47 protein-coding genes and 6 pseudogenes (2 of these 53 only partly in view) are annotated in these 57,671 nt (G+C 65.0%); 36 read left to right on the top strand and 17 right to left on the bottom strand.

What is annotated here, in order from left to right:
* From mmsB to WT26_RS29640, 3 genes are all read right to left on the bottom strand, one after another.
* Positions 1-285, bottom strand: the 5' end (the start) of a protein-coding gene (mmsB, locus tag WT26_RS29650) for a 3-hydroxyisobutyrate dehydrogenase (RefSeq protein ID WP_069274632.1). 606 nt of this gene lie to the left of the window's left edge; 285 of the gene's 891 nt are visible here — the first part of the coding sequence; its start codon is at positions 283-285; its stop codon lies off the left edge, out of view.
* Between the two features lie 14 nt (positions 286-299).
* Positions 300-1,826, bottom strand: a complete 1,527-nt coding sequence (locus WT26_RS29645; protein ID WP_059729413.1) for a CoA-acylating methylmalonate-semialdehyde dehydrogenase — start codon at positions 1,824-1,826, stop codon at positions 300-302.
* Between the two features lie 106 nt (positions 1,827-1,932).
* Complete coding sequence (locus WT26_RS29640) at positions 1,933-3,252, bottom strand: MFS transporter (RefSeq protein ID WP_069274631.1); 1,320 nt, start codon at positions 3,250-3,252, stop codon at positions 1,933-1,935.
* A 157-nt stretch (positions 3,253-3,409) separates the two neighbouring features.
* On the opposite strand from WT26_RS29640, the gene WT26_RS29635 reads away from it, so the two are divergent.
* The 9 genes from WT26_RS29635 (at position 3,410) to WT26_RS29605 (ending at position 9,858) form a co-directional block, all read left to right on the top strand.
* Positions 3,410-4,387, top strand: coding sequence for a LysR family transcriptional regulator (locus WT26_RS29635; protein WP_069274630.1), 978 nt, complete (start codon positions 3,410-3,412; stop codon positions 4,385-4,387).
* 84 nt (positions 4,388-4,471) lie between these two features.
* Positions 4,472-4,945 carry an SMI1/KNR4 family protein gene (locus WT26_RS29630; protein WP_069271408.1) on the top strand — a complete coding sequence of 158 codons (474 nt, stop codon included), beginning with the start codon at positions 4,472-4,474 and terminating at the stop codon, positions 4,943-4,945.
* 296 nt (positions 4,946-5,241) lie between these two features.
* A complete protein-coding gene (locus WT26_RS36635) occupies positions 5,242-5,490 on the top strand; it encodes a YkvA family protein (protein WP_071766869.1) in 249 nt (82 codons plus the stop codon).
* A gap of 175 nt (positions 5,491-5,665) precedes the next feature.
* Entirely contained in the window at positions 5,666-6,667 is a 1,002-nt protein-coding gene (locus WT26_RS29625) for an RDD family protein (protein WP_080485764.1), read from the top strand.
* Positions 6,668-7,180: 513 nt separating this feature from the next.
* Entirely contained in the window at positions 7,181-7,393 is a 213-nt protein-coding gene (locus tag WT26_RS29620; protein ID WP_069271407.1) for a hypothetical protein, read from the top strand.
* A gap of 61 nt (positions 7,394-7,454) precedes the next feature.
* Positions 7,455-7,724 (top strand): hypothetical protein, encoded by a 270-nt coding sequence (locus WT26_RS37765; RefSeq protein WP_155123250.1) that lies wholly within the window; start codon positions 7,455-7,457, stop codon positions 7,722-7,724.
* Between the two features lie 163 nt (positions 7,725-7,887).
* A complete protein-coding gene (locus tag WT26_RS29615; RefSeq protein ID WP_230461650.1) occupies positions 7,888-8,430 on the top strand; it encodes a cysteine hydrolase family protein in 543 nt (180 codons plus the stop codon).
* Between the two features lie 91 nt (positions 8,431-8,521).
* Positions 8,522-9,172 carry a J domain-containing protein gene (locus WT26_RS29610; protein WP_059725709.1) on the top strand — a complete coding sequence of 217 codons (651 nt, stop codon included), beginning with the start codon at positions 8,522-8,524 and terminating at the stop codon, positions 9,170-9,172.
* A gap of 371 nt (positions 9,173-9,543) precedes the next feature.
* A complete protein-coding gene (locus WT26_RS29605; RefSeq protein WP_059479559.1) occupies positions 9,544-9,858 on the top strand; it encodes a hypothetical protein in 315 nt (104 codons plus the stop codon).
* 126 nt (positions 9,859-9,984) lie between these two features.
* Here WT26_RS29605 and WT26_RS29600 read toward each other — a convergent pair whose 3' ends face one another.
* Positions 9,985-10,407, bottom strand: a complete 423-nt coding sequence (locus tag WT26_RS29600) for a hypothetical protein (RefSeq protein WP_069274628.1) — start codon at positions 10,405-10,407, stop codon at positions 9,985-9,987.
* Positions 10,408-10,821: 414 nt separating this feature from the next.
* On the opposite strand from WT26_RS29600, the gene WT26_RS29595 reads away from it, so the two are divergent.
* Positions 10,822-13,071 carry a putative bifunctional diguanylate cyclase/phosphodiesterase gene (locus tag WT26_RS29595; protein ID WP_069274627.1) on the top strand — a complete coding sequence of 750 codons (2,250 nt, stop codon included), beginning with the start codon at positions 10,822-10,824 and terminating at the stop codon, positions 13,069-13,071.
* A 33-nt stretch (positions 13,072-13,104) separates the two neighbouring features.
* On the opposite strand, the gene WT26_RS29590 is transcribed toward WT26_RS29595, so the two are convergent.
* From WT26_RS29590 to WT26_RS29560, 7 genes are read right to left on the bottom strand one after another with little or no spacing between them, the layout of a single operon-like run.
* A complete protein-coding gene (locus tag WT26_RS29590; RefSeq protein ID WP_069274626.1) occupies positions 13,105-14,235 on the bottom strand; it encodes a response regulator in 1,131 nt (376 codons plus the stop codon).
* A gap of 46 nt (positions 14,236-14,281) precedes the next feature.
* A complete protein-coding gene (locus WT26_RS29585) occupies positions 14,282-15,286 on the bottom strand; it encodes a chemotaxis response regulator protein-glutamate methylesterase (RefSeq protein ID WP_069274625.1) in 1,005 nt (334 codons plus the stop codon).
* Positions 15,283-17,595, bottom strand: coding sequence for a hybrid sensor histidine kinase/response regulator (locus tag WT26_RS29580; protein WP_069274624.1), 2,313 nt, complete (start codon positions 17,593-17,595; stop codon positions 15,283-15,285). Before WT26_RS29580 ends, WT26_RS29585 begins: the two co-directional genes overlap by 4 nt.
* The gene (locus tag WT26_RS29575; protein ID WP_069271888.1) at positions 17,592-18,347 is read right to left on the bottom strand and encodes a chemotaxis protein CheW; all 756 of its coding nucleotides are present in this window, start codon (positions 18,345-18,347) and stop codon (positions 17,592-17,594) included. The genes WT26_RS29580 and WT26_RS29575 overlap by 4 nt, the downstream gene beginning before the upstream one ends.
* Positions 18,328-19,749 (bottom strand): CheR family methyltransferase, encoded by a 1,422-nt coding sequence (locus WT26_RS29570; RefSeq protein ID WP_196222169.1) that lies wholly within the window; start codon positions 19,747-19,749, stop codon positions 18,328-18,330. The genes WT26_RS29575 and WT26_RS29570 overlap by 20 nt, the downstream gene beginning before the upstream one ends.
* 8 nt (positions 19,750-19,757) lie before the next feature.
* The gene (locus WT26_RS29565) at positions 19,758-20,270 is read right to left on the bottom strand and encodes a chemotaxis protein CheW (protein WP_059956022.1); all 513 of its coding nucleotides are present in this window, start codon (positions 20,268-20,270) and stop codon (positions 19,758-19,760) included.
* Between the two features lie 16 nt (positions 20,271-20,286).
* Complete coding sequence (locus WT26_RS29560) at positions 20,287-21,963, bottom strand: methyl-accepting chemotaxis protein (protein ID WP_059956024.1); 1,677 nt, start codon at positions 21,961-21,963, stop codon at positions 20,287-20,289.
* Positions 21,964-22,381: 418 nt separating this feature from the next.
* Between WT26_RS29560 and WT26_RS37760 the strand changes: the two genes are divergently transcribed.
* Entirely contained in the window at positions 22,382-22,528 is a 147-nt protein-coding gene (locus WT26_RS37760; protein ID WP_155123249.1) for a hypothetical protein, read from the top strand.
* Positions 22,529-22,548: 20 nt separating this feature from the next.
* On the opposite strand, the gene WT26_RS29555 is transcribed toward WT26_RS37760, so the two are convergent.
* Entirely contained in the window at positions 22,549-22,773 is a 225-nt protein-coding gene (locus tag WT26_RS29555; protein ID WP_010089051.1) for a hypothetical protein, read from the bottom strand.
* On the opposite strand from WT26_RS29555, the pseudogene WT26_RS39185 reads away from it, so the two are divergent.
* From WT26_RS39185 to WT26_RS29545, 3 genes and pseudogenes are all read left to right on the top strand, one after another.
* Positions 22,751-22,948: pseudogene (locus tag WT26_RS39185) on the top strand (hypothetical protein); the annotation flags it as partial. The gene WT26_RS29555 and the pseudogene WT26_RS39185 overlap by 23 nt on opposite strands.
* A 114-nt stretch (positions 22,949-23,062) precedes the next feature.
* The gene (locus WT26_RS29550; protein ID WP_069274623.1) at positions 23,063-24,085 is read left to right on the top strand and encodes a DUF2891 domain-containing protein; all 1,023 of its coding nucleotides are present in this window, start codon (positions 23,063-23,065) and stop codon (positions 24,083-24,085) included.
* A 122-nt stretch (positions 24,086-24,207) separates the two neighbouring features.
* Entirely contained in the window at positions 24,208-24,531 is a 324-nt protein-coding gene (locus WT26_RS29545) for a hypothetical protein (RefSeq protein ID WP_069274622.1), read from the top strand.
* A gap of 27 nt (positions 24,532-24,558) precedes the next feature.
* Here the strand turns inward: WT26_RS29545 and WT26_RS36625 are convergent.
* A pseudogene (locus tag WT26_RS36625) lies at positions 24,559-24,794 on the bottom strand (IclR family transcriptional regulator); the annotation flags it as partial.
* Positions 24,795-25,038: 244 nt separating this feature from the next.
* On the opposite strand from WT26_RS36625, the gene WT26_RS29540 reads away from it, so the two are divergent.
* The 3 genes from WT26_RS29540 to WT26_RS29530 all read left to right on the top strand — a co-directional run bounded on the left by WT26_RS29540 (position 25,039) and on the right by WT26_RS29530 (position 30,972).
* Positions 25,039-28,938, top strand: a complete 3,900-nt coding sequence (locus WT26_RS29540; protein ID WP_230461649.1) for a type VI secretion system Vgr family protein — start codon at positions 25,039-25,041, stop codon at positions 28,936-28,938.
* Position 28,939: 1 nt separating this feature from the next.
* The gene (locus WT26_RS29535) at positions 28,940-29,809 is read left to right on the top strand and encodes a hypothetical protein (RefSeq protein ID WP_069275193.1); all 870 of its coding nucleotides are present in this window, start codon (positions 28,940-28,942) and stop codon (positions 29,807-29,809) included.
* A 293-nt stretch (positions 29,810-30,102) separates the two neighbouring features.
* Complete coding sequence (locus tag WT26_RS29530) at positions 30,103-30,972, top strand: hypothetical protein (protein WP_069271886.1); 870 nt, start codon at positions 30,103-30,105, stop codon at positions 30,970-30,972.
* 439 nt (positions 30,973-31,411) lie between these two features.
* Here WT26_RS29530 and WT26_RS29525 read toward each other — a convergent pair whose 3' ends face one another.
* Positions 31,412-33,631, bottom strand: a complete 2,220-nt coding sequence (locus tag WT26_RS29525; RefSeq protein WP_069274621.1) for a TonB-dependent receptor — start codon at positions 33,629-33,631, stop codon at positions 31,412-31,414.
* Between the two features lie 315 nt (positions 33,632-33,946).
* Here WT26_RS29525 and WT26_RS29520 point away from each other — a divergent pair, with 315 nt between their 5' ends.
* On the top strand, positions 33,947-35,008 hold the full coding sequence (locus WT26_RS29520) for an asparaginase (protein ID WP_069274620.1): 1,062 nt from the start codon (positions 33,947-33,949) through the stop codon (positions 35,006-35,008).
* 24 nt (positions 35,009-35,032) lie between these two features.
* Here WT26_RS29520 and WT26_RS29515 read toward each other — a convergent pair whose 3' ends face one another.
* Complete coding sequence (locus WT26_RS29515; RefSeq protein WP_069274619.1) at positions 35,033-36,007, bottom strand: LysR family transcriptional regulator; 975 nt, start codon at positions 36,005-36,007, stop codon at positions 35,033-35,035.
* A 196-nt stretch (positions 36,008-36,203) separates the two neighbouring features.
* Here WT26_RS29515 and aspA point away from each other — a divergent pair, with 196 nt between their 5' ends.
* From aspA to WT26_RS38675, 8 genes and pseudogenes are all read left to right on the top strand, one after another.
* On the top strand, positions 36,204-37,610 hold the full coding sequence (gene aspA / locus WT26_RS29510; protein ID WP_069275192.1) for an aspartate ammonia-lyase: 1,407 nt from the start codon (positions 36,204-36,206) through the stop codon (positions 37,608-37,610).
* Between the two features lie 97 nt (positions 37,611-37,707).
* Complete coding sequence (locus WT26_RS29505; protein ID WP_069274618.1) at positions 37,708-39,201, top strand: amino acid permease; 1,494 nt, start codon at positions 37,708-37,710, stop codon at positions 39,199-39,201.
* Positions 39,202-39,694: 493 nt separating this feature from the next.
* Positions 39,695-42,082: an ATP-binding protein gene (locus WT26_RS29500; RefSeq protein ID WP_069274617.1), complete on the top strand. Its 2,388-nt coding sequence runs from the start codon at positions 39,695-39,697 to the stop codon at positions 42,080-42,082.
* A complete protein-coding gene (locus WT26_RS29495; RefSeq protein WP_420480944.1) occupies positions 42,079-42,822 on the top strand; it encodes a methyl-accepting chemotaxis protein in 744 nt (247 codons plus the stop codon). Before WT26_RS29500 ends, WT26_RS29495 begins: the two co-directional genes overlap by 4 nt.
* Complete coding sequence (locus tag WT26_RS29490) at positions 42,819-43,379, top strand: hypothetical protein (protein ID WP_069274616.1); 561 nt, start codon at positions 42,819-42,821, stop codon at positions 43,377-43,379. The genes WT26_RS29495 and WT26_RS29490 overlap by 4 nt, the downstream gene beginning before the upstream one ends.
* Positions 43,380-43,418: 39 nt before the next feature.
* Positions 43,419-44,378 carry a chemotaxis protein CheX gene (locus WT26_RS29485; protein WP_069274615.1) on the top strand — a complete coding sequence of 320 codons (960 nt, stop codon included), beginning with the start codon at positions 43,419-43,421 and terminating at the stop codon, positions 44,376-44,378.
* 43 nt (positions 44,379-44,421) lie between these two features.
* Positions 44,422-44,787, top strand: a complete 366-nt coding sequence (locus tag WT26_RS29480; protein ID WP_011355572.1) for a response regulator — start codon at positions 44,422-44,424, stop codon at positions 44,785-44,787.
* A 73-nt stretch (positions 44,788-44,860) separates the two neighbouring features.
* Positions 44,861-45,115: pseudogene (locus WT26_RS38675) on the top strand (group II intron reverse transcriptase/maturase); the annotation flags it as partial.
* Between the two features lie 12 nt (positions 45,116-45,127).
* Here the strand turns inward: WT26_RS38675 and WT26_RS39180 are convergent.
* Positions 45,128-46,000: pseudogene (locus WT26_RS39180) on the bottom strand (type VI secretion system contractile sheath domain-containing protein); the annotation flags it as partial.
* Between the two features lie 342 nt (positions 46,001-46,342).
* Between WT26_RS39180 and WT26_RS29470 the strand changes: the two are divergent.
* The 7 genes and pseudogenes from WT26_RS29470 to WT26_RS29440 form a co-directional block, all read left to right on the top strand.
* A pseudogene (locus tag WT26_RS29470) lies at positions 46,343-46,606 on the top strand (type VI secretion system tip protein VgrG); the annotation flags it as partial.
* Between the two features lie 143 nt (positions 46,607-46,749).
* Entirely contained in the window at positions 46,750-49,443 is a 2,694-nt protein-coding gene (locus WT26_RS29465) for a T6SS effector BTH_I2691 family protein (RefSeq protein ID WP_231130490.1), read from the top strand.
* Positions 49,440-50,507 (top strand): DUF6708 domain-containing protein, encoded by a 1,068-nt coding sequence (locus WT26_RS38660; RefSeq protein WP_230461648.1) that lies wholly within the window; start codon positions 49,440-49,442, stop codon positions 50,505-50,507. Before WT26_RS29465 ends, WT26_RS38660 begins: the two co-directional genes overlap by 4 nt.
* A gap of 25 nt (positions 50,508-50,532) precedes the next feature.
* Entirely contained in the window at positions 50,533-51,855 is a 1,323-nt protein-coding gene (locus WT26_RS29455; protein WP_196222168.1) for a hypothetical protein, read from the top strand.
* A complete protein-coding gene (locus tag WT26_RS38655) occupies positions 51,852-52,916 on the top strand; it encodes a DUF6708 domain-containing protein (protein ID WP_230461647.1) in 1,065 nt (354 codons plus the stop codon). The genes WT26_RS29455 and WT26_RS38655 overlap by 4 nt, the downstream gene beginning before the upstream one ends.
* A gap of 57 nt (positions 52,917-52,973) precedes the next feature.
* A pseudogene (locus tag WT26_RS29445) lies at positions 52,974-53,309 on the top strand (hypothetical protein); the annotation flags it as partial.
* 129 nt (positions 53,310-53,438) lie between these two features.
* Positions 53,439-54,233, top strand: coding sequence for an enoyl-CoA hydratase (locus WT26_RS29440; RefSeq protein ID WP_069274614.1), 795 nt, complete (start codon positions 53,439-53,441; stop codon positions 54,231-54,233).
* Positions 54,234-54,258: 25 nt separating this feature from the next.
* On the opposite strand, the gene alr is transcribed toward WT26_RS29440, so the two are convergent.
* Positions 54,259-55,392: an alanine racemase gene (gene alr, locus WT26_RS29435; RefSeq protein WP_069274613.1), complete on the bottom strand. Its 1,134-nt coding sequence runs from the start codon at positions 55,390-55,392 to the stop codon at positions 54,259-54,261.
* A gap of 248 nt (positions 55,393-55,640) precedes the next feature.
* On the opposite strand from alr, the gene WT26_RS29430 reads away from it, so the two are divergent.
* The 3 genes from WT26_RS29430 to glnP form a co-directional block, all read left to right on the top strand.
* Positions 55,641-56,012 carry an MAPEG family protein gene (locus tag WT26_RS29430; protein WP_069274612.1) on the top strand — a complete coding sequence of 124 codons (372 nt, stop codon included), beginning with the start codon at positions 55,641-55,643 and terminating at the stop codon, positions 56,010-56,012.
* Between the two features lie 315 nt (positions 56,013-56,327).
* Complete coding sequence (gene glnH / locus WT26_RS29425; RefSeq protein ID WP_059530110.1) at positions 56,328-57,080, top strand: glutamine ABC transporter substrate-binding protein GlnH; 753 nt, start codon at positions 56,328-56,330, stop codon at positions 57,078-57,080.
* 66 nt (positions 57,081-57,146) lie between these two features.
* On the top strand, positions 57,147-57,671 hold the 5' portion of the coding sequence (glnP, locus tag WT26_RS29420; RefSeq protein WP_069274611.1) for a glutamine ABC transporter permease GlnP. The gene runs 132 nt beyond the window's last position; 525 of the gene's 657 nt are visible here — the first part of the coding sequence; the start codon lies at positions 57,147-57,149; its stop codon lies off the right edge, out of view.

Here is a 57,671-nt window from a genome sequence, read left to right as displayed (position 1 = left end):
CGTGCTGCAGTCGATCAGCGTCGCGCCGGCGCGCGCGCCGGCCAGTACGCCGTCGTCGCCGAGATAGACCTGCTGCACGTGCGAAGCTGCGGGCAGCATCGTGATCACGACCGCGCCGCGCGCGGCCGCGTCGCGCGGCGAGCCGGCGGCGGTCGCGCCGGCGCGCACCGCGACGTCGACCGCATGCGCGTCGAGGTCGAACACCGTCAGCGCGTGGCCGGCTTTCAGCAGGTTCGCGGCCATGGGGCCGCCCATGTTGCCGAGTCCGATGAATGCGATGTCCATGTGCAGGCCCCCGCTCAACGCAGCGCGATCGTCGTGTTCACGCCGCCGGCCGTCGCGTCGTCGTCGAACCAGCGCGCGGTGACCGTCTTCGTCTGCGTGTAGAACTGCACGACCTGCTTGCCGTACGGGCCGAGATCGCCGAGCTTCGAGCCGCGCGAACCCGTGAAGCTGAAGTAGGGCACCGGCACCGGAATCGGGATGTTGATGCCGACCTGGCCGATGTCGATCTCGCTCTGGAACTTGCGTGCCGCCGCGCCGCTCTGCGTGAACAGCCCCACGCCGTTGCCCATCGGGTTGCGGTTGACGAGCGCGATCGCGTCGTCGAGCGTGTCGGCTTCGAGCACGACCACCACCGGCCCGAAGATTTCTTCCGTATAGATCGACATGTCGGTCGTCACACCCGAGAAGATCGTCGGGCCGACGAAGTTGCCGTGCTCGTAGCCGGGCACCTTCACGTTGCGGCCGTCGAGTTCGAGCGTCGCACCGGCCTTCACGCCTTCGTCGATCAGCGCGGTGATGCGCGCATGCGCGGCCTTCGACACGACCGGGCCGACATCGGTACCCGGTTCGTGGCCCGCGTTGACCTTCAGCGCCTTCGCCTTCTCGACGAGCTCGGGCAGCCAGTCGCGCGCGTTGCCGACCAGCACGACGACCGACGTCGCCATGCAGCGCTGGCCGGCCGCGCCGAAGCCCGCGCCGACGAGCGCGTTGATCGACTGCTCGCGGTGCGCATCGGGCAGCACGACCGCGTGGTTCTTCGCGCCCATCATCGACTGCACGCGCTTGCCGTGCTGGCTGCCGAGGTTGTACACGTGCGTGCCGACGCGCGTCGAGCCGACGAACGAGATCGCCTTGATGTCCGGGTGCGTGCAGAGGCGGTCGACCACCGTCTTGCCGCCGTGCACGACGTTCAGCACGCCTTGCGGCACGCCGGCCTCGATCGCGAGCTCGACGAGCTGCATCGTCGACAGCGGATCCTGCTCCGACGGCTTCAGCACGAACGTGTTGCCGCAGACGATCGCCATCGGGAACATCCACAGCGGGATCATGCCGGGGAAGTTGAACGGCGTGATGCCCGCGCACACGCCGATCGGCTGGCGCAGCGTGTAGGTATCGACGCCGCCCGCCACGTTCTCCGCGAATTCGCCTTGCTGCAGCGTGCCGATCGAGCACGCGTGCTCGACCACTTCGAGGCCGCGGAAGATGTCGCCCTGCGCATCGGGCAGCGTCTTGCCCTGCTCGGCCGTCAGCGTGTGCGCGATCCGTTCGAGATTGCGGCGCACGAGATCCTGGAACTTCAGCATGATGCGCAGGCGCGCGCCGATCGGTGTCGTCTTCCAGGTCTGGAACGCGCGCTGCGCGGACGCGATCGCGGCGTCGACCTCGTCGAGCGTCGCGTACGGCACGCGGCCGATCGTTTCCTGCGTCGCGGGGTTGACGATGTCGCCCCATTCGGCGCTTTGCGATTCGACGAACGCGCCGTCGATCAGCAGCTTGGCGGTGGGCAGGGCGAGGGTGGTCTGGGGAACTGCGGCGTTCATGAACAATCTCCGAATAAAGAAGCGGCAATGCGATGAAAGGAGGCGGCCGCCGCGCATGCGCGCCGGCCGGCAGGTCAACGAATGGGGAGCGGGGCGGGGCGCGCGGTCAATCGCGCGCGCGACGCATCAGCCCCGTGCAGATCAGCGCGAACACGCCGAAACCGACGAGGTACGCGATCACGTAATGCGGCTGGCCGCCGCCGGCCTTGAGCAGCGACGTCGCGATCATCGGCGCGAAGCCGCCGCCGATCACGCCGGCCAGCTGCACCGACAGCGAGATGCCGCTGTAGCGGATCTCCGCCGGGAACTGCTGCGCGAACAGCAGCGATTCCGGCGCATAGAGAATCGGGAACACGACGCCGAGGCCGAGCACGATCGCCCACCATGCGGTCGACGTCTGCTGCGTGCCGAGCATCATGAAGAACGGCGCGGCGAACGCGCACATCAGCACGAGCCCGATCGCGAACATCCGGCGCTGGCCGATGCGGTCGCTGAGATGGCCGCACAGCGGCATCGTGACGAGCGACAGCGCGGCGCCGGCCGTGATCGCGTGCAGCATCTCGGCTTTCGGCAGATGCAGCTGCTGCGTCGCGTAGGCGAGCGCGAACGTGACGACCATGTAGAACCAGGTGTTCTCGGCGGCGCGCGCGCCGACGATCGTCAGCACCTCGCGCGGATGGCGGCGCAGCGCGGCCGTCACCGGCGATTTCTCGGCCTTGCCCTGGCGCTGCATCTTCTCGAAGTCGGGCGATTCGGGCACCTTCGCGCGGATGAACCAGCCGAGGCCGACCAGCGCGATGCTCGCGAGGAACGGCACGCGCCAGCCCCACGACAGCATGTCGGCTTCCGGCAGCGCGGCCACCGCGGCCATCGCGACCGACGACAGGATCAGGCCGAGCCCGACGCCCGTCTGCGGCAGGCTGCCGAACAGCCCCTTGCGGCCCTTCGGCGCGTGTTCGACGGCCATCAGCACCGCGCCGCCCCATTCGCCGCCGACCGCCATCCCCTGCAGGAACCGCATCCCGATCAGCAGCGCGGCGGCCCAGTAGCCGATGCTGTCGTACGACGGGATCAGCCCGATGATCATGCTCGGCACGCCCATCAGCAGCAGCGTGATCATCAGCATCGACTTGCGGCCGATGCGGTCGCCGAAGTGGCCGAACACGATGCCGCCCATCGGCCGCCCGATGAAGCCGACCGCGAACGTGCCGAACGCGGCGAGCGTGCCGACGACGGGGTCCAGCGACGGGAAGAAGATGCGGTTGAACACGAGCGCGGCGGCCGTGCCGTAGAGGAAGAAGTCGTACCACTCGATCGTGGTGCCGGCCATGCTGGCCCAGCCGGCCAGCAGGTGGTGCTTCGCGGTGCGCTCGGGCGCCGGTGCCGCGACTGTCGCATGCTCATCGAGGGTGGATCGCGTCTGCATGGTGTCTCCGTGGTGGTGCCGCGGCTCGTGGTCCGCAGGTCACGGTCGAGTATAGTTATGCGCAGATTCATCATGTACCGATAAAGAAGCCGGTTGGATGTGCATTTATGCATATCGACGGCCGGCCCGGAGACCCCAGCCTCTTTTTCCCTCGCCGATGCGACATGCCACCGAGCCGGTTTCCGGCAACCTGAACTGGGACGACCTGCGCTTTTTCCTCGAAGTCGCGCGCACGCAGCGGGCGAGCGGCGCCGCGAAGCGGCTGGGCGTCGACTACACGACCGTCGCGCGGCGCATCCGCGCGCTCGAGGCCGCGATGGGCACGCTGCTGTTCGACAAGTCGCGCTCCGGCGGCTTCACGCTGACGGCCGAAGGGCAGCGGCTCGTCGCGTATGCGGACGCGATGGAGACGACCGTGCAATCCGCGTGCGACCAGGTCGCGAACACGGGCGAGGCGCTGTCGGGTCATGTGCGGATCGGGTCGACGGAAGGGTTCGGGTGTTTTTTCCTCGCGCCGCAGCTCGCGCAGTTTCGCGCCGAGCATCCGCACGTGACGGTCGACCTGCTGCCGGTGCCGCATTTCGTCAACCTGCCCAAGCGCGAGGCCGACCTCGCGATCACGCTCGAGCGGCCCGAGCGCGGGCCTTACGTGGTCACGAAGCTGTGCGATTACCAGTTGCGGCTCTACGCGACGCGGGCGTATCTGGCGAGTCATGCGCCGATTGCGGGCGTGGGCGATCTTGCCGCGCACACGTTCATCAGCTACGTCGACGATCTCGCGTTCAGCAACGAGCTGCTGTACCTCGACCGGGCCGTGCCCGGCGCGACGGCCGGGCTGCGCACGACGAGCGTGATCGCGCAGTATTTCGCGGCGCTGCAGGGCGGCGGGCTCGCGATCCTGCCGTGCTTCATGGCGGCCACGCAGCCGGCGCTGGTGCCCGTGCTGCCGGACGACGTGGTCGTCACGCGGTGCTTCTGGCTGACGTGCCGCGAGGATCTGCGCAAGCTGCGGCGCGTGACCGCGCTGTGGGATTACCTGCGCGCGGCCGCGGACGCGAATCGCGAATTGCTGACGGGGGCATCGGGGGAGTTGCGGTTTGTTGGAGCGCCTGATTCGCTGTCGGGATTCGCTTGATGCGAATCGGGTTATCGCTTTCGGTGATCGATTCAAAGAAGAACCCATTTTGGCGATAATCGATTTTCGCTAATGGGAGTGTGAATGTTCAATCGAATCATCGTGCGTAAGGCCGCTTCTGCTTGCCCCACAGCGGCGGATGTCAGCGCGGCCGAAGAGAAGCTACGGACAAGGTTTCCGAAAGGCTATGCGGAGTACATTACGCGGTTTGGCGAAGGTGTTCTCGGCGGCGATTTCGTTCGAATTTATCCGCCTCGAAGGATTCTGGCGGAGCTTGAAGACTGGCGGGCGCGCATCGATCAATACTGGTTCTGGGATGAGGGGCGAAGTGTCCTGACCAAGGACGCGGCGTCTCGCGCGATCGTCATCGGCGATACCACGGTGGGTGACGAGCTGATTTTTCATCCGGGCAGTCCCGATCGGATATTGGTTCTGCCACGAGAAAGCGAGTCCATTTTTGTGGCCGGGGACGGACTGGAGCAGGCGATCGAATGGCTATGCACTTCGGGCGAACTCAGCGAGCCGTTCGATGAACGTGATTTCGAGGGGGTTGCTTGAGTTGCACTCGTCGGTGGAGATGAGGCGGATGCGTTCAACACGCGTTGAGTCGGTTCCGGGACCGGATTGGGCGCTCCGTATCGGGTGCCGTCAGGTTTTTGTCTGGATCGTCAATATTCAGTGAGCAAGGAAGCCAAGCCTGTTCCTGACACTTATTGACCGTCGCTGCGACCTATCCGGGAGTACGATTTGAGTCGCGAAAACGGGCTCCGCACGTTTGAACTCTGAAGGCAGTGAAGCGGATGTGTGGATGCAATGTGTGACGTCGCCTTCCTCAGGCAGCAGGAACCGTCGGCATGAAAAGAATCGTTTTGCTTTGGAAAATTGTAAGGAACGATCTACGCATACTCGGGTATGCGTTGCGGCATCCCGAGCGCCCTGGATGGCTGATTCCCGCGATCGCTTTGGTCGCGCTGTACGCGATCGATCCTTTCAATTTCGCTGTTCCATTCGTCGGGATTGTGGACGATGGTGTACTGGTCCCAATGGCGTTGCACTTGATGGTCCGCTGTCTACCAACTCAGCTGCAACGCCCGCGCCGCTGAAGAGGGATCAAATCAGGAAGGTAGCGCTGAGTTCGTCTAGGATTCGTCGATGCCTTCCACCGACCGCAGGAATGCGAGTGCGTCACCGCGCTTCGCTGGCAAGCGTCGAACACAGAGTGTGCTCCGATGGTGAGTCGGCGCGACGTCCAAGAAAAATAGATGCAAGTAGAAAGACATGACGACAAATGAAAGTGCGGTAGACGAAAGCGTGGCAGGTCGCGTTGGCGACGTCGCAGGGTTTTGGCGCAGGACGGCGGCGTTTGGCATCGATTGCGTCGTGCTTGGGCTGATTGGACTGGCGCTGGCCATTTTGTTCTTTGATCAGTTGGCCGCAATTGGACAGTGGGGGCGGTTGATTGGATTTCTAATCGGCTCGACTTATTTCGGCTTGATGGAAGGCCATGCCGGACGGTGTCAGTCACTCGGAAAGCAGGCGTTAAAAATCAAGGTCATCAGATGTGACGCGGACGGGATTGCAACGCTGGGCGTGACACAAGCGTGCCTGCGCTATGCAATTGTTGCCGTTCCGACCGTTCTCGGCGGTATCGCGTTTGTCGACCTCCCAGCGCTGAATTCACCTCATGAAGCATGGATCTCACGGGTTAACTCATTTGCCGTATTTCTGTGGGGCGCAGCGCTTGTATACCTGCTCGCGTTCAACCGGCCTAGCCGACAATCGTTGCAAGACCTGGCAGTCTCGAGTCTCGTCGTTCGAGTCTCCACGAAGCAGGTACGAGTTGTTCAGGTTCGCAGAAAGCACTGGGTCGCGCTGGGCGCCTTCGCCGGCCTCATACTGCTCGCGAGTCCGTTCGTAAATCGATATCTTGCGTCGAAGCTAACGGAACTGGACCAAATCCAGCGTGCAACGTTGACGGTCCCTTCGGTCATGCGAAGCGGAGTCACAATGAGTAGCATCAGGCATGTCGGATCGTCGGGCGATGCGCCTCGCACGGTTACCATTATTTCCGTTGTAAGCGGCTCCCCGATGCTACAAACCGAACAGGGTACGCATGCGATCGCGCGCGCTGCTTTTGGCGCGTGGCCGATGCTCGCAAACCAGGACATCGTAACGATTGTTTCCGTTCGCGGCGCCGACCTCGGCATTGCCTCCTGGCGAACACAGTTCGTCGAAAGTTGGCCAGGCCGCCAATGGGCATCGAAGATGACATCGCCATGAGCGTTTCGTCGGTCGGTTGATGCGTTTGCATGACACGCACGCCGTAGCCGATCTTCGCGCACCGTCGTCGGACGCAGTGCGGCCAGATTATGGCCATGCCATGCGGCACGTATCGACCATCCCGACTGAGTTTGGCCGGAAACAGTCGCTCGACGTCAGTATTTGAATCGTTGACAGTCGATGCACACATGCGCTCAGGGTCTGTTTACATACGGAACACGCATGCGTTGCGACGAGAACGGCCGCTCGCGAGGCGCGCGACGCCGCGAATACTGGACGTATCGCCAAGGAGCACAACGTGGCGAGCGGCCGTTCTCGTGGCAACCCCAAACTTGAAATTCATTCCAGGGGAATGCCCGAAATCGCCCGTATGGCGGCGTCGCTCGTCGCTTGTTTGGCGCGGCCAAACGGCGCTCCTCGCTCCTTGCCCTACGAGCGATTTCGGGCATTCGCATGCGTGTTCCGTATGTAAACAGACCATAGGCATGACTTGGAGCAGCGCAATATCAATAAATGACTACGAAACGCACAAAATCTCGGCTGGCTGCCGAGCTCGGTCGCTTCGTGCAGCAATATGCCCGCAAGACCCAGACCTCGGAGCCGAACGATCGGCAATACGATCGCAAGCTAGAGAAGAAAATGAAGCGGCTTTCCCCGTCCGAACTATCTGACCTCCTTTCCGGAGACGAACAAGAGCCGAATGAGCCGGGGCGCGATAAGGGCTGACAGCGGCCCATGAATGGTCGGTAGAGTTAGACGCCCGTTTTCCAATCGAATCGAGGAAAACATGGGGGCTGCTTCAATGGAATCCACAGTTACCTTACGTCAAGCTTACCTGGTCATGTTTGAGTTTCTCCATCGAGAATGGTTGCGACTCGATAAACCGGATGCATTGGGTGCGCTCGTCGGCAATCTTGCTCTTTGGGACGGCTCAAATGGGAACGGAACGCCGATGGACGCAGCTGTATTTCTGGAATGGCTGGAATGCGCAAACAGCGTCTTGGAGCATGAACGTCGAGGCCCTGGCTATACAGGCGCCGACATCCGACTGACATAGTGGCGTGCGGGGCCGTGCGAACCCGGTGGCGGAGCCGCCATGTTGTAAAGTTGCCTGTCGCATCAGCGACGTCCGCCAATCCGGCGCAGAACCCCGAATCGATTCGAAGTTTCCGCTACCTCGACACATGCGTTCACTCCTTCCGTCTCCTGGCGCCGTCCTGTTGCTGATCGACCTGCAGCGAGCGATCGACCATCCGAGTTGGGGAGAAAGAAACAACCCTCATGCGGAGTCGCAAGTTCGCCGGTTGCTCGTCCATTGGCGCAGCCAGGGCTGGCCGGTATGGCACGTTCGGCACGACTCCACACACCCGGAGTCTCACTACCGGCCGGGCCAGCCGGGGCACGCATTCAAGCCAGAGGCCACTCCGGTGGCCGGCGAACCCGTCATCCCGAAACGGACGAACAGCGCGTTCATCGGAACCGATCTGGAAGCCCGGCTTCGGGCCGGCGGCCACGACGCGCTGGTCGTGGCCGGCGTCATCACGAACAATTCGGTCGAGGCGACCGTTCGCGTGGCCGGCAATCTCGGCTTTCGCACGTGGCTCGTGGCTGACGGCTGCTTCACGTTCGCCCGGCCCGACTGGAACGGAACGCCCCGAAGCGCCGACGATGTTCACGCGATGTCGCTGGCCAACCTGCATTCCGAATACTGCACGGTCGTTAGCGCGGATGCGCTGCTGGGCACGTCCAGCCAGGCAGAGTGAATTCCGGAGGGCGGCATTCGCAGGTCGACCGCACGTTGATGCCGCAGCGCCATGCTACGATCGACCCGATCCGACTTCCACCCGGTGCGCAATGACGACGCTATACGAATTGCTTGGCGTGCACGAGGACGCCTCCGACGAGGAAATCAAGCGCGGCTACCGGAAGGCCGCGATGAAAGCGCATCCCGACCGCAACGTCGGACGCGAGGCGGCCGCGCATGCGCTGTTTCAGGAGATCAAGGAGGCTTACGCGATTCTCTCGGACCCCGCGCAGCGCCGTGTCTACGACACCGTCTATGCGGAGGAGATGCTTCGCCACGCGCGCCTGCGCGAAGAGGAAGAGCGGGCGCAGGCGGAGCGTGATGCGCAATACGCACGATTCGTGACGCTGGCGATGCGCTTTGCCGAGCAAGGGCACAACCGCGACGTCGTGTTCGGCGTGTTGCTCGGCCGCGATTGCGAAGCGCCGCTTGCCGAGCGCATTGCCGGCAGCGTGGTCGAGCTGCATGCGTCGCGGCAGGCGGGGGCGTCGCGGGATGCGCAGAGCGACGAGCCGGTGCCGCAACACGACGAGAACGCGGCGCAGACGGCGTCGGCCCGGGACGCACGAGCGCCGGACGGCGTGTCGCAACCCGCGTCGGAGCAAGCGTCGAAGGACGACATCCGAAAGAGCGACGAACGTGCGGCACACACGGATTTCTTCAGCGTGCTGTGGCACAGCATGTTCGGGCTGCGCCAGTGAATCGGCATGCGATCGATGCCGATTTCGAAAAATTCCCTTTCCTCGAATCACGTCGCGCAATGACGGCTGTCGGCTGCCGGCCGGCCTGCCTTGCCGTAAACGTCCGGCGTTTCCTCCTGCTCTCCGTCAAAGCACCGAGCCACTTTGGGCACACCGATTGCTGCCCGACGGACAGATGTAACCGACTCTGACCGACCGGTTGTATCGAATCCTGTCCCGCTTCGGCTGCATTCGCATGTGCGCGTCCGATTCCGCATGTCGCTCGTTGTGGAGGGTCGCGTACCGTGAAACGTGCGCTTACACGTCTCGACAGGTTGGCGCGCCCGTCGCGGGTATCGTGAATTCATGTTGCCCATAGCAAGGAGGCTGCGATGCAGATCCGTTCAATCATCTCCCACGCCGCACTGGCGGCGGCCATGGCAGGCGGCGTCTCGCTGAGTGCGGGGACCGCGATCGCGCAGGAAGGCCCGGCGCCCGGCACGTATGGTCAGGCGCACTCGATTCCGGCCGCCGATGTCGACATCACGATCGGCATGCATGGCGACCGTTATTGGGATGGCCATCGGTACTGGCGCCACGAGGAATGGATGCGCGAACACGCGCGCGAAGAACACGATCCTTGGCGCCGTGACGAAGAAGACCGGCGCATGCGGCCTCGTTACGACGAGCCGCGTCGTGATTATTGACCCGCGCGCGAGTTGAAGTGGCGGAAGCGGGCAGTAAGGTCGAATGGACAACGCCCTTGCGCGGCGCGAGGGCGTCATGTCGGTTCGATGGGGCAGGCGGAGGATGAATGGGCGATCGCCACTGCCTCAAACAGGTTTTTGGGCGACGATTGCCGCAATCAGTGGTTTTGTGTATTTCTCGGTCGGGTCGATGTGTCGCTCACCAGGTGGGACGAACTCCCCTGCATCGAATGCGAGATAGACTTCCCAAAACAGAAATGGCCACGTATCGCGTTGAGCTACCGCATCCGAGTACACTTTTTCGACCATGATATTCACGATTAAGTCGCAAAAGGCGAAGGAGAGTTTCCCATCGTGATACCCATGAGCAAGCGCGAGTGCGAGCGCATTGAATCTCTCCGGTTTCACTTCGCCGAGCGGGCCTGTACATCGTTCCATATACTCCTGCGAAATATGGAACTGGTCCGGGTCCCTTTCATAGCGACTGAGTAACGAGACGACAAATTCATGCGGATCGAAGTCAGGAAGCCGCTGTTCAACGTTGCTCACGAAGGTAATAAATTGGCCGAGGTTGTCGTGAGTTTAGCAGCAGGGAGGTGCACCGTTGGAGTTGCGCCTGTAAGTCAGGGCACTTGGGCACCGTCAAGTTGATGATGCAGCTGCGCGCCGGAACTCCCGACGCGAGTTGTATTTCAATGCTACATGCCGGCGAGCGCATCGATCGCAGTGTTGATCGACGTCACAAAGCCAACCCATTCCTTGCAACTCCCTATGCATATGAATGCGTTGCCTGTCACGGATTGGTGCTTAAGTGTACCGGTACTGCGGCACGACGCCCGTCGAGCCTCCGTCCGGTTTTGCCACCTATCGGCGTAAACCCGGATGCGGAAACCCGCGCGCCGTCACGATATAACGAATCAGACGTCCCAGACGCGACCAAAAACCACACGTCAGGTTTTCACCTTGGATACCGAACCGCAAAGTTCTCGTTACAGTCTCGGGCTCGCGGCGGAAGTGCTCGCGTCCGAGCAAAGCGTGCTGAGGCTGATCACGCGCAACACACCGCTGCCGGAGCTGCTCGTCGAAGTCTGCCGGCGCGCCGAGGCTTTGCTCGGCGACGGTGCGTCGTGCACGATCCTGCTGCTCGATTTCGACGGCGTGCACGTGCACGTCGGCGCCGCGCCGTCGCTGCCCGCCCAGTACAGCGCGGCGATCGAAGGCGCGTCGATCGGGCCGGTGGCCGGCTCGTGCGGCACGGCGATGTACCTGCGCCGGATGGTCGTCGTCGAGGACATCGCAACGGACCCGCTGTGGGACGCCTACAAGGGCCTCGCGCTGCCGCTGGGCTTGCGCGCGTGCTGGTCGGTGCCGTTCCTCGACGATGCGGGCGCCGTGCTGGGCGCGTTCGCCGTCTATTACCGCACGCCGCGCCGGCCGGGCGACGAGGAAACCGAACTGTTGCGCGACATCGGCAACAGCGTCGGCCTCGCGGTGCACCAGGACCGGATCGCGCGACAGCTCGCGCGCAGCGAGGAACATCACCGGCTCGTGGTCAACAGCCTGAACGAAGGGATCCTCGTCGTGTCGCGCGATGGCGTCGTGGTCGCGAGCAACCCGAGTGCGAACCGGATGATGCGCGTGAAGGGCGACCTCGTCGGCCGCAGGCTGTGGAGCCTGGTGACGAGCGCGACCCGCGAGGACGGCACGCCGATCGCGCCCGACGACTGGCCGAGCCGGCGCGCGCTTGCCACCGGCGCGCCGCAGCTCGGCTTTACGATCCGCCTCGGCCTCGCGGACGGCGACATCATCTGGGTGCGCGGCAACGCGGTGCCGATCGTGAAGCCGGGCGAAAAGCAGGCCGACTCGGTGCTCGTTTCATTCAACGACATCGGCCCTGTGCGCGAAGCGCAGCAGCAGTTGCGCTACCTGGCGACGCGCGATGCGCTGACGGGCCTCTACAACCGCCGCTGGCTCGGCGACCGCATGCGCGAGCTGTTCGGCGCGCGCGGCGGCGCGGCCGAAGCCCCGCGCGTCGCGATCCTGTTCATCGATCTCGTCGGCTTCAAGAAGGTCAACGACACGGCCGGCCACGACGCGGGCGACGCGCTGCTGCGCAGCGTCGCGGCGCGGCTCGCGGCGTGCGGAGGCGGGCAGCATGCGCTCACGCGCGTCGGCGGCGACGAGTTCGTGATCCTCGTCGACGACTGCGACGATCCCGACCGGCTCGAGGTGCTCGCGCGCGAGGTGATCGACGCGATCGCGAAGCCGTTCGCGATCGCGAACAACGAATACTGGCTCGGCGTGTCGATCGGGATCAGCGTCGCGCCGCGCGACGGCGACGACGCCGTCACGTTGATGCGCAACGCCGATTCGGCGATGTACGACGCGAAGCAGCGCGGCCGCAACCACTTCACGTTCTTCACCGCGCAGCTCAACCTGCGGCTGCAGCGCCGCTTCGCGATCGAGCAGTCGCTGCGGCGCGCGCTCGCGTCGGACATGCTGCGGCTCGCGTATCAGCCCGTCGTCGACGCGCGCAGCGGCCGCACCGTCGGCGCCGAGGCGCTGCTGCGCTGGACGAGCCCCGAGCTCGGGCCGATGTCGCCGGCGGAGTTCATTCCGGTCGCGGAAGATACGGGGCTGATCGTCGCGATCGGCCAGTGGGTGCTCGAAACCGCGTGCCGGCAGGCGGCCGAATGGCGCCGCACGATCGCACCCGACCTGATGCTGGCCGTCAACCTGTCGCCGCGGCAGTTCCACGAGGGCCTCGTCGAGTCGGTCGGCCGCTGCCTCGCGCAGACGCGGCTCGATCCGTCCGCGCTCGAGCTCGAGATTACCGAAGGACTGCTGATGAACGACACGGACACCGTGCTGCCGATGCTCGAGGCGCTCACGGACATGAACGTGCGCATCTCGGTCGACGATTTCGGTACCGGCTATTCGTCGCTCGCGTACCTGAAGCGTTTTCCGCTGCACAACCTGAAGGTCGACCGCTCGTTCGTGTCGGGCGTGCCCGATCATCACGATTCGGTGGCGATCACGCAGGCCGTCGTCGCGATGGCGCATTCGCTCGGGATGAAGGTCACGGCAGAAGGGGTCGAGACGCAGGCGCAGTCGTGGTTCCTGCAGCAGATCGGCTGCGACATGCAGCAGGGCTACCTGTTCAGCCGCCCGCTGGACCCGACCGACTACGCGCGCCGGCTCGTCGCGCCGTAAGCCGCGCGAAGCCGTGCGCGGCGCGCCCCGGCGTCAGGCGGGCGGCGTGCCCCCGTGCGCGCCGCCTTGCTCCGCCGGCGCGGCCACGTCGATCTCGACGCGGTTCTTGCCCTCGTGCTTCGCGCGATAGAGCGCGCGGTCCGCGGCCTCGAGCAGCGACGTCTCCAGCGTGTCGCACGCCGGCACGACGCTCGCGCCGCCGATGCTGATCGTCACCGTGTTGCCGGTCGACGAATGCGCGTGCCGCAGCCGCAGCGCCTCGACCGCGAGGCGGATCTTCTCGCCGAGCAGGCGCAGGCCGCCCGGCGACGTGGCCGGCATCACGACCGCGAATTCCTCGCCGCCGAAACGCGCGGCGAGATCCCCCGACTGGCCGAGACAGCGCTCGATGGTCGACGCGATCTGCTTGAGCACGCTGTCGCCCGACACGTGGCCGTAGGTGTCGTTGTACAGCTTGAAATTGTCGACGTCGATCATCAGCAGCGACAGTTCGCTGCGCTCGCGCGTGCCGCGCCGCCATTCGGCGGCGAGGTATTCGTCGAGATAGCGCCGGTTCGACAGCCCGGTGAGGCCGTCCGAATGCGTGAGGCGCCGCAGCTCGAGATTGGCTTCGAGCAGCTGCTGCTGCGATTGCCGCAGCGCGCGATAGGCCTCGTCGCGCTGCAGCAGGTTCATGTACGAGCGCGAGTGGTAGCGCACGCGCGCGACGAGCTCGATGCGGTCGGGCAGCTTCACGAGGTAGTCGTTCGCACCGGCCGCGAAGGCGGCGCTCTTGATCACGGGCTCTTCCTGCGTCGACAGCACGATGATCGGCACGTCGCGCGTCGCCGGATTCGTCCGGTACGCCTTCACGAGGCTCAGCCCGTCGGTGCCGGGCATCACGAGATCCTGCAGGATCACGGTCGGCCGCGTCTCGACGGCCGCGATCATTGCGTCGTGAGAATGCGTGCAGTAATGGAAGTCGATGTCGTCTTCGTCGACGAGCGCGCGCCGTACGGCTTCCGCGACGATCGTCTGGTCGTCGACCAGCAGCACCATCGCCGGCACGTCGGTGGCCGGCGGGGTCTGCAGCGCCTTGCGCGCGGCTTCGAGCGCGGCGTCCGCGGCGTCGGCGGCGGGCGTCCCGCCGTCGTCGCACGGGCTTCGCGTGGTGTCACTGGTCATGTCGATACCTGTTTCTGCATATGCTTGTCGCGCGTGTTCATCGGGCTCAGATCCGCGCGAGCGCCGCCAGCTCGCCCGCGATGCGTCCGAGCGGCAGGATCGCGCGGGCCGCGCCGAGCGTCGCGGCCGCCTTCGGCATGCCGTATACGGCGCTCGTCGCCTCGTCCTGCGCGATCGTATGGTAGCCCTTCATCCGCAGCGCCTTCAGGCCGATCGCGCCGTCGCGGCCCATCCCCGTGAGCAGCACGCCGATCACGCGGCCGGGCCAGTGCTCGGTCAGGCTGTTGAAGAACACGTCGACCGACGGGCGATACGGCGTGGCGGCCGGCTCACGCGTGTATTCGAGCGTGCCGGCGCGCGTGATGCGCAGGTGGTCGTCGGTCGCGGCGAGCAGCGCGACGCCCGGCTGCGGGCGGTCGCCTTCGCGCGCGACACGCACGGCGAGCGACGTCTGGCCGTCGAGCCATTGCGCCATGCCTTCGGCGAACGCGCGGTCGACGTGCTGCACGATCACGATCGGTGCGTTGAAATCGGCCGGCAGGCCGCCGAGGATCGACGCGAGCGCGCCGGGGCCGCCGGCCGATGCGCCGATCGCGATCAGCGGCCCGCTGTCGCCGCACGCCGTGCCGGCTGCGCGCGCGGCGCGCGGCGGCTTGTCGAGCAGGCGGCCGATCTGGTCGATCTTCGCGAGCAGCAGCCGGGTCGTGTCGCCGGCCGAGCCGTCGCCGAGCCGCGGCGTATCGACCGCGTCGAGCGCGCCGGCGCCCATCGCCTCGAACACGCGCCACGCATTCGCGCCGATGCAGCTCGTCACGATCAGGATCGCGCACGGTCGTTCGGACCGCATGATCCGCCGCGTCGCTTCGATCCCGTCGAATTTCGGCATGATCAGGTCCATCAGCACGACGTCTGGCGGCTGCGTGGCGCATAGTTCGACGGCTTGCGCGCCGTCGGTCGCGACCCACAGCACGCGGTGCTCGGGCCGTCGCGCGATCGCGCGGCGCATCGCCTCGACGGCAAGCGGGAGGTCGTTGACGATGCCGATGTTCACGGGCGGGCTTCTCCTATCAGGTCGCGTACTGCATCGAGCAGGGTTTCATCGTGGAAACTGCTTTTGGCGAGGTAGTGGTCGGCGCCGGCATCGAGCCCGCGGCGGCGGTCTTCCTCGCGATCCTTGTACGACACGATCATCACCGGCAGCGCTTTCAGCGCGGCGTCGCGCCGGATCAGCGTGACGAGCTCGATGCCGTCCATGCGCGGCATGTCGATGTCGGTCACGACGAGATCGAACGCCGCGCCGCGCAGCGCGTTCCAGCCGTCCATCCCGTCGACGGCGACCGTCACGTCGTAGCCGCGTTTTTCCAGCAGTTTCCGTTCCAGCTCGCGCACCGTCAATGAATCGTCGACCACCAGCACGCGCCGGCTGCGCGCGACGGCGGCATGCTGCTCGCGCTGCACACGGTCGAGCCGGCCGCCGCGCGCGAGCTTGTCGACCGAGCGCAGCAGGTCCTCGACGTCGATGATCAGCACCGGCTCGCCATTGTCCATCAATGCGGCCGCCGCGATGTCCTTGACCTTGCCGAGCCGCCGGTCGAGCGGCTGGATCACCAGCATGCATTCGCCGAGGAAGCGGTCGACGGCGACGCCGCAGGCGTCCCACTCGTCGCCGATCACGACGGTCGCGACGCTGTCGCGCGCCGGGTCCGGCGCGCGTGCGCCGAGCAGCTGGTGCGCGGTGACGAGCCCGATCGCCCGGCCGTCGAAGCGGAAGTGCTGCTGGCCTTCGAGCATGTCGATGTCGTTGCGCGCGAGTTCGAGCGTGCGGCGCACGTGCGCGAGCGGGATCGCGTATGCCTCGCCGCCGACCTCGACGAGCAGGCTGCGCACGATCGACAGCGTCAGCGGCAACTGCAGCACGAAGCGCGCGCCGCGCCCCGGTTCGGTGAAGATCCGCACCGCGCCGCGCACGGCCTTCACCATGTCGTGCACCGCGTCGAGCCCGACGCCGCGGCCCGACACGTCGGTCACCGCATCGCGCATCGAGAAACCCGGCAGCAGCAGGAATTCGAGCAGTTCGGGATCGGACAGCCGCGCGGCGGTCTCGTCGTCGGCGAGCCGCCGCCGCACGACGGCGGCGCGCAACGCGTCGAGGTCGATGCCGGCGCCGTCGTCGCTGACGGAGATCAGCAGTTGGCCCGCGCTGTGGCGCGCTTCGAGCGTCACGCTCGCCTCGGCCGGCTTGCCGCATGTGATGCGCGCGTCGGGCGGCTCGACGCCGTGGTCGATCGCGTTGCGCAGCAGGTGGCCGAGCGGTGCGTCGAGCAGGTCGAGGATGTCGCGGTCGACCTGCGTGCCCTCGCCGACGATCGAGAAACGCACCTGCTTGCCGAGCGAGCGCGCGAGATCGCGGACGATGCGCGGATACGCATGCGCGGCGTCGCCGAACGGGCGCATCCGGCAGCGCAGCGCCTCGTCGTAAAGCTGCTGCGCGAGATGGGTGCTGCGGCGATCGAACCGGTCGAGTTCGTCGATGCGCGCGCCGAGCTGCAGCTGCAACTGGCCGAGCCCCTGGCGCACGTCGTTCAGCGCCGCGAGCGCGGCCGGGTCGAGACGCTCGGCGAGCGTTTCGACGACCACGTCGAGCGCGCGCGCGACGTCGCGCTGCATCCGCTTGATGCGCAGGATCGACCCGGTGAACGGCTTCAGCCAGTGCGATTCCACCAGCGACTCGCCGGACAGGCCCAGCAGCCGGTCGAGCTGTTCGGCGCGCACGCGCAGCATGCGCTGCGGATCGCGGCGCGCGTCGGAGTGGGGCGGCGACGGCGGCGGCGTGCCTGCGTCGTGCGACGGAACGGCCGGTGCGCGCGGCGCTTGCCGGTCAGGCGCGGCGCGCGGCGTGCCGGATGATTCGTCCGCTTCCGGCATCGCGGGCATCGGGCCTGCGTCGCGCGTATCCGGCGCGCCGTCCGGCTCTCGCCCGGCCAGCCGCGCGGTGAGCGCGTCGATGTCCGCGCGCGCGACCGCCGTCGCCGGATCGGCGTCGCCGATGCGCAGCAGCAGGTCCACGCCGTGCAGCAGATCGTCGATATGCGCGGCCGTCAGCGTCAGCGTGCCCCGTTGCGCGGCGACGAAGCATTCCTCCATCGCGTGCGCGACCTTGACGCCGTCGTGCAGGTCGATGATGCGCGCCGCGCCTTTCAGCGAATGCGCGGCGCGCATGCACGCTTCGAGCGCGGCGGCATCGGTGCTCGCATGCTCGAGCGTGAGCAGCCCGTCCGCGAGCGCCTGCGCCTGGGTCTGCGCTTCCTCGCGGAACAGGTCGAGCAGCGACAGGCGCGTCAGGTCGTCGTCGGTGCTCATCGCAGGCTCCGGGCGAGCGAGTCGAACACGCGGTCGGTATCGAGCAGCCCGAGCGTCGTGTCGCGCCACGCGAGCAGGCCTCGCGTGTGCATCGTGGCGGCGTGGGCGAGCGTCGTCGGCGCCGGCAGCAGCGCGGATGCCGCGAAACGCAGCACGCCCTCGACCTCGTCGACGGGCAGCGCGACCGTGTCGCCGCGATGCTCGACGACCAGCAGCCGCGCATGCGCGTGGCGCGGCGCATGCCGGCCGGCGGCGTCGTGCTCGAGGCCGAGGTCGAGGCCGAGATCGAGGCTGAGAAGCGCGCCGAGCGACGCGGCGATCGTCAGCGTGCCGCGGACGTTGACGAGCCCGAGCACCACGCCGTTGCGCCGATGCGGCAGCGGATGGATCGGCCGCGGCCCGTCGATCTGGCGCAGCGCGGGGACGGGCAGCCCGAGCCATTCGTCGGCGATCCGGAACGCGAGCGCGGTTTGCGGCGCGTTCGCATCGTCGGCGCGCGCATCCGGCGGCGCCTTATGGGCCTTATGAGTGTCATGGGCCTCATGGGCCGTGCGCGCGGCCTCGGCGAAATCCGCGTCGGAGAGCGGCCGGTCGAGCAGCGTCGCGGCGGCCTGCGCGAACACCGGGCAGTTCAGGCAGCGCGCGTGCGCCGCGAGGCGCGGGCACGTACCGTCGCCGCGCGTGCCGATGCGGTTCCAGCAGTCGTCGATGCGCCGCGCCGGCGCGCGGTCGTCATGAGCGGCGTGAACCATCGGTTCCTCCGCGGTCATTCGTCAGGTCGGCCGTCGGCGCGCCGCGCAGCGCGCTCGCGCGTTGCGCGCGCGCCATCAGCTGCCGCGCGCCGTCGGCGTCGCCGGCCGCGTCGCGCAGCGTGGCGAGGTGCGTCAGCGCTTCGTAATGGGCCGGCTCCAGATACAGCGTCTTGCGATAGAAGTCCTGCGCGTCGGCGTCGAGGCCGCGCGCATCGGCGATCAGCCCGAGCAGGTAGAACGCGTCCGCGTGCGGCCCGTGCACGATCGTGAACGCGTGCGCGGCGCGCTCGGCTTCGTCGAGCCGGCCCGTGTCGGCGAGTTGGCGGGCGTCGTCGAGCGTCGGCGTGGCGCCGGCGGGCGACGAGGCAGGCGCGGCGCGAAGCGGCAAGCGTCCGTCGGGCAGGGCCGCCCGGGTGCGCGCGACCGGTGCGGGTGCCGCGGGCGCAGGCATGTGCACGGCGGCGGCGACGCGGGCCGCTGCCACGAACGGCGCCTTCGCCGGTCGCGCCGGCTGGGCGCGCGCGGCGTTCGGCGGCTTGCCGTCCGATGCGGTGGCGCCCGCCGTCGTCGGCGTCATCGCGCCCGGCGGCGCGCGATGGAACGCGAACGCGAGCGGGATGCGCGCGGGCGTCAGCGGATGGCGCATCATCAGGCCGGTCTCGGCCGGCCCGACGAAGATCGTGCCGCCGTCCGCGAGCTGCTGGTCGAGCAGCCGGATCGACTGGTCCTGCGCGTCGCGGTTGAAGTAGATCAGCACGTTGCGGCAGAAGATGAAGTCGTAGCGCGCGGCGGCGTCGAGCGGCAGGTCGAACAGGCTTGCCCGCACGAACCGGACCGGCTCCTGCACGCGCGCGTCGAGCTGCCAGCCGCCGGCCGTCTCGCGGAAATGGCGGTCGCGGAATTCGAGCGGATGGCCGCGAAACGAATTGCGGCCGTAGAGGCCGTCCCGGGCGCGCTCGATCGCGCGCGCGCTGATGTCGATCGCGTCGACGCTGAAGCGCGACGGGCCGATGCCGGCGTCGAGCAGCGCCATCGCGATCGAATAGGGCTCCTCGCCGGTCGAGCACGGCGCGCTCAGCACCCGCAGCGTGCGCGCCGGCTCGCGCACGAGCCGCGCGTCGGCGAGCCGCGCGAGCGCGGCGAACGCCTCGCGGTCGCGGAAGAACCAGGTTTCCGGCACGACCAGCGTCTCGATCAGCGCCTGCCGCTCGTCGGCCGACGCGTTCAGCAACTGCCAGTAGGCATCGATCGCGCCGTCGCCGGCGGGCGGGCGCGCATCGCCCAGCGCGACGCGCGCGCGTTCGGCGACGGCGCGCGCCAGCGCGTGGTTTCCGAGCGTGGCGGGGTCCATGCCGGTCTCGCACGAGAGCCACGCGTCGAAGCGGGGATCGTCGGCGTTCATCGCGGCCGTCATCCGGAGACCGCCTGCGGCAGCGGCTGCGCGGGCGGGAACAGCAGCGCGCGGGCATCGTCGTCGAGCATGCGCCGGACGTCGACCCATTGCACGAATCCGGACGCGTCGCCGGCAACCGGCCCGAGCCAGCGCGCATGCGGCGTCGCGATCCCGCTGTCGGCGAACCGGGCGGGGTCGATCCGGCACGTCTGCGTCGCATGCTCGACGATCAGCCCGAGCATGCGCCCGGCCGCGCTACCCGAGTCGGGCGGCGCATCGGGCTGCGCATCGGGCGTGCAGTAGCGCACCACGACGAGCCGCGTCGAGCGCAGCCGGCGTGCCGCGCGCCCGAGCGCGAGCTGCGCGACGTCGATCACCGGCACCGGTTTGCCGTGGCGGTCGATCGCGCCGGCGATCCACGGCGGCGCACCGGGAATCGACTTCACCGGCGCGAGCGCCAGCACTTCGACGATCCGCGTTGCCTCCAGCGCGTAGCGTTCGCCGTCGAGTTCGAAAAGAAGGAAGAGCATCGCGTCGTTCGGCGCGTCAGCCGTCGATCTTGAAGCGCGACACGCCGGTGCGCAGCTGGTTCGCGACCAGCGTCAGGTCGTCGATCGCCTGCGACGACTGGCGCAGCGATTCGGCCGTCTGCTGCGCGGCTTCCGACAACTGCGACAGCGCCTGCGTGATCTGCTCGGCGCCGCTCGCCTGTGTCTGCATCCCTTCGTTGACCATCTGGAAGCGCGGCGCGAGCGCCTGCACCTCGTGGATGATCTGCGACAGCTGCCCGCCGACCTGCTGGATGTCGCGCATCCCGCGCCGCACTTCCTCGGAGAAGCGGTCCATCCCCATCACGCCGGCCGACACGGCTGACTGGATCTCCTTCACCGTCTGCTCGATATCGTCGGTCGCCACCGCCGTCTGGTCCGCGAGGCGGCGGATCTCGGTCGCGACGACCGCGAAGCCGCGGCCGTATTCGCCGGCCTTCTCGGCCTCGATCGCCGCGTTCAGCGACAGCAGGTTGGTCTGGTCCGCGACCTTCGTGATGGTCGCGACGACCTGGTTGATGTTGACCGCCTTCTCGTTGAGGATCGCGAGCTTCGCGTTCACCGAGCCGGCCGCCTCCATCACGCTGCGCATCATTTCCTCCATGTGCGCGAGGCCGCTCTGGCTCGCGCCGGCGAGCGCCGCCGACTGCTCGGCGACCGACGACACCTCGTTCATCGTATGCAGCAGGTCGCGCGACGTCGCGAGGATTTCGCGGGAGGTTGCGCCGATCTCGGTCGTCGTCGCGGCCGTCTCGTTCGCGGTGGCTTGCTGCTCCTTCGACGTCGCCGCGATCTCGGCGACCGACGTCGTGACCTGCAGCGACGATTGCTGCGCCTGCGCGACGAGATTCGCGAGCTCGTCGCTCATCCGGTTGAAGCCGTCCTGCAACGTGCCGAATTCGTCCTGGCGGCGCAGGTCGAGCCGCTGGGTCAGGTTGCCGGTGCGCATCGCGTCGTGTACTTCGACGAGGTGCGCCATCGGCCCGGTGATCGCGCGATACAGCGTGTAGCCGAGCCCGAGCGCGGCCAGCAGCACGACGCTCAGCGCGGTCGCGACGGTAACCTCCGCGCCGGTCACCGACGCGTGGATCAGTTGCGCCGAATCGTCCGCCTGGGTGTGGTTTTCGTCGACCAGCGTGTCCGCGGCGTGGATCACGCGGTCCCACGCCGCGCTCAGGCGCGCGAAGCCGGTCCGCGCGCCCGCGCGGTCGCCCGCCGCCGTGCGGGTCAGCTCGTTCGCGAGCAGCAGGTACGCGTCGTATGCGGCCCGGAATTCGTGGAAGCGCGCCTTGTCGTCGTCGCGGAACAGCGTGGCCTCATACCGGGTCGACGCCTGTTCGAGATGCCGCAGCGCGTCAGGCATCCGGTCGAGGTTGCGCTTCGCGGCGTCCGCGTCCGTATCGACGAAGATGGCCCGTTGCAGGATGACGTAGCTTTCACTGGCGGCGGCACGCAGCGACGTCGACTGGAACAGGCCCGGCACCGAATCCCGCTTGAGGCTGTCGGCCTCGTCGTCGATGGCCTTCAAACGGCTGTATGAAATCGCGGCCATGACGAGCATCAGCACGAAAATCGTGCCGAAGCTGAGCACGATGCGCGTGCCGAGCGTGAACCGTCCGCCGCGCAGCGGGGCGGGCAGCAGGGGGATGCCGGCACGGGGCGTCGCAGTGGCCATGGGGTGTCTCCCGGAGGATGGTCGGTCGTAGGACGCCCGCATGCTGTCATGCGGGGCGTCCGATCGCAATCGAATTTTCCGCGCATTGCATCGCGCTTTTTCATGCCATTAAAGATAGGTGATTGTTCGGACGATTGTCGTAATTCGATTGGCAAGAACGTGCGGGTTTTAGGCGCAGGCGTCGGCGGGCGCAGCGCGCATGTGTGGCGGGCTTGCCCAGTAAGCCGATTGCAATGAAAGCCGTGTGCGCGTCGGTGAATATTTGCCGCCTGAATCCCGATCGGCAGGCGATGCGATATCGCATTCGATCGGGAATGGCTGCCGAATCGGTGGGGCTATGAAAAGGGGCGTGACGACGCGATGAACGGCGACTGGGCCCCGTTCGCCGTCGCGGGTCGCGTGCGCGCTCGGCGGGCTCGTGGTGATCCTGGTTGGCCTGTTCGGCTCCGATCGCACGGCGGGCGGCTGGGCGGACGCCACGTCATCCGATGAGGCCGCGCTGATCGTGATGGTCGTGGCGATGCCGCTTCATTTCGTGCTGCGTCGCTTCTACGAGCGGCGCTAGCATGCGCAACCAGCGCCGGCTCAATGGCTGCGCGCGTATCCCTGGATCAGCGCCCGCATCATCCCTTCGACGGTCGCGTCGCGCAGGTCGTCTTCCTGCTCGACGTCCTCGACGAGCGCGGCATAGGCGGTGGCGAGCGTCACGCGGTCGACCTCATGGCGTTGCTCCATCAGCGTCACCATCCCGTCCTTCGCCAGATGGGCGGAGAACGCGCGGCTGCCGATGGTCTCGTATACGTCAATCATGGCGGCTCTCCCGAGTGCTGCGGATGTTTTCCAGTGTAGTTGCTGCATGGGGGCTCCGCCATGCGGGCGGCCCGCCCGGCGGGGCAGGGCGGCGTTTTCGGACGGCCGCCGGCGCGCGGCGAATCATCGGACGAAATGCGCGGCAGGCGGCTTCTGCGGTACGCTGATGACGCCGATGGCCGCGAACTTCAACATCGCGTGCGGCGGCGCTTTTCGAACCGAAGGACAGGCGCGACGCGCTACGGATGCCCGCGTCCGTTTCCGTTATCGACGAACCGACGAGAGGACCATGACTGCACGACTCACCCCCGAACTCGCGTCGAAATTCGCGTCGCTCGCGCTCGCGCACCTGACCCGCGAATATCCGAACAAGCTCACGCATGCGCTCGCCGGCCCGCAGGACGTGCAGGGGCCGCGCGCGCTGCATCCGATCTTCTACGGCAGCTACGACTGGCACTCGTGCGTGCACGGCTACTGGCTCGTGCTGCGCGTGCTCGAACGCTACCCGGCCTTGCCGGAGGCCGAACGCATCGTCGCGATCGTCGATGCGCACTTCACCGATGCGAACGTCGCCGGCGAGCGCGCGTACCTCGCGCTGCCGCACAACAGCGGCTTCGAGCGGCCTTACGGCTGGGCGTGGCTGCTCGCGCTCGCCGCGCAGCTCGAGCGGCTCGCGCTGAGGGGCGCGCTGCCGCAGGCCGCGCGCTGGGCGAAGGCATTCACGCCGCTGACCGACGCGTTCGTCGCGCGCTTCGAGGTCTTCCTGCCGAAAGCGACCTATCCGCTGCGCGTCGGCACGCACTTCAACACCGCGTTCGCGCTGGCGCTCACGCTCGACTTCGCGCGCGACACGCAGCGCGACGGGCTCGCGGCGCTGATCGTCGATACCGCGAAGCGCTGGCACCTGAACGATGTCGCGTGCCAGGCGTGGGAGCCGTCGGGCGACGAATTCCTGTCGCCCGCGCTGATGGAGGCCGAGCTGATGCGGCGCGTGCTGCCGGCCGCCGAATTCGACGGCTGGTTCGCGCGCTTCCTGCCCGATCTGGCACGCGGCGAGCCGGCGACGCTGTTCGAGCCGGCGACGGTCAGCGATCGCAGCGACGGCAAGATCGCCCACCTCGACGGGCTGAACCTGAGCCGCGCGTGGTGCCAGCGCGCGCTCGCCGGCGCGCTGCCGGAAGGCGACGCGCGGCGCGCGAAGCTGCTCGATGCGGCCGGCCGGCACCTCGCGAGCGCGCTCGCGCACGTGGCCGGCGACTACATGGGCGAGCACTGGCTCGCGACGTTCGCGTTGCTCGCGCTGGAGGCATAGCGCGCGAAACCCCACGGGCGGCAAGGTCATCGGTGCGCGGCTATACTCGCCGCTCGGGCCGTTTCTCGCATCGCGCATCGCGCGTCGCGCGAATCGGCCATCCGCCAGTTCGCTGCATCGTCATGGACAAGCTCATTTCCTACGTTGCCGCGATCCACGGGCTCGCGGGCCCGGTGTCGATCGTGTCGCACACGACGTCGCACGACCGCTGGACCGACGACGATGTCGAGGTCACGCGCGACGAAACCGAATACCGCTTCGACAACGGCGCGATCGTGCGCCGCTCGGTCGAGCAGGACCGCGCGCCGTCCGACCTGCTGTGCGTCGAATGCTGGATCGACTACGACGTGCTCCGCCATCCCGATGCGCAGCCGATCGGCCCGACGCGGATGACGTTCGACAACGCGTGCCGCGAAACCTTCTGGCTGCGCTATCAGCTCGCGTGAGCTTGAACGGCTGCGCGAGCCGGCTTGTTACTCCCGTATCTTCTGCACCGCCTCCAGCAGGTCGCTGAGCGTCGCGCGCGCGGTCGGCGCATGCACCGTGAGCATCCGGCCGCTCGCGGTGCTTTTAGCCGGAACGGCAACGGCCACCATCCCGCGCACGAATTCCTCGTTGTCGATCCCGACACCGCGAGTCGTTGCGCATCGGTCAGCGTCCGGTAGGTCATCTTCTTCAGCGTGAGCCGCGCGAGCATCGCGCGTTTTTGCGCGGTGGCGCTAGTTCGGCGGTTTCGCTTCGGATAGCCCACCCCCTTCGGGTCGGGCTACTGAATAAGGAATGAAAAACAAGTTGGAATAATCTCAATTGGCTTTAAAACAATTCTGATATGTTCGAAATTCTCATAGCACAACCGACCATATTCATCACAAACCGTCAATTCTCATCTCGAAAATTGCACGGCGTTTCGTTGCGAGGTAAAAGAACGCTTTCATTCCTCGCGCGAGTCGTTGATGAAAAACGAACAAGACCGTGACATGGCCGGTTTGGGCGACGCCATCGACCCCGGTGGCAACGTCGGGTTGACGCTCCCCCAGTCGCGCACCCTGTCCATTTCCGGCGCGGCGCTGCCGACTTATGGCGTCGACGGACTGCCGGTATTCGTTCCGGTGCGATTGCAGGGGAGAGAAACGATCGGTCGCATCGACGAATGTCGTTATCAGGTCACGCTGCGAACCGACGATGCCTATGCGTTCTCGCCGAGCGGGACGGCCGATCTCGAACTCGACACGATGGTGGGCACCGAAGCGACCGTGTTGATCCAGCTCGAAGGCAAACCGGGCCTTGCAGGCCATGCCGGACTCGCCGACATCGGCGCGAATGCACGCGAAATCACCGGGCTGATCGAGGCGGCCCGGCTTGCCGGTCAGGATCGGCATTCGATCCTGTATGAGCTGGAACTACGTCCGTGGCTCCATCGTGCGACGCTGACGCAAGACTGCCGCCTGTTTCAGGACATGAGCGTGGTCGAGATCACCGACGCGGTTCTCGCCAAATATCCGTATCGGGTCGACAAGCGTCTGGCCGGTGTGTCTCGCGGCATCTACCCGAAGCGGGACTTGCAGCGTCAGGCGTACGAGACGGACTGGGCGTTCCTGCAACGCCTGTGGGAGGAATGGGGGATCTGGTGGTGGTTCGAGCATGACGACGGCCATCATCGTCTGGTCTTGTGCGACACGATGGGCGGCCACCAACCGCACGGCGCAGCCTATGAGACGCTGCGCTACCTGCCGCCCGACGGCAAGCGCATCGACGAAGAGCACATTCATGCGTTGTCGGTGACAAGCCGGCTCACCATCGGCCGCGTGACCGTGACGGACTACGACTACACGCGTCCGCGAGCGAAGCTGACCGTCACCGAGGAGAACCCGCGCGAGACCGCGAGCGCGGACGGCGAGATCTACGATTGGGGCGACTACAGCCAGCCGCTGGCCGGCGCGCACGGTCTCGCGGGCCAGCCGAACGATACCGATGTGGAAGCGCGCCATTTCGCACGCGTGCAGCTCGAGGCGAAGCGTTGTGCGGGACTACGCGCCAATGGAAAGGGCAACCTGCGCGGGTTGAGCGTGGGCCGCACGTTCATGCTGACAGGCCATCCGCAGCAGGCCGCGAACCGCGAATACGTGGTGGTGTCGTGCATGCTCGACATCGAGGAAATCGGCGATCGTGCCGGCCGCGCGCAAACCTGTCGCGTCGACACGCAGTTCGAACTGCTGCCGGCAAACGAGCCGTTCCGGCTCGCGCGAAGCGTGCGGAAACCGTGCCTGTCCGGCCCGGAGAAGGCCATCGTCGTGGGGCCGGCCGGACAGGAGATCTGGACGGACCAATACGGCCGGGTCAAGGTGCAGTTCGGGTGGGATCGTCACGGCAAGCTGGACGAGCATTCCGGAATCTGGCTGCGCGTGCTGTCGCCGTGGCAAGGCATTGAGATGGGGGCGACGCTTCTCCCGCGCGTCGGTCACGAGGTCGCCGTGGAGCACTACTACGGCGACCCGGATTTGCCCGTGATCGTCGGCAGCGCCGTGAACGCGTTCCACCAACCGGCGCTGGACCTGCCGGACAACCAGGCGGTAACGGTGCTGCGCGGCCGGGAGTTTCAAGGCACGGCGTCCGGCCATGTGGCGATCGACGATACGCAGGGACAAATCCAGACGCAGATCGCGAGCGATGCGGGCGCGTCTCAACTCAGTCTCGGGAATCTCCGGCGCATCGTGAGGAAGAAAGGCCGCGCGGATGCGCGCGGCAAGGGCTTCGAGCTGCGCACGGATTTTTGGGGCGTGGTGCGGGCGTTGAGGGGCCTGTTCGTCACGACGGACGGCCGAGCCGGCGGCGCGGGTCATGCAAAGGATGCACGCGAGGCTGTGGGCAGGCTGACGCAGGCGCAAGAACTGCAGGCGAGCCTGTGCGGGCTGGCGCAACGGCATGACGCGCAGCAGCTTGACGCCGACCAGAGCGACGTGGCGAAGGCCATCAAGGCGCGCAACGATGCGATTCGGGGAAAGCCGTCCGGCGGTGAACACGATTTTCCGGAACTGGCGGAGGCCGACTTGGTGCTGTCGTCAGCGGCGGGAATCAGTCTCGCGGCGCAACGCTGCGCCCATATCGCGAGCAACGAGGATGTCGCCGTGACGAGCGGCCGGCATGTGGGTCTGGCGGTCGGCCGCTCGCTGTTCGCGAGCGTGGCGAATGCGCTCTCGTTGTTCGTGCACAAGGCGGGGATGAAGCTGGTTGCCGCCGCCGGCAACGTGCGCATCGAGGCGCAGACCGATGGCATCGACATGACGGCCAAGCAGGCGGTCACGATCACGAGCACGACCGATCGCATTCATCTCCATGCAGCGAAGGAGATCGTGCTGCACGCGGGCAGTACGGAAGTGCGCATCAGCGAACGGGGCTACGTGGTGCGCACGGCCGGCGAACACACAGTCCATGCAGGCAGTCATCAGGCCGACGTTCCCCAGACGCGGCCGATGCGCTTGCCGGTCACGCCGGACAATCCGGGACGGTTTGCCGCGCACTTCGTGTTGATGGAGCACGCCAGCGGATTCGCGCTGCCGCGGCAGCCTTACCGGATCACGCTCGATAACGGACGCGTGATCGAGGGGGTGAGTAACGAGCGTGGCGAAACGGCGCTGGTTACCGACCATGACATCACGTTTGGGACGGTCGAGCTGCTGGCGGCAAGCGACCCGGACAAGGTGATTGCGGTCAATCATGCGGCGATCGTGCGCGACATCGCGACACCCTATGCCGCCACGGCACCGAATGCCGACAAACGGACCGCGAAGATCAGGGGCAAGACGGCGAGCACGCCGGAGCAGGGGGCCACGTCCGAGAATCAACAACCTATGTTCGCGACTTGCGACCCGCTCAACTTCGGGCTGCGCTTCCATCACTTCATCAACGGGGCCAGGCAGAGCGATGTGCGGGCGAATCGGCCGCGCAACGATGTCGTGTATCCGGTGACGAAGGCCTATACGGCGGCGATCAAGGACATTCTTCGTCGCATCCAATGGGGGAAGTACAAGACGCTGGATGGTTCGGTGCCGCTTGAATTGAAGGCCGGCATCGCAAAGGTGGTCGGCCGAGTTCTTTCTGATGCCTTGGGCGAGGGACCATTTGGTTTGCCGAAGGGCTACGCTGACGAGTCGGAGGGTGGGATGCCGCGCATCGATATTGTCAGTGCGCAGCAAGGGCAAGCCCGATACAACATGCGCCCCGATGTCAGCGCATCGTTTGTTCAGAAAAACTGGGTCATAGCCATTCAGGAGAAAGAGGTCGCAAAAATTATTGTGGCTGCGGATGATGCGGCCGTGTTGGATGGCCGACTGAAAGCATTTGCTGACCTGCTTTACCACGAAGCGCGGCATTGCCAGCAAACGTTTTGGATGGTGGCGCTACTTCGGCAGCACAAGAATGATTACATGGCGTTTTCTCGGGCAATGAAAGTATACGAGGATAATTTGCCGAAGAGTATTTTCTCAGCCATGGGAACCTCAAAAATCCCTGATGATGAGCGAGTTGTCGTTGGATTGCATCGAATGTTGGTATTTCATTATTACTGGATGATTTCTTATATCCATAATCAAGCTGGTGGTGCTTACGTCAAGCCCGATCTACCAATTGCGCAGGCCGAAGTAAGCAAGTTGCTGAACGTGTCGCCCGAGACGGCGGCAAAGATGGTGAGTTTCGAAGAAGGCTACCGGAGCCAGTTACATGAAGAAGATGCCTATGCGTGTGCGGATGTGGTGCAGGCCTATTGGGACCGTGGTGATCGCGCTCTTGTGTTCAACCCAGGTACATGCACAGACAAGTATGACGCTGCCCTCAGAGCCGTTGGCGCAAGGAGTTGAGATGCAACATCAAGCGGAAGAACGGCGTGCGATGGTGCGCAGCATCCTGAAAGCGGCGATGGCGATCCTGCGCGATGACAAGCCATTCGATCCGGGAAACACAGTCCTCGGACGGGTGTACGCGGCGAAGCCACATCTTCCTGCCGAAGGAAAACTTTACCGTTATGTCAATCCAGTGTTACCTGACACGAGAATTGAATTTTCTACTGGTGATGACCCAGAAGATTTTAGTGCTGATCGTTCCAAGGTGAAGATCGTCCCGGCGGGCGTGACGATTCGGTTAAGCCCGATGCTCGCTGGCCTACCCGACACGGAAATCAAGGAATTGCTTCAACTGGATGACTATTGGGTCGATTCAAACGGAAATCGTCACTATGAAAACGAGATACCAGGGCGTCATCCTCAAACCCCAAATTTGCAAAGTTTCCGTTATCGAAATAAGGATACTCCCGGTAGTAAATTTCCTATCAACGTCACACTTTTCTACGCAAATCCGCTTGACGGATCATTTTCGCCGATGCTGGCCGAAATTGCGATAAGACGTGCCTATAAGATTTTGACGCCCGCCGAACGTAAACAACGTCGCCTTGAAGAGCGGCAGGCAAAGCGGCAGAAATACGGGGAGATGAACCTATGCACGGGCATGGTCTGCCCTGAAACCGGGTTATGGCAGGGATACACCAAGACCTCTAGCCCGACTAACTTGGTGCTCCGGAAAGGACAAAGATTTCCCATGGTCCGCACGTTGACGCATCAGGAGGAACACGCACAACGGCGGCGCAGCGAGCTCGTAGCAGGTCAATGGATGTGGTTGAGGGAGGAGTACGAGCATCCAATATGGTGGATGATTGATCCGGAATCGGAGGCATGAGCTGCAACGTAGCCAAAATTCAATTTCGAAATGAGCGTATCCATGTGAGATCCCACCTGTCGATTTTGCATGCCTAGGCATACGGGCTGTTTGAGTTTCGCCCGAGACGGCGGCGAAGATGGTGAGTTTTGAAGATGGATACCGGAGCCAGTTACATGAAGAAGATGCCTATGCGTGTGCGGATGTGGTGCAGGCCTATTGGGACCGTGGTGATCGCGCTCTTGTGTTCAACCCAGGTACATGCACAGACAAGTATAAGGCTGCCCTCGGAGCCGTTGGCGCAAGGAGTTGACATGACAAGCCAAGCTGACGAACAGCGCGCGATGGTACACAGCATCCTGAAAAATGCAATGGCGATCCTGCGCGATGATAAGCCATTTGATCCGTCAGGTACCGTCTTTGGTCGCATCATCGACACCGAGCCACACTATCGAGCGGAAGGGCGGCGCTATCTTTACGCCAACCCGGTATCACGTTCGACGACAATTGCGTTTTCGACATTCGACGACCCCGAAGATTACAGCGCAGACCGATCGAAGGTGAAAATCGTCCCGACTGGAGTGAGAATTCTCCTTGATCCGATGATCGCCGATCTTCCCGATACGGAAATCAAGTCACTTCTTCAATTAGAGGATTATTGGGTGGATTCGCAAGATAACAAAAATTATGGGAATGAAATAATGGGGCGCACGCCTGATGCTCCAAACGCTCAGACGTTTCGCTACCGAGCAAAAGACATTCCCGGCAGTAAATTTCCCGTCGATGTTGAGCTCTTTTATGCAAATCCGTTGGATGGGGCGTTTCCACAGATGCTTGGTGAAATCAGAATAAGCCGAACATACAAGATTTTGACGCCCGAGGAACGCAAACAACGTCGCCTTGAAGAGCGTCAGGCGAAGCGCCAGAAATACGGGGAGATGAACCTGTGCACAGGCATGCTCTGCCCCGAAACCGGGTTATGGCAGGGATACACCAAGACCTCTAGCCCGACCAACTTGGTGCTCCGGAAAGGACAAAGATTTCCCATGGTCCGCACGTTGACGCATCGGGAGGAGCACGAACAACGGCGGCACACTGAGCTCGTAGCAGGCCAGTGGATGTGGTTGAGGGAGGAGTCCGAGCATCCGATATGGTGGATGACTGACCCGGAATCCGAGGCGTGAGCCGCAGGGGAGGCGCTTTCGAAGCATTTCTAGAAAGAATCGCTCGACAGCTTGCGTGCCGACGCGCGGAAAACGTTATGAATGCGCTCGATCAGTGTGCGATCCGGGGGAGCGAGAGTGCTTTTATCGGCCGAATCCACAAGCCGGACGAGGTTGATCAAACAGGGCGGCGAGTAGAGGTCAATGTAGGTCCGTGTTGTCCAAACCTGCGCCCTGCACCTGACGGGCATTGACGTTACATGCCACCCTCAACAAGGCACGCATAATTGCGTGGGCGGCGCGTCCACCGGGAGGAGACGACCGGACGGTCATCCACCTCGCGCGACGCGCGCTGAAGCGACGCCGTCCGGGCCGCACGGGTTGCTCGGGGGACGGCGGCGCGCGACCTTCATGATCGCGGCGGGGGCGCTTTACGGGCCGGACGCGACGCCCGCCGGCATCACTGATAGAAGTTGAGCGTGACCATCGCCGAACGGCCCGGCGCCCACGTCGCGTAGATCGGATACGCGCTCGCGTAATACTGCTTGTCGAACAGGTTCTGCACGTTGAGCTGGACGTCCATCGTCTTGTTCACACGCCAGGTTGCGGCCGCGTCGAAGCGCGCGTAGCCGGGCGTCCACTTCCTGACCGTCGGCGTCACCGACGCATAGGTCTGGCTCATCACCGTCGCGCCGGCGCCGAGCGTGAGCTTCGGCATCACGTCGTAGCTCGTCCACAGCGTGAAGTTGTGCTTCGGCACCATCACCATCGGCAGGCCCGATGCGCCCGGGCTGCCGGGGCCCGCGTCGGTCGTGACCGCGTTCAGGTACGAGTAGCCGCCGAACACGTGCCACTTCGGCGTCATGTTGCCCGCGAAACCGAATTCGAAACCGCGCACGCGCTGCTTGCCCGCGTTGACCGTGTGACCGAGGCCGTCGCTCACGCGCGCGTTGGTCTTCTCGGTCTGGAACAGCGCCGACGTCAGCGACAGCTGGTCCTGCAGCACGTCCCACTTCGCGCCGATCTCGATGTTGCGCGAGCGCTCCGGCGCGAGATCCTGGTTCGTCGCGGTGATCTGGTCGGTGCCGCCGCCGAGGCCGCCGTTCGAGCCCGGCGGGTTCGACGACGTGCCGTACGACGCATACAGGCTCACGTTGCTCGCCGGCTTGAACACGAGGCCGAACTGGTAGCTGAACAGGTTCGACGTGTTCGACAGGTCGGCGACGCCGGCCTGCTTGCCGGTCGTGTCGTAGCGGTCGAAGCGCAGCCCCGTGTTGAATTGCCAGCGCTCGGACAGCTTCACGGTATCGAAGATGTACGCCGACACGGTGTCGGTGCGCGTGTTCGTCGTCGCGCCGGGGAAGCCCTTGTCGCCGTTCAGCACGATGCTGCCGGTCCACGGCATGTTCGGGTTCCAGCCGCCCGCGAGCGGCGTGCAGTTGCCGGCCACCGAGCACGGGCCGCCCGAGCGGATGTTGTTGCCGGCCGAATCCGACACGAGGTAGCCCTCGTAGCGTGCCTGCTCGTGGCTGAACTCGACGCCGGCCGTCATCGTGTGCTTCATGCCGAACAGGCTCGCGCTGCCGGTCACTTCGGTCTGGTTCGAGAAGCCGTTGAGCGCATACTTGCCGCTCTTCGCCTGCAGGCTCAGCATGTTCGGGTTCGACGCGAGGATCTGCGGGTTCGTCGCGACGTAGTCGAGCGTGGAGCGGCCGAACATCGTCGTGTTCTTCAGCTTCCAGCCGTCATCGAGCTTGTGCTCGACGCGCACTTCGGCGGTGTCGGTCTGCCCGTAGCGGTAGTCGCGCGTGTTCAGCCCGAAGAACTGCCCGCGATCGGTCGGCACCGGCGTGCCGCCCGACGCACGGAACGGCACGCTGAAGTCCGGCATGTCGTACGAGTTCATGTGGTAGTAGCTCACGGTGACCGTGGTCGGCGTGTTCAGCCCGAACACGATCGACGGCGCGACACCCCAGCGCTTGTTGTACACGTCGTTGCGGCCGGCCTGGTTCGCGTCGTGACCCATCACGTTCAGGCGCACGGCCGTCGTGTCGTTGATCTTGCGGTTCGCGTCGACCGTCGCGCGCTTGTAGCCGTCGGTGCCGAAACCGATGCTGCTGTTGATGAAGTCGTCGTTCTGCGGCGTCTTCGTGACGATGTCGATGCTGCCGCCCACCGAGCCGCGGCCCGCATAGACCGAGTCGGGGCCCTTGATCACGCTGATCTGCTCGACCGCGAACGTCTCGCGGTTCTGCAGCCCCGAGTCGCGCATGCCGTCGACGAAGATCGCGTTGCGCGATTCGAAGCCGCGGATCACCGGGCGATCGGCCGACGGGTTCGCGGCCGCATCGCCGCCGAGGAACGTGATGCCCGGTACCGAACGCAGCGCGTCCGCGAACGACGTGACGTTCTTCTCCTTGATCAGTTGCTCGGGAATCACCGTGACCGAGCGCGGCGTGTCGAGCAGCGGCGCGGTGAACTTGTACGACGGCGAATGCTTCACCTGCATGTCCGACGGCGCGGACGACTGGATCGTGATCGTCGGCAGCGTGGCGGCGGAATCGGCGGCGGCGTTGGCGGCGGGCGCGGTTTCGGCGGAGGCGAGCAGCGGGGTCAGGAAAACGGAGCAATACAGCGCGGACACGAGGGCTCGCGGTCGCGTGTTGAACTGGGCAGGCATAGGAGAGGCAGCGGAAGTATCGGTGATCGGCGGCGTGCGGGCGGCGGACGCGGTCCGGGGCAGTCCTGCACGTCAATCGTAATGCGTATGATTCGCATTTGCGTCCGCGATTCTAGGGATTGTCACCAAATATGTAAACAGTTGATTGGTTTTTGTACTGAAAGAGTTGACTCGTTCGTGCACGATAGCGAGCGTCTTTGCACCGGGCGCAACACCACTTTCCATCCGCGCGTTCGCCTGGCGCGGAGGGGACTCGATACACTTTCGCCTCGATTGACGAGGCCCGGTCACGCGGCCGTGAGAAATGGAGACAGGATGGATACGAACGGCGCGGCGGTAGTCACGTACCGCGGAAAGGCGATCGAGAACACGCACGCGGCGCACGTCGCGGTGGTGGATGCGCACGGCAGGCTGCTGTATCGGCTGGGCGATCCGTTCCGGATGACGCTCGCGCGGTCGGCGGCCAAGCCGGCCCAGGCGCTGTCGGTGATCGAGACGGGCGCGCCCGAGCGATTCGGCTTCGACGATGCGGACATCGCGCTGATGTGCGCGTCGCACAGCAGCGAGGACCGGCACGTCGAGCGAACCCGCGCGATGCTGGCCAAGGTGCACGCGCAGGAATCGGACCTGCGGTGCGGCGGGCATGCGCCGCTGTCCGACGCGGTGCTTCGCTCATGGATCAAGCGCGACTTCACGCCGACCGGCGTGTGCAGCAACTGTTCGGGCAAGCATGTCGGGATGCTGGCCGGCGCGCAGGCGATCGGCGCCGCGATCGCCGATTACCATCTGCCCGAGCATCCGATGCAGGTGCGGGTGAAGCGCGCCGTCGCCGAAGCATGCGGGCTGCGCGACGACGAAGTGGGCTGGGCGATCGACGGGTGCAACCTGCCGACGCCGGCGTTTCCGCTCGATCGCCTGGCCCGCATCTACGCGGGCCTCGCGCATGCCGCGGACGCCGTGGAAGCCGGGAACGCGCACGACGCGCGCATCGGCGCGCTGGCGCGGATTCACCACGCGATGACGCGCCATCCCGAGATGGTCGCCGGCGACGGCCGGTATTGCACCATGCTGATGCGGGCGTTCGGCGGCAGCGTCGTCGGCAAGCTCGGCGCCGATGCGTGCTACGGGATCGGCGTGCGTGCGTCGGCGCGCACGCGGCAGCTCGGCGCCGACGGTGCGCTCGGCATCTCGGTGAAGATCGGGGACGGCAATCTCGACGTGCTCTACATGGTCGTCAGCGAACTCCTCGAGCGGCTGCGGATCGGCACGGCCGAGCAGCGCGCGCAACTGGCCGGTTTCCATCGGCCGCCGATGCGCAACACGCAGGGCGTCGAGATCGGGCGCGCCACGTTCCCGTTCGAATTGCAGCCGGCCTGACCGGCAGGGCCCCGGCGACGGCGCTCAGCGCCGTGCGCCGCGAATCTTCTGCATCTGCGCTTCGGCAAGCTCGCCGACGTGGGCCAGCCGTTCCGCCAGGAATTCGCGCAGCACCCGCAATTTCGCCGAGCTGCGCCGGTTCGCCAGATACGCGATGTAGATGTATTCGCCCGTCAGCCGGTTCTGCAGCCGGTAGCGCGGCAGCACGGCTTCGAGGCGCCCGCTCGCGAGCAGGTCGCGCACCAGCCAGATCTCGAACTCCGCGATGCCGAGCCCCGCGCAGGTCGCTTCGAGCAGCAGCTCCGAATGGTCGGTGACGAGGTTGCCGGCCGGCAGGATGCTGTGCCGCGCGTCTGCCCCGACCAGCTCCCAGCGCGGATCGCCTTCGGGATGCACGTAGCGCAGGCAGTTGTGGCTCGCCAGTTCGTGCGGCTCGGCCGGACGCCCGCAGCGGTCGAGATAGCCGGGCGTCGCGCACAGGATGCTGTCGTTGCGCGACAGGCGGTGGACGACGAGGTTGTCCAGGTAGTTCTCGCCTTCGTGAATGTCGAGGTCGAAGCCGCCGGCCACGAGGTCGTTGTGGTTGTCGGTGAGCCGCACGTCGAGCTGGATCGTCGGGTAGCGCGCGAGAAACGGCGCAACCAGCGGGGCGAGATGGCGGCGGCCGAACGCAACCGGTGCGGTGAGCTTCAGCGGGCCGCTCGGCTGCGCATTCAGCCCGGCGACGACACGCAACGTGTCGTCGAGATCGGCGATCAGCGTGACGGCGCGTTCCAGGTAGATATGGCCGGCCTCGGTCAGCGTGACGCTGTGCGTCGAGCGGTGCAGCAGCGCGACGCCGAGGGCCTCCTCGATCGCGGTGACCTTGCGCGCGACCGTCGACGTCGACACGTGCATCTCCTTCGCGACCGCCGAAAAACTCCCCGTTTCGACCACTCTCACGAACGCGCGCATCGCGCCCATGTGATCGACGCCAGCCTCTCTCGGCCCCTTCTTCATGCTTGCCTCGCTATTGCATGTGACGCAAAACCGAATTCGATAATAACGAAATGAGTATTTTTTTGCAAAGGCATAGAATGCGAACCCGTCGCGCAGGCGGCAGGCCGGCGAAGACCGGTTCGGCTTCGCGGCGCATGAACCGAGGGCCTTTTCGATGCCGGCGTTCGCCGGCGAGACCAAACTGGAGAGACACACGATGGCAGGCATCGACTTCCGCGTCGAAGCGGATCTTTTAGGTAAACGAAGTATTCCGGACGACGCGTACTACGGCGTCCATACGCTGCGCGCAAAAGAGAACTTCGACATTTCGGGCCGCACCATCGCGTCGTTTCCCTACCTGATCATCGCGCTGGCGGCCGTGAAGGAGGCCGCGGCCGACGCGAACTGCGAACTCGGCCTGCTGCCGCGGCCGTACCGCGACGCGATCGCCGCCGCGTGCGTCGAGATTCGCGAAGGGCGCTTGCACGACCAGTTCGTCGTCGACGTGATCCAGGGCGGGGCCGGCACATCGACCAACATGAACGCGAACGAGGTGATCTGCAACCGCGCGCTCGAACTCATGGGGCACGCGCGCGGGCAATACGAATACCTGCATCCGAACGAACACGTCAATCTCGCGCAGAGCACCAACGACGTCTATCCGACCGCGATCCGGGTCGCGACCTGCTTCGCGCTCGAGCACCTGCTCGAAGCGATGGCGCGCCTGCGCGATGCGTTCGCGGAGCGGGCCGACGCGTTCGCCGGCTTGCTGAAGCTCGGCCGCACGCAATTGCAGGACGCGGTGCCGATGACGCTCGGCCAGGAATTCTCGACCTACGCGGTGATGCTGACGGAAGACATTGCACGCCTGCAGGAAGCCGGCTGGCTGATTCGCGAGATCAACCTCGGCGCGACCGCGATCGGCACGGGCATCACCGCGCATCCGCAATACGCGGAGAAGGCGCTGGCGGCGCTGCGGCGCATTACCGGGCTCGACCTGAGCACCGCGCCGAACCTGATCGAGGCGACGCAGGATTGCGGCGCGTTCGTGCAGGTGTCGGGCGTGCTCAAGCGGATCGCCGTGAAGCTGTCGAAGATCTGCAACGACCTGCGGCTGCTGTCGAGCGGCCCGCGCGCGGGGTTCGGCGAGATCAACCTGCCGCCGGTGCAGGCCGGCTCGTCGATCATGCCCGGCAAGGTGAATCCGGTGATCCCGGAAGTCGTCAACCAGGTCGCGTTCGAGGTATTCGGCAACGACCTGACCGTGACCTTCGCCGCCGAGGCCGGGCAGCTTCAGCTCAACGCGTTCGAGCCGGTGATCGCCAGCGCGCTGTTCCGCAGCTTCAGCCACCTGACGGCGGCCTGCACGACGCTTGCCGACAAGTGCGTGAAGGGCATCACCGCGAACCCCGAGCGGCTGCGCGAAACGATGGAGCGCTCGGTCGCGCTCGCGACCGCGCTGAATCCGTACATCGGCTACAAGCGCGCGACCGCCGTGGCGGCCGAAGCGCACGCGACCGGCAAGTCGATTCGCGAAGTCGTGCTCGGCCGCCAGCTGATGACCGATGCGCAGGTCGACGAAGCGCTTCAGCCCGAAGCGCTGATCCAGCCCCGCGTCTACTGAGCGCGGCGACCCCGTTACCGCAGCAGCCGCCGGGCCGTCGTTCGCGCGCGGCGGCTGCGCGTTGTCCATTCAATTCCAATCACATCGGAGACACATCATGAAACATGCCAGCGAGCGCCCGGCTGACACGGCCGGCGGCGCCGCCTCCCATCATGCCGACCCCGACGCGATGTTCGCGTCGCACGAAGCAGGTTACGCGAAGCAGTTGAAGCCGCGGCACGTGCAGATGATCGCGATGGGCGGGGCGATCGGCACCGGCCTCTTTCTCGGTGCGGGTGGGCGCCTGCAGAGCGCGGGGCCCGCGCTCGCGCTCGTGTATCTCGTCTGCGGCGTGTTCGCCTTCCTGATCATGCGCGCGCTCGGCGAGCTCGTGATGCACCGGCCGACCAGCGGCAGCTTCGTGTCGTACGCGCGCGAGTTCATGGGCGAGCGCGCATCGTTCGTCGCGGGCTGGATGTACTACCTGAACTGGGCGACGACCGGCATCGTCGACATCACGGCGGTCGCGATCTACATGAAGTACTGGGCCGTGTTCACGGACGTGCCGCAGTGGGTGTTCGCGCTCGGTGCGCTCGGGATCGTGTCGGTCATGAACATGATCGGCGTGAAGGTGTTCGGCGAGATGGAGTTCTGGTTCTCGCTCGTCAAGGTCGGCGCGCTGGGCGTGTTCCTGCTGGTCGGGAGCCTGTTCCTGGCCAGCGGCCGGCCGCTCGACGGACACCTGCCGGGCCTCCACCTGATCGCGGATCACGGCGGGATCTTTCCGCACGGGCTCCTGCCGGCCGTGCTGATCGTGCAGGGCGTCGTGTTCGCGTACGCGAGCATCGAGCTCGTCGGCGTCGCGGCGGGCGAGACGGCCGATGCGCGCAAGGTCCTGCCGAAAGCCATCAACAGCGTGATGTGGCGCATTGCGCTGTTCTATGTCGGCTCCGTCGTGCTGTTGACGATGCTGCTGCCGTGGACGGCATACAGCGCGCACGAAAGCCCGTTCGTGACGTTCTTCAGCAAGCTCGGCGTGCCGTACGTCGGCACCGTGATGAACGTCGTGGTGCTGACCGCCGCGCTGTCGAGCCTGAACTCCGGCCTCTATTCGACCGGGCGCGTGCTGCGCTCGCTGGCGATGGGCGGATCGGCGCCGCGCTTCGTGTCGCGGATGAACGCACGCGGCGTGCCGTACGGCGGGATCCTGATCACGGTCGCGATCAACGCGATCGGCGTGCCGTTGAACTATATCGTGCCGGCCCAGGCGTTCGAGATCGTGCTGAACATGGCGTCGCTCGGGATCATCACGACGTGGGGCTTCATCGTCATGTGCCAGATCCTGTTCCGCCGCGCGGTCGATCGCGGCGAGCTGAAGGCCGTGTCGTTCCGGATGCCCGGCGCGCCGTTCACGTCGTGGCTCACGCTGGCCTTCCTCGTCGGCGTGCTGGTGCTGATGGCATTCGACTACCCGGGCGGCACGTGGACCATCGCGACGATTCCGGTCGTCGTGCTCGCGCTGACGGTCGGCTGGCGTCTGGCGAAGCGCGGCTCGGTGCGCGAGGCGGCGACGATGCATCGGTCCGTGGCCGATCGGGTGAATCAGGCCTGATTTCGCAGCGGAAGGGGAGACGGCAGCCTGCACGGGCTGCCGTCGCGCGCAGGCGAGCGCGAAATGCGCGGCGGGGCATTTCCTCGATTCGTCAATATGATTCGGAAAAGCAATCCGGCGATGTGCTTATTCCATGCCGTGATTCGTTCGGTAAATTGAATGGCGATCATTCGCAAACGTTATGCTGATCGTCATGAATATCCCGTCATGCAATCTCGCGATCGATAATTCGCGTCGCGTGAAAGGCAGGCGCAAAGCCTTGCCGGCTGGTGATTCCGGCAGTTTCCGGGCAAGTGCAACCGTGCGTTAACGGCAAGCCGCAAAGGAACTTTAGGATTTTCGTCCTGAAATTAATCATTTCAATTTACGCGCGAATCGATTCGCGCACAGTCATCCGACGGTCATAACCCATCCTCGATAATCCGGCGCTCGGCCATTCATTCAACAGAACGCACGAGCGTTTGAAGCCGGATCGCCGCGGGGAGCTGGACTCATGACCATCCGTCATCGCATTACGCTGCTAGTCGTCCTGACGTTCTTCGCGTTGTCCGCGATCGGCATCTATGCCGTGTACCAGACGCGCAAGAGCGCGTCGGAGGTGCGTCAGGTCACCCAGGGCATCGTGCCGAGCGCGCTCGCGTCGGCCGATCTCGTCGCCGACGTGAAGAACATCCAGATCGCGACGATGACGCTCGTCTACGCGCCCGACGCGAATACCGCCGCCCAGGCGCGCGACGAGCTGAAGGCGAAGCAGGCCGCGCTGCGCGTCGCACTCGACGTGCAGGCGAAGTCGGCCGCGAGCCATGCGCAGGAAGGCCTCGTCGCGCAGGCGAAGGACAGCGCCGCGAACTATTTCGCGGCGATCGACGACACCGTGAAGATGAAGGCCGACGGCAAGCCCGAGATGGCGCAGGCGTACCTGTTCGCGAACGTCGCGCAGTATCGCGACGAACTCGAAAGCATCGTCGACACGCTGCGCGTCGAGAAGAACCGCCAGAAGGACGTCGCGATCAGCGCGCTGAACGGGATGCTCTCGACGACGGCGACTGCGATCGCGGGCGTCGCCGGCACGGTGATCGTGCTGCTGACCGCGCTCGGCTTGCTGCTGTATCGCCAGATCACGCGCCCGCTGATCGGGATGCAGACGGCGATGAGCGAGATCGCGGCGAGCCAGGATTTCACGCGCCGCGTACCGGTGGGCCGCATGGACGAAATCGGCCATTCGATCATCGCGTTCAACGGGATGATCGAGAAGATCCAGGAGAACGCCGCGCAGCTCAAGCAGAAGACGGCGGACATCCAGGCGATGCTGCAGAACATGCAGCAGGGGATCCTGACCGTCGTCGAAGGCGGTGTCGTGCATACCGAGTATTCGGCGTACCTCGAGACCATCTTCGAGACGAGCGACATCGCCGGCCGCGACCTGATGGCGCTCGTGTTCGACGATTCGGCGATCGGCGCCGACGCGCGTTCGCAGGTCGACGCGGCCGTGCACGCGTGCCTCGGCGAAGACAGCATGAACTTCGAGTTCAACGCACACCTGCTGGTGAACGAAGTCGCGAAGCGGATGCCGGACGGCCGCGAGAAGTGGCTCGACCTGAGCTGGTCGGCGATCACCGACGAGACCGACACGGTGGTGCGCCTGATGCTGTGCGTGCGCGACGTGACCGAGATCCGCGAGCTGACCGCGCAGGCCGGCGAGCAGCAGCGCCGCCTCGAGATGATCGGCGAGATCCTGTCGATCAGCCAGGACAAGTTCCACGACTTCGTGCACAGTGCGAAGGGCTTCCTCAGCGAGAACGAGCGGATGATCCGCCAGCACGAGCGCGCCGATCACTCGATCGTCGCGGCGCTGTTCCGCAACATGCACACGATCAAGGGCAATGCGCGCACGTACAGCCTCCAGCACCTGACGAACATCGTCCACGAAGCGGAGCAGGCGTACGACTCGCTGCGCCGCGCGGACGGCGGCCCCGAGTGGAATCGCGACGCGCTGATGGACGACCTGGCGCGCGTGCGCGAGGCCGTCGAACACTACGCGACCATCAACGCGGTCACGCTGGGCCGCAGCGGCGAGCCGGCGCAGCACGCGAGCGAACACTACCTGATGGTCGAACGCGCGCACATCAGCGAGAGCCTGCGCGTGCTCGACGGCGCCGACCCGGCGAACGCGGCCGACTGGCACGCGGCGCGCGATGCCGTACGCCGCATGCTGAGCCAGCTCGGCACGCAGGGGATCGGCGATGCACTCGGCGGCGTGATCGAGTCGCTGCCGTCGCTCGCGGCCGAACTCGGCAAGCCGGCGCCCGTCGTGCATATCGACAGCCATGGCCAGCGCGTGCGCAGCGAAATCGTCGCGACGCTGAAGAACGTGTTCATGCACCTGCTGCGCAACGCGATCGATCACGGAATCGAATCGTCCGACGAGCGACGCGCCGCCGGCAAGGCGGCATCCGGCACGATCGACATCGCGGTCGACGTCGCCGACGGGATGCTGCAGTTCACGCTGGGCGACGACGGCCGCGGCCTCGCGCTCGACCGGATACGCGGCATCGCGCGCGAGCGTGGCTGGATCGATGCGGACAACGCGCGCATGCTCGGCGACGAAGTGGTCGCCGAGCTGATCTTCCGCCCGGGCTTCTCGACCGCGCGTGCCGTGACCGAAGTGTCGGGGCGCGGCGTCGGCATGGACGCGGTGCGCAACTTCCTGAAGCGCGACGGCGGCGATATCGCGCTGCGCTTCACCGACGACCGGCGCGGGGCCGCCTATCGCGCGTTCCGCACGATCGTGTCGCTGCCGGCCGCGTTCGCGGTGGAGGGCGCCGGCGTGACCCAGGACCATGCGCGCGCCGGCTTCGCGGACGCCAACGCGACGGAGTGATCGTGCAGGCATTGACGCATATCGGCGCCGTGCTGGCGGGCGCCATCGTCGCCGCGATCATCGCGGCGCTCGTGTTCCGCGTGCATCGCGCGCGGCTCGTCGCGCGGCTGGCCGCCGATGCGGATGCATTGCGCGACGCGCTCGCGCAGGCACAGGCGCGCGCCGGCGAGGCCGCGGCCGCGCATGCGGCGCGGGCCGACGCATGGGCGCGGAAGGAAGCGGAGCTGGCCGACGCGCTCGCACGGCAGACGGCCGACGCGGAGGCGCAGCGCGACGCACGGCAGGCGCTGTCGGCGCAGCGGGACGCGCTGTCGCAGCACGCGCAGAAGATCGCCGACGAAGCCGCGCGCCTGCGCGGGCTCGCCGGCACCTTCGAGCGCTGGCACGAGCAGATGATCTCGCTGACCACGCAGAACCAGGACATGCGCGCGAAGAACCAGGAACTGTCGGCGATCGTCGCGCACGTGTCGATCGTGTCGCTGAACGCGTCGATCGAGGCGGCGCGTGCAGGTACGGCCGGGCGCGGCTTCTCGATCGTCGCGAGCGAGGTGCGCGGGCTGGCCGCGCGCTCGCAGCAACTGTCGAACAGCTATCGCGACAGCCTGAACCGCAACGATCTCGTGACAGCCGCGACGTTCCAGGACATCCAGGCCGGCGGCAAGATGATCACGGCCGCGCTGGCGACCGTCGAGACGCTGGCCGGGCAACTGCATGCGCGGATCGAGGGAGGCGCGGCGTGATCAGCGCGCAGGCGAAAGCCGGCTTCGAGCGGATTTTCTTCGATGCGGCGCGTACGCGGCTCGCGACTGGCGGCGGCGCATGCGACATCGCGCCGGCGGCGGACGAGCCGCCGCGCGAGCGCCGGTCGCGCTCGAAGCCGGCCGCGCAGGTCGCGGTACTGACGATCTCGGCGCTGCATTTCCGCCTGCTGCTCGCGCTGCGCTTCACCGACGACGACGCGACGCGGCGCTATTACACGGGCGCCGTGCAAGCGGACGCGCAACCGTCGCTGCAGGAGGCGTTCATGGAAGTCGCGAACCTGTGCTGCGGGGCGATCAACCAGGCGCTGACCGTCCATTTCCCGGATCTCGGCATGTCGACGCCTTACCTGTTGAGCGACGCGAGCATCGAGTATTTCACCGCGCTGGCGCCCGGCCATGTCGCCGCGTTCGACGTGACGCTCGGCGACGGCGTGCGGATTCGCGCGACGCTGTGCGTATGCGCGAACGCGCCGGTCGATTTCCATGTGCCGGAAACGGCCGTGATGGAAACCGGCGGCGAGCTCGAACTGTTCTGACCGGACCGTTCCGGAACCCGAACCCAAGGAACCCGCGCCATGACCGAAGGCAAACCCGTCAGCAAGGTGCTCGTGCTGGACGACAGCCGCGCGCACGCCGACGCGATCAAGCGTTTCTGCGACGAGCACAACCTGGTCGGCCTGACCGTGCGGCGCAACCGGCTGCTGAAGGTGCTGCGCTCGAACATCGACCTCGGCGCGATCCTGCTGGCCGAGGATTACGGCGGCTCGCCGGCCGAGAGCGCGATCATCGCGACGCAGATCGACGCGCTGCGCCCCGAGCTGCCGATCATCCTGCGCCGCGAAGCGCACGCGTCGCGCGACGGGCTGCCGGAGGCGCTCGCGCGCGTCGCGTGCGCGGCCTACGTCGCGGACGACATGACGCCGCTCAAGCGCGCGATCGACGAATACCTGTTCGGCCGCGATTACCCGAACGCGCTCGTACGCGGCATCTCGGAGATCACCGAGGCGCGCATCGACAGCCTGTTCCCGGGCATGACGATCGAGCACGAAACGCCGTGCATCGTGCGCGACCAGATCATCTTCGGCGAAGTGTTCAGCCTGATCGCGCTCGAAAGTGCGTGGTGCCGCGGCTACATGCTGCTGCAGACGAGCGAGCAGCCGCTGCTCGACATGCTCGGCGGCACGCGCGACGCCGGCCGCGCGCCGGATTTCCGCGACGTGAACAGCGTGCTCGGCGAACTCACCAATCTCGTGTGGGGCGCGTTCAAGAACCGCTATCTCGGCGACGCGGAGGCACTGGCGCGCCATCCGGTGCAGGTGCCGCTCGTCGTCAATCACAAGCAGAAGTTCATCTCGTTCGGCGGCGACTGCCCGCAGCTCTGCTTCAAGTACCGGATGACCGACCCGGCATCGGGGCGGGCCGTCTGCATCGACCAGCGCTTCGTGTTCAGTCTGAGCTGGTCGCCGGAGGATTTCCGCGAATCGGTGCAGGACGTGGGGCCGATGGTCGAATCGGGTGAACTCGAACTGTTTTGAAGTTTTCAGGCAAGTTCAGCAAGAAGAAAAGGGGAATGACAGCATGGCAAAGATTCTGGTGGTCGACGATTCGGGCACGGTGCGCGACGAGGTCGCGGGCTTCCTGCGCAATCACGGTCTCGACGTCGCGACGGCCGTCGACGGCAAGGACGGGCTCGCGAAGCTCAAGGCGACGCCCGGCGTGCGCCTCGTGATCAGCGACGTGAACATGCCGAACATGGACGGCCTGACGATGGTCGAGAAGATCCGCGGCGAACTGGCGAATTCGACGGTCAACGTCGTGATGCTGACGACCGAAAGCAGCCCGGCGATGAAGGAGCGCGGCAAGGCCGCCGGCGTGAAGGGCTGGATCGTGAAGCCGTTCAAGGGCGACGCGGTGCTCGACGCGCTGAAGAAGCTCGCGGGCTGACGCGTGCGGCCGGGTCGCCGCAGCGCGGCCCGATTGTTTGCAGGGCACGGGATGGGTGTTGCTGCGCTCCGCATGGCTGATCAGGTTCATCGAGCATAGGGTGGCGGACACGCGGGTCGTGCGGCTCATCAAGAAATGGTTGCACGCCGGTGTGCTGGAAGAGGGAAGGTTGACGCGGAGTGAGGTTGAAACCATTCAGGGCGGAAGTATTTCGCCGCTGTTGTCGAACATCTACCTTCACTACGCGTTCAACTTGTGGGTAAAGCAATGGCGTGTGCGACATGCCGTAGGCGATATGAGGGATGTGCGCTATGCCGACGATTGGGTCGACACTGATTTCTTCCTGCCCGTCGCCGTTCAGATCGGCCACATGCTTGTACTCGCGGGTCACGCAGCGAGGGCGGGCCGGCTTTTCGCCGGGTTCGACGCAGTTGCCGCCCTGAGCGTCCATCAGCGCCACGCCGGCCAGCACGGTCACGGTGTCCACCGTTGCAGGCACGTCGTCAAGGCTGCGCGCCGCAGGAAGCCAGTCGGCGGTTTCGCTGTCGATCAGCGTACCGTCGGGCAGGCGCAGCGCGAGCGCCGTGCATTGCAGGCGATTGACGCTCAGTGCCTGGTCGTCGAGTGCCACATGCACCGCACCCCAGGCGTCGGGGCTCGCGATGCGTGCAACTTGGTCGTGGACGTACTGTTCCCATATCGCCTGCTGCTGGAAGTGCTGCGGCGTCGTGAAAATCCAGATCGGCAGGTCTCGGATGCCTGCGACCGCCTCCATAGTGGATTTGTCGAAGAAGGCCGGCAAGGCCGCGCCGATAAACGGCATGTGAGCGGCCGCGGCGACTTTCGAAATATTGCGCAACAGGGCGATGTCCTGCGCGCGATGGTCGAATTCAAATGCCGAAATTATCGCGGCGATGGCTTGTCAGCCCGGCATGTCGTACTCGCCGACATAAGTCAGTCTGAACAAGCCGCTCTGGATGATATCGGGCGTATCTTCGAAGTCTTGACGGAGTGCTTCCTTCGAAACGTCGAGCACTTCGATTTTGACGTTTTGACGGAAATCGGTGCGATCGACCAGGAATTGCAGGCCTCGCCAAGTCGATTCGAGTGCTTGAAATGCAGGGTGGTGCAGGATGGCATCGAGCTGTCGGCCGAGTTGCTCGTCCAGGTCTGCCAGACACCAATCGAGCAAATCCGGATCCACGCAATTCATCGCATTCGAATTTGCTCTTGCATGCGTATCGGAAACTACAGCGGTTTGGGTGTACTGATCGCTCTGAAATCCTGCGCTCATTGGACGTCGTAGTGGGTATGGCCGGACATCAGCGGAGAGCGACGTATAGCATGGCAATCATCTCAAAAACAGGGCATACGTGAACAACTGTTACGTTTCGACCAAATACAACGATCCGCTCGAATAATAGGAGCCCGCGCTTCCCGAGTCTGGGTGCGTGCGGCTATCGTTTGTCGCTCAATCCATGCATCGCACGCAAGCAACGATTCTGCCCATGACGGCAGTGCGTAGCAGTGCTATCTGGACACGGGGTGAACAACAATGGCCAGCCTGTTTGATGATGCGAAGCGGTACGTGTCGAACCTGAGAGATGTATCGGGGCGTCAGACGTATTTCCTCGACGTGCCCGGCGCCGATACCGCGGCCGCGCTGTCGGTCGTGTCGGTTTTCGCGACTGAGCGGATGGGCGCACCCACCGACGTGCGCGTCGTGCTCACGCATCCGCTGCAGCTCGCGCGCACCGAGTACCTGAATCGCGACGCGGCTTGCACGATCGTCCCCGACGACGGCGTGCCCCGCCGGTTCATCGCGCGAATCCTCGCGCAATGCGCGGGTCACTCACGACGCTACAGTCACCTGACATCGGGGCTCAGCGAGGCTGACTGGCAACGTATCGCTACGGATCTGTCCTCGCCGTCCGTCTGATTCAATTACCCCATCGCGTACCCATGACTCTTCCACCCTGTCCGTACTGTGAAAAAGAAGGCTTGCCGATCCTGCTGACGCGCTACGGCATCGCACCGGAGAAGCCGTTCATGGCCCGGCCCGGAAAGCCGCCTGTCACCCGGCCCGCACCGAAGGCGGTGTCTTCCGTCGGCGACCCGACGCCCGCCATTGCGCTGGGCAAAAGCACCGAGGCGCATTACACCGTTCGAAGTTTGCGAGGCGGCTATGTGTACGTCTACTACGAGGTCAGCAAATCGTGGGAGGCCTACGCGGTCGATAAGGAGGGGCGGCTGGCGCAGGTGCCGGTAGAGAGTTACATGCCCCCGGAGGCAAGGCCTTTCCATCAAGGCTGCGTACAGAACATGCAGAAGGTGGCGAGCGCCTCGCTGATCACCATTCGCGACCCGAAGACTGCCGGAAAGGTGTGGTTCGGCTTTTCCGACGCATGGTGGACGCCTGCGGTTCGCAAGGACAACGAGTCTGAAGGGGTTCGCCGGCTGCATATGCGGTGCGTCGATGTTCAGCGCTGGTACAACGACGGTCAGCCCGCGAAGGCGCCCCCGCATGCCAGTGCCGTCGCCAACGTCGATGCGGTCGTTGCCGATTACGCGATGTCCGACGAGGATAGCCGGCGTCTGTTTTTCTGGAGTCCGTTTCCGGCCCTGAAGCAGCGTTCGCTCCAGTTGCCCCGCGCGACCATTCTGAAGGCTGAATCGCAGCGATTGCTGAAGGACAAGGGGCTGATCGTCGTGCTGGACGATCCCGTTGCCATCCTGCAGGAAATTTCGGCGTATATCGACAAGCGCTGGTCCAGCTTCGTTTCGCAAAACGATGCTGAAGATCCGGTACATCCCGATCAGACCTGGCATCGCAAGTCCGCGCTCAGTTCGTCCCTGGAGGCGCTCAGGCTGCATGTCGAGCGGGAAGCGGAGGCCAGTGTCTATGGCGAAGCAAGACAGGCGCGTCGAAACGTCGAATGGATCGACGGCGGCGATGGCAAGCGCGTGTACAACACGGGGCTGCTTGTGCCGAAGTACCGGAAGGCGGCTCAACCGATCCTCGATGAGAAGGTGACGCAGGCCCAGCTGGAGGCGGCTCGGGCCGAGCGCTGGGGGGCGTATGAGAAGCTGTTCGATCGTACGCAGCGGGAAGCCTTCGAAGCGCGCTTTGAAAAGGCGTCCGCGCTGCACGATGCGGCGTACACCACGCCGCTGGCCATCGCGCATGCCGCATGGCTTCGCAGCGCAAAGCTGCGCGCCGTTCTCGACCATCATTTCGACATGGGCGATATCAACAGCGGTGCTGCCTTCGCGGGCATGACGTTGTCGTGCATCCGCGGGACGGGCGGGTTGGGCGCTTGCATGAACGTTTATAGCGATTGGTTCGACGAATCGATCGAGAAAAGTCCGCTCTGGCGAGCGTTGAATCTGAATCATCGACCGCTGCTGCAAGCGGTGGACGAAGTGTCCAGCGGTTCCGGCGAGCCGTTCGGCAATCCGGATGACTGGATCAACTTGTTCGTCGTCTATTCGGCTGCCGCCAGCAAGATCAGGGAACTCGGCGCGGCCATTGGTGCGCTCGGCGTGAAACGCAACGCGGTCATGAGTTCCGATGTGTTGCCCGCGCTGCTGCAGGAGCTGGGGGTGCTGCCAACGAACATCCTGCGCACAGGCGGAAAGTCGGGGACGGCCCTGCGCGCGACGCTCGGCATGCGCAGTGGCCATTCGATTCGCGTGGTGGAGGTGGCGGCGACGCGACGCGATCTGTACCAGACCATCCTCGACGTGATCCTCAAGTCGCAAGCGGGGCGGGGCATCTCGCTGGGGCACTTGCAGTACTCGCTTGCCGATCAGCTGCGCACGTTCGAGATCGAAGGCGTGCCGCTGGACGAGAAGGTGCGGTTCTGGAGCCTGGTATTCGATGAAGAATCGCAAGCCAGTCTGGCGCATGGTCGCGTCACGCCCGCGCAGCGTGGCGATGCGCTGGGCAAGACGGTCAAGGTGATCGGCGTCGAGAAGTTCGCGGAAGGTACGGTCGGCAAGGTCATCGAATCGGCTGCGCATCCGGGGGTGCTGGCGGGCGTCGGGCTGACGCTGGCGATGGTGGGGCTCACGCAGGCGGCGAGTGCGGATGCGTCGATGAAGCATCTTCGGAGGCGGGCGACGTTGAAGATTGCCGCGCTGTATAGCGCGGGGGCGGGGAGCTTGCTCGATCTGGTGCGGGTGGGCGCGCGGGCGGTGGCGGGGAGACGAGTTCCGATGCTCAGTCCGTGGCTGGGCGCGCGATTGGGGCAGAAGGGGTTTCTGATCTGGGAAGGATTGGGTGGGGTGGCGGGTGGGGTTGGGACGATCATTCTAGGGGTGATCGATATCGAAAATTTTCGCGAAGCTATTCGGCGTAAGCAAGGAGGTATGGCGATTTTATATAGCATAAATGCCGTATCTGAAGTTTTCGTGGGATTCTATTCTGGCGCGGCGGGCATTAATCTTGTGTTTAGATTGGGATGGATTTTTTCTGAATTTAATCCAATCGTCTTCGGGCTTGCGGTGGTAATTATTGCTACAAGTATTGTTATTGAGATTGAGAAGGATCCGCCATCGATGGATTGGGTGCGTCAATCTTTATGGGGGGAGGAGAACAATTACCGAGATGGGCGCGAGGAAATGGAAAATTTCTACAAGGCATTGAACGGATGAAAAACTGGATGGCTTGGTTGCTTGTGCGCAGCAACGGACTTGTTATGTCGGGTCGATATTTGCGCGAACCGGTGTGGACGCCGAGCGAGCAGTTCAATCAGTCATTGCTTGAGAAAAGGCGCCGAACCAAAGTTGAGCCTTGCACGCTCGGCAGTGTTATAGCATTCAATGAAAATTATATGGACGTGGTTGACTGGGCTTACCAAAAAGTCGGGACGCTTGAAATTTTTTGGGTGTTTGGGATGCTTTTTATCCCTTGGGGTGCAGCATCGGGAACCTGGATTTTTATATCAGATCCGTGGCCGGATGATATATATATGAATGGCCTTTTTGCGATAATATTTATGAACGTATTATCTATGCCATTTTTTTTATGGTTCGCTCGAATCCTTTACAACACCTTCACCGGTTGCACTCACTATCCCGTTCGCCTGGACCGAAAGAACCAGATGGTCCACGTTTTCCGTCACAACGGGGAAGACGGCGTGAGCAGCTACCGCTGGCGCGACATTACGTTCGGGATGATCGGTGGCGGAGCCTTGCAGCGCAGTTTCGTCAAAGGGGTAATGGCCGGATATGTACGACGTCCTGACGGAAGCTACGACTACTTCCGGCTGGGCGTGATGTGGCCGACGGAAGAGGGCATGCGCGGACAATGGGAATACTTCCGACGCTACATGGAAGAAGGTCCCGATTCATTGCCCGAGCCGGAAATCCTGCTGCCGATCGAAAACAAGCGGGAATCGTTCCGCATGGGCGCGCAACTGTGCTGGTTCATGGCCGGCCCGATGCTCGGTCCGGCGATTTTCCTCGCGCCGCTCACCGTACCCGGCAGCCTGCTGCGCTGGTTCATCATGCACGTCACGCGCCGCCTGCCGCGCTGGCCGCAGCACATCGTGGATCTCTGCCCGATTTCTGCCGACGACAAATACGCACACAAGCCGCCCAAGTCGCTGGACGTGTCGCTGGACTTGGCGTTCTTTGTGACCGCCGGGGTGCTCGCACTCGACGCCACATTGATTTGGTGGTTCGTCGATTGGCTGTCGCAGCCGGGCTATCACTGATAGGGGCGAACGGATGAAATCCTGGATGGCATGGCTGCTGGCACGGGACAACGGCGACCCACTCTGGCGAGCGCTGAACCTGAATCATCGACCGCTGCTGCAGGCGGTGGACGAGGTGTCCAGCGGTTCCGGCGAGCCGTTCAGCAATCCGGATGACTGGATCAACCTGTTCGTCGTCTATTCGGCTGCCGCCAGCAAGATCAGGGAACTCGGCGCGGCCATTGGTGCGCTCGGCGTGAAACGCAACACGGTCATGAGTTCCGATGTGTTGCCCGCGCTGCTGCAGGAACTGGGGGTGCTGCCAACGAACATCCCGCGCAAAGGCGGAAAGTCGGGGACGGCCCTGCGCGCGACGCTTGGCATGCGCAGCGGGCAGCCCATTCGCGTGGTGGAGGTGGCGGCGACGCGCCGCGATCTGTACCAGACCATCCTCGAGGTGATTCTCAAGTCGCAAGCGGGGCGGGGTATTTCGCTGGGGCATTTGCAGTACTCGCTTGCCGATCAGCTGCGCACGTTCGAGATCGAAGGCGTGCCGCTGGACGAGAAGGTGCGGTTCTGGAGCCTGGTATTCGACGAGGAAGCGCAAACCAGTCTGGCGAATGGTCGTGTCACGCCCGCGCAGCGTGGCGATGCGCTGGGCAAGACGGTCAAGGTGATCGGCGTCGAGAAGTTCGCGGAAGGTACGGTCGGCAAGGTCATCGAATCGGCTGCGCATCCGGGGGTGCTGGCGGGCGTCGGGCTGACGCTGGCGATGGTGGGGCTCACGCAGGCGGCGAGTGCGGATGCGTCGATGAAACATCTTCGGAGGCGGGCGACGTTGAAGATCGCGGCGCTGTATAGCGCGGGGGCGGGGAGCTTGCTCGATCTGGTGCGGGTGGGCGCGCGGGCGGTGGCAGGGAGACGGGTTCCGATGCTCAGTCCGTGGCTGGGCGCGCGATTGGGGCAGAAGGGGTTTTTGATTTGGGAAGGATTGGGTGGGGTGGCGGGTGGGGTTGGGACGATCATTCTGGGGGTGATTGATTTTGAAAACTCTCGCGAAGCTAGCCGGCGCGGACAAGATGGCATGGCGATTTTATACCGCATAAATTCCATATCTGAAATTGCATTGGGACTATATTCGATTGCGGCAGTTCTTGGTCTCGTCTTTAGATTGGGGTGGGGGTTCGTCGGATTTAATCCGATTGTTGTTGGGATTGCGGCGATCATTCTTGTTGTTGGCGTCATCATTGAGATTGAAAAGGATCCGCCGACGATGGATTGGGTGCGCCAATGCCTCTGGGGAAAGGAAAATAACTACAGAGACGCGGCTGAGGAAATGGACAACTTTAATAAGGCGTTGAACGGATGAAGCCCTGGATAGCTTGGCTATTGGTGCGGAACAACGGCATCGTGATGTCGGGCCGATATTTGCGCGAGCCGGCATGGACGCCGAGCGAGCAATTCAATCAATCCATGCTTGGGAAAGAGCGACGTACTTCTGTCGAGCCGTGTACGCTTGGAAGTGCTATTGCGTTTAATGAAAGCTACATGGATGTGGTTGATTGGGCATATCAAAAATTGGGACCAATTGAAATAGTTTGGGCCTTTGGGATGCTATTTCTTCCTTGCAGCGCAGCTTGGGACACGTGGATTTTTGTGACCGGTCCTTGGTCGGGCGATCTATATATGAAATTTCTTCTGGTAATAATCACGAATGTGTTATCTATGCCATTTCTTCTATGGTTCGTCCGCATTCTGTATAACACCTTCACCGGTTGCACGCACTATCCCGTTCGCCTGGACCGAAAGAATCAGATGGTCCACGTTTTCCGCCATAACGGGGAGGGTGGGGTAAGCAGCTACCGCTGGCGCGACATTACGTTCGGGATGATCGGTGGCGGGGCCTTGCAACGCAGCTTCGTCCAAGGGGTAATGGCCGGATACGTCCGGTGTCCTGACGGCAGCTACGACTACTTCCGACTGGGCGTGATGTGGCCCACGGAAGAGGGCATGCGCGGGCAATGGGAATACTTCCGACGCTACATGGAAGAAGGCCCCGACTCATTGCCCGAGCCGGAAATCCTGCTGCCGATCGAAAACAAGCGGGAATCGTTCCGCATGGGCGCGCAACTGTGCTGGTTCCTGGCCGGCCCGATGCTCGGTCCGGCGATCTTCCTTGCACCGCTCACGGTGCCCGGCAGCCTGCTGCGCTGGTTCATCATGCACGTCACGCGCCGCCTGCCGCGCTGGCCGCAGCACATCGTGGATCTCTGCCCGATTTCTGCCGACGACAAATACGCACACAAGCCGCCCAAGTCGCTGGACGTGTCGCTGGACCTGGCGTTCTTCGTGACCGCCGGTGTGCTCGCGCTCGATGCCGTGCTGATTTGGTGGTTCGTCGATTGGCTGTCGCAGCCGGGCTATCACTGATTTGTTTGCAGGGCGTGCGGATTGCCGTTCGTCCAGCGAATGACTTTATCGAAAAAGCTTCGCGCAGGCGATGCCGCGTTCGGTGTGCGTGCAGGCTGGTCGATCCCTTATGCGGGCGGCGGTGCGTCGTTCGAGGCGCTGTACCTGTTCCGGATCGACGGCAACACGTTGCGCGTCGTATTCGCGCAGCCGATGATGTTCTATCGGAACATTGCCGGCGACTGGCATCCTGACGGCACGCGCGATCACGACATCACGGACGGCAGCAACGCGCTGAACGTGCTGCCGACATCAACGGACGGTTTCCGCGACTTGCAATTGCGCCAGCGCGGCGGCAAGTGGCGTCAGACGTTTCGCTGGTCGGCGCGCGACGGCGAGTATCTGCCGCGCTGAAGCGACGGCGACTGGCGCGGACCATGAACCGGCCGGTCGGTCCCGGGCGCCGACATCCTCCAGCCGCGCCCCGATTGGACTATATTGATCCGTTACCGCACCGCGATCACTCTCAATCCGGGGACCACCATGGATTCGAATCCCGCTTCATCGGAACCCCTCCTGCAGCGCGAAGCCCGCGACGGCGTCGTCACGCTGCGCCTGAACCGTCCACAGCAGTTCAACGCGTTATCCGAGGCGATGCTCGCGAGCCTGCACGACGCGTTCGATACGCTCGCTGCCGATCCGCACGTGCGCTGCGTCGTGCTGGCCGCCGAAGGCAAGGCGTTCTGCGCGGGCCACGACCTGCGGCAGATGCGCGGCACGCCCGAGCTCGATTACTACCGCACGCTGTTCGCGCAGTGCAGCCGCGTGATGCTCGCGATGCGCGCGTTGCCGGTGCCGGTGATCGCACGCGTGCACGGCATCGCGACGGCGGCCGGTTGCCAGCTCGTCGCCGCGTGCGATCTGGCGATCGCGGCCGATACCGCGCGCTTCGCGGTATCGGGTATCAACGTCGGACTGTTCTGTTCGACGCCGGCCGTGGCGTTGAGCCGCAACGTCACGCCGAAGCGCGCGTTCGACATGCTCGTGACCGGGCGTTTCGTCGATGCGGCGACGGCCGCCGCGTGGGGGCTCGTCAACGAGGCCGTGCCCGAGGACGCGCTCGACGCGGCCGTCGCACGCAAGGTCGCCGAGATCGTTGCAAAAAGCCCGGCCGCGGTGCGCTACGGCAAGCAGATGTTCTATCGCCAGCGCGAGTTGCCGCTCGACGAAGCCTATGCGTATGCGGGCGACGTGATGGCGCGCAACATGATGGAAGAGGATGCGGGCGAAGGGATCGACGCGTTCCTGGAGAGGCGGCCGCCGCGCTGGCGGACCTGACGCGCGGCGACGCCGCGCGCCGGATTTACCGCCCGTAGCTGCCGGTGCGCAGCGGCTCGTCCTGCGCTGCCGACGTGCCGGACGTGCCCAGCGGCTCGACCACGACCGGCACGCGGCGCGCGAGCGCGCACATCAGCTCGTAGCCGATCGTGCCGCTGGCTTCCGCCACGTCATCCACCTTCACCTGGTCGCCCCACAGCTCGACGCTCGACCCGATGCCCGCGTTCGGGCACGGCGTCAGGTCGACGGTCAGCATGTCCATCGACACGCGGCCGACGACGCGCGTCATCACGCCGTCCACCGCGATCGGCGTGCCGGTCGGCGCGTGGCGCGGATAGCCGTCCGCATAACCGCACGCGACGACACCGATCCGCATCGGCCGGTCGGCCGTAAAGCGGCGGCCGTAGCCGACGGTTTCTTCCGGCGCGAGCGTCTGCACGCCGATGATCTTGCTCGTCAGCGTCATCGCGGGCATCAGCGGCGTATCGGCGATATCCCGCGACGCACCCGTCGGCGACGCACCGTACAGGATCGTGCCGGGCCGCACCCAGTCGCGGTGCGCGTGCGGATGCCACAGCACGGCCGCCGAGTTCGACGTCGAGCGCTCGCCGGGGATCCCCGCCGTGGCCGCATCGAACTGGTCGAGCTGCCAGTCGGCCTGGCCTTCGTCGGCGTTCGCGAAATGCATCATCAGCGTGATCTTGCCGATCGACGGCGCGCCGGCCGCGCGCTCCCACGCGGCGCGGAAAACGTCGGGCCGGTAGCCGAGGCGGTTCATCCCGGAGTTCATCTTGAGCTGGATGTCGATCGGCTGCCGCGGCTTTGCCGATATCAGCAGGTCGAGCTGTTCGTCGCAGTGCACGGACACCGTCAGCCGATGACGGTCGGCCAGCTCGACGTCGGCCGGCTCGAAGATCCCTTCGAGCAGCAGCACGGGCTTGTCCCAGCCGAGTTCGCGCACGCGCACGGCTTCGTCGAGGTCGAGCAGCGCGATGCCGTCGGCGGCGGCGAGGCCCGGGTAGATCCGCTCGATGCCGTGGCCGTATGCGTCGGCCTTGACGACGGCCCACACGCGCGATTGCGCGGCGGTGCGGCGGATGAAGTCGAGGTTGTGGCGGATGGCGTCGGGGCGGATATGGGCGACGATGGGACGGGGCATGGCGTGGGCTCGGATCGATGGTCGGTCGGTCTGGCGCGGATCGGCGCCAGGCCAGCAATGAGCGCTATGTTATTGGGGATTGACCAGTTTGAATTAATGTTTTTGTCGGCAATTTGGTGGAAATTCCGGTTCGGCATGACCGGCCGAGCGCCCCGTCTAGAAAACCGGTGCGCGAACGGCACGACGCGGTGCTAAGCTCTCGGCGATCTTGTCATTGATCAATGTAATCATAAAGGAGGAGACTTTTGATGACGACGTCCCAGCTGTGCCTGTTCATCGTGGCGCTGTTGCCGTTTCCGATGACGTTTCTCGCGAAGGCTCGCAAGGGCTACGACAACCGCGCGCCGCGCGATTACCTGGCGAAGCTCGAAGGCTGGCGCGCGCGGGCGCAGGCCGCGCACCAGAACGCATGGGAGGCGCTCGCGCTGTTCACAGCCGGTCTCGTCATCGCGTGGCAATCCGGCGCGAACGTGCATCGCGTCGACCAGCTCGCGATGGCGTTCGTCGCGATCCGCGTCGTCTACTCGCTGCTGTACCTGCTGAACTGGGCCGCGTTGCGCTCGCTGACGTGGTTTGCCGGCATGGCCTGCGTCGTCGGGCTGTTCTTCGCCGGGCCGTGACCGCACGCCGTCCGGGCGACCGGACGGCCGTTCGCAACGATCGTTTCATCACGCCGCCGTGCCTTCGGGCACGGCGGCGTTTTCATTTGCGCGCCGTTTCGTCTGAGCGAAGCGCGGCGACGCCCCCGCGCCGATGCCCGGGTTTTTCTCGATGCAATCGCCTGTTGCGCATTTTTTTGTTGTCGTAGTATCGCGATTGACAACACTTGTTGCACTAAGGTCTAATTCGACATCGCATGTTGCGGTGCGGCTTGATGTCGTCGTTCTACCCGGCTGGGGTGCCGGGCCCATCGCCAATCAATGCGGAGAAATGCCATGAGTCGCCGTTCCTTCCTGAAAGCCGTCGCGGTCGTTGCCGCGCTCGGCGCAAGCCTCGCGCACGCGGATACCAGGACGCTCGTCGTCGGCACCGACACGTCGTTCATGCCGTTCGAGTTCAAGCAGGGCGACAAGTACGTCGGCTTCGATCTCGACCTGTGGGCGGAGATCGCGAAGGATCAGGGCTGGAAATACACGATCCAGCCGATGGATTTCGCGGGCCTGATCCCGGCGCTGCAGACGCAGAACATCGACGTCGCGCTGTCGGGCATGACGATCAAGGAGGAGCGCAAGAAGGCGATCGACTTCTCCGCGCCGTACTACGACAGCGGCCTGGCTGCGATGGTGCAGGCCGGCAACACGACGATCAAGTCGATCGACGACCTGAACGGCAAGGTGATCGCCGCGAAGACGGGCACCGCGACGATCGACTGGATCAAGGCGCACCTGAAGCCGAAGGAGATCCGCCAGTTCCCGAACATCGACCAGGCCTACCTCGCGCTCGAAGCCGGCCGGGTCGACGCGGCGATGCACGACACGCCGAACGTGCTGTTCTTCGTGAACAACGAAGGCAAGGGCAAGGTGAAGGTCGCGGGCCAGCCGGTCAGCGGCGACAAGTACGGGATGGGTTTCCCGAAGGGCAGCCCGCTCGTGCCGAAGGTCAACGCGTCGCTCGTGAAGATCAAGGCCGACGGCCGCTACGCGCAGATCTACAAGAAGTGGTTCGGTGCCGAGCCGCCGAAGCTGTGAGCGTGACGCGGCAACCGCGCGCGGCCGGGCGGCCGCGCCGGTCTTGAATCGAACGGGGAGCGACAAGTGAATTTCGATTGGTCGGCGATCTGGGCGGCGTTGCCGGACCTGATGGACGGGGTCCGGTTGACGGTGTTCATCGCATTTTTCGGGCTGGTGGGCGGCTTCATCGTCGGGATGATCGCGGGCATGTTCCGCGCATACGGACCGAAGGCGATGAACGTGCTCGCGCAGGTCTATATAGAGTTGATTCGCGGCACGCCGATCGTCGTGCAGGTGATGTTCCTGTACTTCGCGCTGCCGTTGCTCGCGCATATCCGCATCGACGGCCTGACGGCCGCGATCATCGCGATCACGGTGAATTCCGGCGCGTATCTCGCGGAAGTGGTGCGCGGCGCGTTGCTGTCGATCCCGAAGGGGCTGACGGAGGCGGGGCTCGCGATGGGGTTGTCGATGCCGCGCGTGCTGCTGAAGGTGGTCGGGCCGCTCGCGTTCCGGCGGCTGATTCCGCCGCTCGGCAACCAGTGCATCGTGAGCCTGAAGGACACGTCGCTGTTCATCGTGATCGGCGTAGGCGAACTGACGCGCAAG

The sequence above is a fragment of the Burkholderia cepacia genome, from assembly GCF_001718835.1.
Taxonomy (GTDB): domain Bacteria; phylum Pseudomonadota; class Gammaproteobacteria; order Burkholderiales; family Burkholderiaceae; genus Burkholderia; species Burkholderia cepacia_F.
Note: the sequence above shows the minus strand (reverse complement) of the source record. Positions and strands in the feature narration are given on the sequence as shown.

Coding starts and splice junctions, on each gene's coding strand:
- WT26_RS29645 (WP_059729413.1), bottom strand. CDS start 1,826: ATGAACGCCGCAGTTCCCCAGACCACCCTCGCCCTGCCCACCGCCAAG.
- WT26_RS29640 (WP_069274631.1), bottom strand. CDS start 3,252: ATGCAGACGCGATCCACCCTCGATGAGCATGCGACAGTCGCGGCACCG.
- WT26_RS29635 (WP_069274630.1), top strand. CDS start 3,410: ATGCGACATGCCACCGAGCCGGTTTCCGGCAACCTGAACTGGGACGAC.
- WT26_RS29630 (WP_069271408.1), top strand. CDS start 4,472: ATGTTCAATCGAATCATCGTGCGTAAGGCCGCTTCTGCTTGCCCCACA.
- WT26_RS36635 (WP_071766869.1), top strand. CDS start 5,242: ATGAAAAGAATCGTTTTGCTTTGGAAAATTGTAAGGAACGATCTACGC.
- WT26_RS29625 (WP_080485764.1), top strand. CDS start 5,666: ATGACGACAAATGAAAGTGCGGTAGACGAAAGCGTGGCAGGTCGCGTT.
- WT26_RS29620 (WP_069271407.1), top strand. CDS start 7,181: ATGACTACGAAACGCACAAAATCTCGGCTGGCTGCCGAGCTCGGTCGC.
- WT26_RS37765 (WP_155123250.1), top strand. CDS start 7,455: ATGGGGGCTGCTTCAATGGAATCCACAGTTACCTTACGTCAAGCTTAC.
- WT26_RS29610 (WP_059725709.1), top strand. CDS start 8,522: ATGACGACGCTATACGAATTGCTTGGCGTGCACGAGGACGCCTCCGAC.
- WT26_RS29605 (WP_059479559.1), top strand. CDS start 9,544: ATGCAGATCCGTTCAATCATCTCCCACGCCGCACTGGCGGCGGCCATG.
- WT26_RS29590 (WP_069274626.1), bottom strand. CDS start 14,235: ATGACCAGTGACACCACGCGAAGCCCGTGCGACGACGGCGGGACGCCC.
- WT26_RS29580 (WP_069274624.1), bottom strand. CDS start 17,595: ATGAGCACCGACGACGACCTGACGCGCCTGTCGCTGCTCGACCTGTTC.
- WT26_RS29575 (WP_069271888.1), bottom strand. CDS start 18,347: ATGGTTCACGCCGCTCATGACGACCGCGCGCCGGCGCGGCGCATCGAC.
- WT26_RS29570 (WP_196222169.1), bottom strand. CDS start 19,749: ATGAACGCCGACGATCCCCGCTTCGACGCGTGGCTCTCGTGCGAGACC.
- WT26_RS29565 (WP_059956022.1), bottom strand. CDS start 20,270: ATGCTCTTCCTTCTTTTCGAACTCGACGGCGAACGCTACGCGCTGGAG.
- WT26_RS29560 (WP_059956024.1), bottom strand. CDS start 21,963: ATGGCCACTGCGACGCCCCGTGCCGGCATCCCCCTGCTGCCCGCCCCG.
- WT26_RS29555 (WP_010089051.1), bottom strand. CDS start 22,773: ATGATTGACGTATACGAGACCATCGGCAGCCGCGCGTTCTCCGCCCAT.
- WT26_RS29550 (WP_069274623.1), top strand. CDS start 23,063: ATGACTGCACGACTCACCCCCGAACTCGCGTCGAAATTCGCGTCGCTC.
- WT26_RS29545 (WP_069274622.1), top strand. CDS start 24,208: ATGGACAAGCTCATTTCCTACGTTGCCGCGATCCACGGGCTCGCGGGC.
- WT26_RS29540 (WP_230461649.1), top strand. CDS start 25,039: ATGAAAAACGAACAAGACCGTGACATGGCCGGTTTGGGCGACGCCATC.
- WT26_RS29535 (WP_069275193.1), top strand. CDS start 28,940: ATGCAACATCAAGCGGAAGAACGGCGTGCGATGGTGCGCAGCATCCTG.
- WT26_RS29530 (WP_069271886.1), top strand. CDS start 30,103: ATGACAAGCCAAGCTGACGAACAGCGCGCGATGGTACACAGCATCCTG.
- WT26_RS29525 (WP_069274621.1), bottom strand. CDS start 33,631: ATGCCTGCCCAGTTCAACACGCGACCGCGAGCCCTCGTGTCCGCGCTG.
- WT26_RS29520 (WP_069274620.1), top strand. CDS start 33,947: ATGGATACGAACGGCGCGGCGGTAGTCACGTACCGCGGAAAGGCGATC.
- WT26_RS29515 (WP_069274619.1), bottom strand. CDS start 36,007: ATGAAGAAGGGGCCGAGAGAGGCTGGCGTCGATCACATGGGCGCGATG.
- aspA (WP_069275192.1), top strand. CDS start 36,204: ATGGCAGGCATCGACTTCCGCGTCGAAGCGGATCTTTTAGGTAAACGA.
- WT26_RS29505 (WP_069274618.1), top strand. CDS start 37,708: ATGAAACATGCCAGCGAGCGCCCGGCTGACACGGCCGGCGGCGCCGCC.
- WT26_RS29500 (WP_069274617.1), top strand. CDS start 39,695: ATGACCATCCGTCATCGCATTACGCTGCTAGTCGTCCTGACGTTCTTC.
- WT26_RS29485 (WP_069274615.1), top strand. CDS start 43,419: ATGACCGAAGGCAAACCCGTCAGCAAGGTGCTCGTGCTGGACGACAGC.
- WT26_RS29480 (WP_011355572.1), top strand. CDS start 44,422: ATGGCAAAGATTCTGGTGGTCGACGATTCGGGCACGGTGCGCGACGAG.
- WT26_RS29465 (WP_231130490.1), top strand. CDS start 46,750: ATGACTCTTCCACCCTGTCCGTACTGTGAAAAAGAAGGCTTGCCGATC.
- WT26_RS38660 (WP_230461648.1), top strand. CDS start 49,440: ATGAAAAACTGGATGGCTTGGTTGCTTGTGCGCAGCAACGGACTTGTT.
- WT26_RS29455 (WP_196222168.1), top strand. CDS start 50,533: ATGGCATGGCTGCTGGCACGGGACAACGGCGACCCACTCTGGCGAGCG.
- WT26_RS38655 (WP_230461647.1), top strand. CDS start 51,852: ATGAAGCCCTGGATAGCTTGGCTATTGGTGCGGAACAACGGCATCGTG.
- WT26_RS29440 (WP_069274614.1), top strand. CDS start 53,439: ATGGATTCGAATCCCGCTTCATCGGAACCCCTCCTGCAGCGCGAAGCC.
- alr (WP_069274613.1), bottom strand. CDS start 55,392: ATGCCCCGTCCCATCGTCGCCCATATCCGCCCCGACGCCATCCGCCAC.
- WT26_RS29430 (WP_069274612.1), top strand. CDS start 55,641: ATGACGACGTCCCAGCTGTGCCTGTTCATCGTGGCGCTGTTGCCGTTT.
- glnH (WP_059530110.1), top strand. CDS start 56,328: ATGAGTCGCCGTTCCTTCCTGAAAGCCGTCGCGGTCGTTGCCGCGCTC.